Genomic DNA, 57,671 nt, shown 5'->3' with positions numbered 1-57,671 from the left:
GCGGCTGGCTGACCACATAGACCGTCATCATCGACCAGAAGGTATTGGGCAGCCCGGCGCGGCTGGACAAATAGAGTGCCATCATCGCCGCCGTAAAGCTTTTCAGCGAATAAATCATTTCCGCGCGGGAAAACAGCCTCAAGGCAGGCAACGTCATGGTCATCAGGCCGGCGTGTTGATTAGCGCGTCGTCCAGGGACGAAGATCCGTTGATACCCAGCCGCCGTTCCAGCAGGCAAAAAGTCCGCAGGCATGCGTCAATGTCCGCCTGCGGCACGTCCTCGAACAGCGTGGCGCGAAAGTCGTTCAGCATCGCCTCGATCCGTATCTGGATAGCGCTGCCCGCCGGCGTCAGGTGCAGAACCTTGGCGCGCTTGTCCACCAGGTCGTCCTGGCGCAACACCAGCCCGGCATCCACCAGTTGGTTGAGCGAGCGCACCAGGGAGGGGCCCTCGATCCCTAGTTCTTCCGACAGCCCGCCGGGACGTATCCCTTCGGGATGACGGCCTATCAGCACCAGCGGCCAGGCCATGGCGGAGGAGAGTCCCAGCGGCGCGACCAGTTTATCCGCCTTGGCCCGATAGGCCCGTTGTAGCTGGCCCAGGGCCATGGTCATCGCCATCAGCGCCTGCGCGCGGGTTTTCGGCATAGTCATCGCTATCGTTAGTATGTAATTAGGTAGTTTGCTAACTATATGGTGATCAGGGGCATGCGTCAACGGATCGGCCGCTTTTCGTTATGCAGTCTTTGCCGATTCGGGACTAGGTTTATTACCCATACATAGTGATCATAGCTATCCACTAACGCGTTGTTGCGTACTGATAAGGATGACTACGCCATGCCAGATCCGTTATTAACCGGCCATGTATTGGGAGAGGCGGCCTGCCTGCACGCCGTTGATGATGGGCCGCCGGAAACGCCTCGCTTTTCGCTTGATCATTTTATCCTGAAGACCTATGTGCAGCCCTGCCGCTACGGCGCGTATCGCCTTTATCACGGCATGCGCTGGTTTGAACATGCCGATACCGCTTCCCTTAGCGCGCGCATCCATTTTACCCGCTGTCTGGTCGATCGCATCATTGCCATGGACTTGCCCAGGCAACAGCCGCTAACCCTGATTTCACTGGGTGCCGGCGGACTTTTGGCGGAATATGTCATCAGCCGGTTATTAACCGATAAGGGATTTACGCATCTTCGCTGGCGCTGCATCGACGTTATGTATGCCCATGAGGATTTTGCCGACGCCATCAGGGTTTTCCGTGAATGCACCGGCTCTTGCATCGAGACTTTTTCCACCGAGCGGGCGTATCTTGATCCTATGGCGGGCGCGGGGGCTTGGGCGGCAGGCGACAGGGACGACGGCGCCGCCATTGTGCTGTCCATGGCGCCGCCGGCGATAGCGATGAAAGATTTGACGCCGTCGCAGGAAAAACAATTGGCGGGCCAGGTCTGCATGCGCGGGCATATTACCGAAGAGCTGGACGAGGCCAACTGTGTGAATATTATTTTCGCACTAAACAATAATATAGACAGCTATTATCAAGAATTAACGGCTGTGCTCAAAGGCAGTAATAAACTTATCTGGCTTAATTGTATACTAAAATGCTCTGTGAATGACCAAGGGCATTATGATATGGTCTCCAGCGCTGATACATACGCCGATGTCATTTATAACAGGCTGACAACGCAATTACATCAGCTCTGGAAAAGCGCGCGCCTTCGCACCGCCGGGGCGCCGGGCGATGCCGTCCCCGTGCTTAGCCTGTCGCAGATCATTATAGCGGCGGGGTTGCTAAGGACACGATGGCCGCCATTAAGGGTCATCCACAAGCTGTTTTTATTCAACGATTATGATATCGCGTTGAGCGGGCTGCGCGCCTTTTTTCGCGACGGCAGCCGGTCAACGTTATTTGCTTCTTTTGAGAATAATACTGCGGAGTTTGCCTAAGCGAGCGGCGATGGCCGGGTTTAGATATAGACCCGCAAATACTCCGTCAGGCACAATATGGCCATGGCCTGGCCGTAGGGCATGGACGTCAGGGGGATCTGGCGGTAATATTCCAGCTCGCTGCCCATCGCCGTGCCGAACGACACATCGGTCAACTCGCCGTCCTGGTTTATGCGGCCGATGACGCCGCGCACCGCGTTTTCCGCCATTGCCCGGTAGCGCGGGTCGATGTAGCGTTTGCGCAGCGCCTTCAGTATGCCATAGGCAAAACCGGCGGTGGCTGAGCTTTCCAGGTACGACTGCGGCTCATCAAGCAGCGTATGCCACAGGCCGCTCTCATCCTGGCATTTTTCCAGGGCGTCGATTTGGCTGGTCAGTACCTCGAGCAGATAGCGGCGCGTGGGGTCCTGTTCCGGCAAATCCAGCAACTCGATAAATTCCGGAATGGCCACCGTCAGCCAGCTGTTGCCGCGCGCCCAGCGCGCCCGGGCAAAATTATGCCGGCCGGCGAAACTCCAGCCGTGAAACCACAGCCCGGTTTCCCGATCCATCAGGTACTGGATATGCAGTAAAAATTGATAGGTTGCTTCCGCCACGAACTCCGGCCGGTTGAGCAATTTGCCGATTTTCGCCAGGGGCAGCACGCTCATCATCAGCGTATCGTCCCACAGCTGCTGATGGTTTTCATTGTTATAGACGATATGCTGCAACCCGTTTTTTTCGGTGCGCGGCATCTCGTACATCACCCATTCCGCCCAGCGCTCCAGGTAAGGGCGCCAGGCTGGATTGCCGGTATCCTCATAGCGGTAGGCCAGGGTCAGCAGCGGACACACCGTGTTCACGTTTTTGGTGGGCGTGCCCTCCGCCAGCCTGGCGGCGAACCAGTCGTCGATAATCCCCCGCATCCGGTCGTCGCCGGTTTGCTGGTAGTATTGATAAATGCCGTACAGGCCGATGCCGTGCGTCCATTCCCACCCGGCCCATCCCTTGGTGTCGATGACACGTCCGTCGTCGAGGCGCAGTAAAAACTCGCCGGTGCGATCCTCGATATTGATCAGGTTATCGGTCACTTTGCCGATCAACCCTTTTAACCGGTCGCGGGGTAACAGATATTCAGGCTGCCGGAGCAACGGGCTGTGTTTTACGCTAAAGATAGTCATGTATGTCGTCCTGCCGATGTCTTTATAGATAGATTAAATCAGGTGCCCGGTGGGCGCGGCTTTTTCCGGCGCGCCTTTATGGCGGTTAAGGTAGCCGATGTTGTTATTGCCCCACAGCGATTCGTATTTCATGCCGGTCAGCGTCTCCACGGTGGCCCGTGCCTCCGGCGTGATCTGCTGCGGCAGCGGATGATTGGCCGCGCGCATTTTTTGCGTTTCCAGCTGCAGGATGCGGTGGGTTTTCAGGTTCAGCTTAAAGCGCAGGGAAATAATGAAACCCGCGGTCAGCACCAGCACCGTGCCGATGCACAGGATGGCCAGGATGGCGTGGCTTACCTGCGGCAACTGCACTTTCTGCCCGGAAACGAACCCCGACAGCTGCAGGAACACCCCCACCAGCATTACCGCCCCGGCCTGGGACGCCTTGCGCGTCAGCGTCATGATGCCGGCGAAGATGCCCTCGCGCCGCTGGGCGGTGATCGCCTCGTCCACATCGGCGATATAGGTGTAGATATTCCAGGGCACATAGTTGATGCCGCCCCGGCCAAGGCCGGCCACGGCCGATACCAGCAGCAGCAGCGAGAACGTGTCGCTCAGGCCGGCGTAGTACAGCACGCCGTAGGAGAGCGCGCTCAGGCCGAACAGGGTGACCACCAGCCGGTAGGACGGCGCCGGTCCGAAGCGAATGCACAGCGGGATCATGCCGATCACCGCCACGAACTGCAGGATCGCCATCACCCCCATCAGGTTGGAGGCCACGGTGGCGCTTTGCATCAGCACGAACACCACATAATAGGTAAACACCGCGTTGAACACGTCCTGGGCGATGTAGCCGCCGAGGTACAGGCCCAGATGCTGGCGAAAAATGCGCACGCGCAGCGTGGAGGACAGTTCGATATGCAGGCGCCGCAGGCTTTGTCCCAGGGTCAGCTGCTGTTTTTCACGCTCAAGCTTTAATACCGCCTCCGATTTCAGCGCCGCCGGCCGCTCCCAGGTAAACAGGTAGACCAGGGTCAGCACCAGCGCGCAGATCACCGCGAACACCACGCTGGCGTAGAAAAAGGAAATGGCGTTGTCCTTGCCGAAATGCGACAGCAGGATGCCGGGCAAAAAGGCGGCCAGGATGGCGGACAGCTGCGCCAGGGCGATGCGCGCGCCGGAGAACTTGGATTTTTGTTTAAAATCGTCGGTCATTTCCGGCACCAAGGTTTCGTAGGGCACCAGGATCATGGTGTAGACCACGTCGAACAGCAGATAGGTCAGCAGGTAATAACCGTAGCCCATGCCGCCGACCCACATCAGGCAGTAGCTGAACACGCAGGGAATGCCGAGCAGGATAAAAAACTTACGGCGGCCGAAGCGCTTGCCCAGCCAGGTGCCGCCGAAGTTATCGGTCAGGTAGCCCATCAGCGGGCTGACCACGGCGTCCAGCACCCGGGCGCAGGCAAAGATAAAGGTGGCCTCGATGGGCGAGAGGCCGCAAAACGTGGTGTAGAAATAAAGCAGCCAGGCGGCGGTCAGGGCGGTGGTGCCCGCGCCCAGGAAATCGCCGGAGCCATAAGCCAGGTATTGCGGTAAACCTATGGAGCGTATTTTCATCGTCATGCTTCCCCGGATAAGGCGTTGACAGGGCATGGTAAAAAACGGTCAACCGACCGTAATCCTCATTGTCGCTGTCAACCCTAGCGCCTGGGGCGGCGAGAAACCTTTCTCCCGTTGCCAGACCCGGTGATTGAATGGCAAAAAAATAAAGAGCGGGGCGATCAAGCTCAAATTTATAAAATTTTATTTCTTTTATTAAGAAACATTGGTTCATTTAATCAGCAAACCCTGTCCGCCGCGGCGCAAACCTACAAAAAAGATCAGCCACCTCCCGCCAGTCGTTGACCCGGCGATAGCCGCGCGCATGGATATTATGCGGAGCGGTAAACAGGATGCCTTCGCCGACGAAATGCTCAAAATGACGGACATTGTCGTCGATAAGAAAATCGGCGTTGAGGATGCGCTTGTTGCCGCAAAAGACAAAATTCATGGCGCTTAAAAAACCGAAGTGGGTTTGCAGCCAGTTAAACTTGGCGGTAAACGAGGCGGGGAATTCCATGGCGGCGGTAGTGATGAAAACATGGTATTTGCCGCTCAATTCCCGGACCACATCCTGCGCGCCGGCGATCACATCCAGATCGCTGAAAAACGCCGGCTCGCCGATCATCTGGTTGATTTTCTCGCGCAGCGCCGGACGCAATTGCTGAATAGTCTGTCCGGCAAGATCGTTTAAGCCGATATGTTCGCCAAATTCGGCATTAAAATGCCGGATCATTTTGCTGTTGAAATCGGCAATCACCTCATCCATATCTATGGCTATCGTCTGCATGGCTCCTCCGGTTTTTCAGGCCGCGCCGTGCAGCGGCGGGCCGGTATCGTAGAGCACAATACTAGCCCAACAAGCGGGTAATTGGCCACGCTTGTCCCGGCATCACGCGCGCGCTCACTGGAAAAATTGGTTGATAACGCCGACGATCCGGTCCTGCTCTGCCAGGGACATATGATTGTGCAGTGGAATATGGAGCACCGTGGCATGAATGCTGCGGCTGGTAGCGAAACTTATTTTATCCTGGTAGGTTAAGGCAAACTCGTTGGCCCCGTCATACCCTAATATGGGATAATAGATATCAAATTCGATATTCATTATTTTGGCAAAACGTATCAACTCGTCCCGCTTGCCCGCGTTGACCCGGATGGGGAATAAATGCCAGGTGTTGGCCGTTTGTTCGATGGGCAGCGTAATAAATCCGCGATGTTCCAGGAGAGCGAGCTTATTAATATAACGATAAGCCAGGTAAGATCGTTTTAACGCATTCAGGGCAAAAAAAGTTAATTTGGCTAATAACGTCGCCGCCTGGATATTATCCATCCGGCTGTTAAACCCCCAGTTCTGCGCTTTGACGTTTTTTTTACCCTCGCAAAAGCCATGATAGGAAAATTGCCGGGCGCGTTTGGCGATGGCCGAGGAACAGGTCAGCAACGCGCCCGCCTTGCCGAATCCGCCGATGTTTTTAAACGGGTTAAAACTCAGCGTCACCACATCGCCGTAGTTGATGATATCCGGTATGCCGAAACACTGGGCCGCGTCAATGATGACGCGCAGCTCATGATGCCTGGCCTCTTGGGATATGGCGCTCATATTTCTGACGGAGCCGTACAGGCAAACGGCCAGGATGGCCTTGGTGCGCGGGGTGACCAGCCGCGGGATCTCGGTTGGATTGAGATTGAAACTGGCGTCGATGTTGGCGTAGACCGGCTTTGCCCCGATGGAAAATATGGCGTTTTCCGTGGCCGCGAAAGAGTTGGGCGGCACGATGACTTCGTCGCCCGCACCGACGCCGATGGCCTTCAGCGCAATTTTCAGCGCGTCCGTCCCGCTGCTGGTGGCGATGCATGCCGTCGCCCGGTAAGACGCCGCCAGCCGTTTTTCCAGCCGGGTGATAAAGTCGCCGCTGGTGAACTGGCCTGACGCCACCACTTTTTCCATTTCTTCCAGGCACGCCGCCCGCTCTTTGTCCGAATTAAGCCGGGTGAAGGGGAGGAATGGAATAGGGGCGCCGCTGTCGTATTTGGCTTCGTTATTAATAATACTGATTAAGCCGTCGCTTTCCATAGGTAAATGGGTTGCCCGTGCGTTGGATTTTCCAGTCTTTAATAATTCAAGTGCGTGATGATTAATATCGATAATGTTAAGCATATAGCTTATTCTTCCTTGATGGCCGGGAGAATAACTTATGCCATTAATGTAAAAAAATCATCATAAAGTTAAAATTTTAACGTTATTTTTCGCTCAATGATTTAGCATTAATATACTTAATTATTTGCAATAAATATTATGTTTTTAATATCCATGCGCCGCTTTTCGTTTCCCCGGCCATAGCGGCGGGCGCATCACGTTGGCGGCTTTCGGTACTCCGTATCGGAAATGACCCGCGCCACCTGGGCCAGCGGTCCGATTTTCACCGTGCTCCTGCGCCCGAGCTTGCTTTTGTCCATCAGCAACAGCGACTGCGTGGCCTTGTTGAGCATCAAGGTCTTGTAATCGGCGTTGATCGCGTTCGAATCCCACATGATATTGTCATTATCAATGCCTTCGCATGAAAAAATAAACAGGTCGATATCAAGGTGCCTGACGATGGAAAACAGCGCTGGATTGACGTAACAGGCATATTTACGCTGCAACGTGCCGCCGGAGTTGACCAGCGTAATATGGGATTTCTTTTCCAGCTCGCTGCACACCCGGACGCTATTGGTAAACACGGTTAGGGGGATGTCCGGCAGCTTTTTGGCCAGGTACCAGCACGTGGTGCTGGCATCCAGGGCAATCACCATATCCTCGTCAACCCAGGTCAGGGCCTGGCCGGCGATATCAGCCTTGCTGTTTAAATGGCTTTTGACGCGGGCATTAAACGAGTCGCCGCTGTCGGGTTTGCCGCGCGCAATGCCTTTGGCCCGGCCATGTTGACGGATGATCAGGCCCTGGTCCTGCAGGCTGTTGAAATCCCGGCGGATGGTTTCCTTGCTGACGTCGAACCACGCCGCCAGTTCATCCACCTTCAGGACCTCCTGTTGGGATATTAACGCCAGGATATCTTGCTGCCGCGTTGATTTCATCTTGCCCTCCCGCTTACCCGATGTCCCGCTTCCGGCGCCCCAGGCCAGGGTGTGAAAGCGGTTGTCGGCATAAGATACGGCAACGGACGGTCAAAATATGGGCGTTACCCCTTTTTTTAATAAGATATTACCGTATTTTGCCCGCTCGCCGGTCATGACGATGGCGAACGCCCGCCGGGCGCGCTCGTAAAAAGCAAACCGGTCGATGCGTGTCACCGGCAGGCGTTCGCCCGCGCCAAACAAGGCCTGCAGGTAGCGGTTTTCCACCGCCGGGTCCAGTTCATCCCCTGCGCCGGGCATCATCATCACCAGCGGCGGCGCATAGCTGTCCAGCTGGAACAGCGGGATCACCGCCGCCAGCAGCGGGCCGATGTCCAGCCCGTCGGCGCGCAGCACCTGCGGGCCGAGGGAATGCCCCGGAAAATGCGCATCGGCGAAAACAATCTCGTCGCCATGGCCCATTTCGGCCAGCGTTTTTAGCAGCGACGGCGAGATAAGCGGGGATATCAGTTTTAACATACATGCACTCCAGTTCGAGGGGATGGGAGCCCGGTCGGGGGCCACTTAATATCGGCATAGTCGCCGCCGGGCCTGAACCATTGATAGCGATAGCCGACCAGGGCGCGGGCATCTTCCGGCGACGGAACATAACCGATGCCGCTCCAGATAAACATCGAGGCGCCCAATACCGTGGTTTCCGCCTCGTCCATCACTTTGATCGGCACCTGCAGCAGGTCGGCCTTGATTTGGTTCCACAGGGCATTGCGACCGCCGCCGCCCACCAGCGTCAGTTCACTGACGGTGAAATGTCCTATTTGCGCTAATAATGCCAGATTATCGCGCAGGGTCACGGCCAGTCCTTCCAGCGCGGCGCGATAAATATGGCCGCGCCGCGCCGCCAGCGCAAGTCCCTGCCAGCTTGCCAGTCCCGCCCCCGCCGCCAGCAGGGAACCGCTCATCCTGACGCCGTCCGCCCCCGGCGGCACCTCGCGCGCCTCGCGAATCATCGCCTGATAGACTTTGCTGGCCGGCGTTGCCGACCAGCAAAGCTCGCGCACCCACTCCAGTACGCCGGAGGCCAGCCATTGCAGGCCGGGATTAAACAGGCCGGCGCAGCTGTCCAGCTCGCAGGTGGACCCGGCGATACGCGGCAGTATGCCGGTGTCCACCCGCCGGCTGCGTACCATCAGTATTTCCCAGGTGCCGGAGGACAGCACCGGCTGGTCCAGCCCGGCCCCCGACCCGAACAGGGCAAACTGCGTGTCATGCCCGGCGGCGATCACAGGCAGGCCCGGCGGCAGCCCAAGCCTGGCGGCGGCGGCGGGCAGCAGCGCGCCGATGATATCGCCGGCGTTCACCAGCGGTGGAAACAGCGCGGCGTCCAGGCCGACGGCCGCCAGTATCCGCGCGCTAAAGCATTCGCGCCCGACATCCAGCAGTTGGCTGGTGCCGGCCATGGTGCGATCGGTGGTGAACGCGCCGGTCAGACGGTGGTTGATAAGCGACGAGATAAACAGCCAGGCGCGGGCCTTCGCCAGCAATGCGGGATGATGCTGTTTCAGCCAGATAAGTTTATACAGGGTATTAAAACTGAACTGGCCGACGCCCGATATCGCCTGTAATTCCGCCGGGCTGATATAGCGGGCGATATCGGCCATCACCGGCGCGGTGCGCGGACACTTCCAACTGATAACCGGATACAGCAAGGCGCCTTGCGCGTCCACCAGCGCACCGTCGACGCCAAAGGTGGTCACGGCCAGGCCGCGCACCCGGCATGACGCCAGTTCGGCCGCCAGGCGGCGGGAGCACTGGCTGAAGCCGTCCATAATGCTGTCCAGCGACCAGGTTTGCCAGTCGGGGTTCTCCGCCGCCGGCAGGCTGGCGTTCGGCATAACCGCCTTGGCGACCGTCCGGCCGTCCGGGGCCATGGCGATCGCCCGGATATTGGTGGCGCCGCAGTCCAGTACGATAACCACATCTTGCTTCATACCGTCTCCCCACTCGCGTCAAGGGGCGGGGCCGGCAATCCCGCGATAGCGCCGGGATCCGGCCGCGCGCCGCCGGGATTATTTTTTATATAACGCGCCGTAGTTGGCGCAGGCGCGGTAATCCTGTCCTTCCGGATCCATGCCGTGGGCGGCCCAGGCGGAGGGCCGGTAGATGTCTTCCGGCGCCACGTTATGCATGCAAACCGGGATGCGCAGCATCGCCGCCAGGGTAATAAAATCCGCGCCGACGTGGCCCACGCTGAGCACCCCGTGATTGGCGCCCCAGTTGGCCATCACCGAGTAGACGTCGCGAAACGGTCCTTGCCCGGTCAGCCGGGGGGCGAACCAGGTGGTCGGCCAGGTGGCGTCGGTGCGTTGGTTCAGCGTATCGTGGACCCCGGCGGGCAAATCGACGCTCCAGCCCTCGGCGATTTGCAGCACCGGTCCGACGCCGCGGATGATATTGACGCGCGTCATGGTGAACGGCACGCCGCCCCGGCTTAAAAAGCATGACGAATAGCCGCCGCCGCGAAAATACTCATGAATGGCCGGGCACCACGCGGTGGCCGCCAGGCACGCCTGGGCGTCCTGTTCGGTTATCTCCCAATGCGGTTTGATGGTGGGGTTGCCCGCGTCATCGGTCTGGCGGCAGGTGCCGTCAAGCGCCGCCGATCCGGAGTTGATCAGATGGATAATGCCCGCCGCGGCCCGGCCTTCAAGCCGGTGGCCGGTAACCCGTTCCACCGCCTGCGGCGACCAGTAGGTGCGCACATCGGCAAAAATCTGCGCGGTGCCGGTCAGGGCGCGGCCGAACAGCATGGCGGCGGCGTTCAGGCTATCGTTTTCCGTCGCCACCACCATCGGCTCGCGTACCCCGTTCCAGTCGAACGCGCTGTTGAGCAATGCCTCGGCGGTGTCGCCGTTGGGGTACTGATCGGTCCAATGCCGCTGCCCCTGGAAGCCGGCGGCAATGGCGTTATAGCCCAAAGACTCCTCGATAAAGCCCTTGGCCGCCACCTTAGCGCTGCCCTGCATCATGTCGCGGATACAGATCGCCATCAGCAGGCTGTCGCGCAATACGCCGCGGCTTTGCGCGGCATCGCGGCGGTACCGCTGCGCATTCTTGTCCGGGCCGAAACGAAAGGCCTTGTCCGCCCAGGCCAGCGCCAGCGCCAGTTCTTCCTCGTCATAAATGCCCTGATCCATGCGGCGGCGCAGCTCGGTCATATCCACCGCCTGCACCTTCATGCCCAGCCAGGATTCAAAAAAGTCATGATCGACAATGGAACCGGCGATGCCCATGGCGACGCCGCCGATGGACAGATAGCTTTTACCGCGCAGGGATGCCGCGGCAATGCCCGCGCGGGCGAAGCGCAGGAGCTTTTCCCGCACGTCGTCGGGAATGGCGCCGTCCCCGCCGTCCTGCACGTCGCGGCCATAGATGGCGAACGCCGGCAGTCCTTTCTGGTTATGGCCGGCCAGCGCGGCGGCAAGATACACCGCGCCGGGGCGCTCGGTGCCGTTAAACCCCCAGATGGCTTTCGGCCGGAAGGGGTCCATGTCGATGGTTTCGCTGCCGTAGCACCAGCACGGCGTTACGGTAATGGTCAGGCCGATGTTGCGGCCGCTGAATTTGCGCTCGCAGGCGGCGGATTCCGCCATCCCGGCAATGCAGGTATCGGCGATGACGCACGCCACTGGCTCGCCGTTGGGGTAGCGCAGGGACGCGGTTAGCAGGTCGGCGGTGGCGCGCGCCATTGACAGCGTTTGTTCTTCCAGCGATTCGCGGATGCCCAGGCGACGGCCGTCAATAACCGGGCGAATGCCGATGGCCGGCATATCGTCATGCCGCTGTGGGGAAGCTGTTGTCTTGTTCATGGCAATTCCTTGTGACGTTGACGGTTATTTTTTGCCGAACGGATAGAGCAATTTCTGGATAGCCGGATCGTTAAGATTGGTTTGGGTAACGAATTTCACCGGGATATCGATGACCTTGGCCACCTTCTGTCCCTTCAGGAAGCTGTCGAGGGTCTTGATGCCCTGGTAGCCGATCTGGTAGGCGTCCTGGACGATAAAACCCTGCAGGGTATTGGATTTCAGGAAACCGATAATGGCCTCGGTACTGTCGAAACCGATCACCTTGACCTTGCCGGCCAGCCTCAGGCTGTCAATGGCGTTGGCGACGCCCAGCGTCGACCCCTCGTTGGTGGCATAGATGCCCGCCAGGTCGGGATTGGCCTGTACCATATCGATGGTTTTATCCATGGCTTTCTGCGGGTCGCCGTCGCTGTACTGCACCGGCAGCAGGGTAATGGCGGGATATTTTTCCTTGATGGTCTTGGTAAAACCCTCGGTACGCTCTATCGCCGAGGTGGTGCCCGCCACATGGGCGATAATGCCGACCTTGCCTTTGCCTCCCACCTCTTTCGCCAGGGCGTCCGCCGCCGCGGAGCCGGCCTTGACGTTATTGGTGGCGACAAAGCTTACCGGGATATCGGAGTTGACGCCGGAGTCGAAGGTGGCGACAGCGATTTTTTTGCTGTGCGCCATTTCCACCAACGGCACCAGGGCGTTGGCATCCAGTGCCGCGAGCAGAATACCGCTGGGCTGGCGCGTGATGGTATTTTCCATCAGCTGGATTTGTTCGGCGATTTGCGTTTCATCGGACGGGCCGACAAAACTGGTTTTTATGCCTAATTCTTTTGCCGCCGCCTCCGAACCCAGTTTTACCGTTTGGAAAAATTCATGCTGGTAGCCTTTGCTCACCACCGGAATAGAGATATCGCCGGTGGCGGCATCAGCGCCGCCCGCGCCGCATAGCGTGAACAGCGCGATGCCGCACAACCTGATTAATTTCATCATGACAACCTCCAAAGTGATATTTTTACTGTCCAGATAACAGGAACGTCGGTGAATCAGATCTTTTTGCGCAGCGTATCCAGATACACCGCCGCAACCACGACAATGCCCATCGCAACCATTTGCCAGAATTGCGACACGCCCATTAAATTCAGTCCGTTTTTCAGCACGCTCATGATAAAGGCGCCGATAATAGTGCCGCCGATGGTACCGATGCCGCCCATCAGGCTGGTGCCGCCGATCACCACCGCGGCGATGGCCTCAAGCTCATACCCCACGCCCACCGTCGGTTGTCCGGAATTCAGCCGTGATGCCAGCACCACTCCCGCGATGCCGGTCAATATGCCGCAGAACAGATAAACGAACAGTTTGACGTTCCGCACCTTGATTCCCGATAAATGGGCGGCGTCCTCATTGCTGCCGACGGCGTAGATATACCGGCCGATAACGGTTCTTTTCAGGATATAGGCGGCAATGGCCGCCAGTACGATCAGGTAGATAACCGGATAGGGCAGGAAATCGAACAGCTTGCCCTGGGCCAGGGTTTTAAAACCGGGATATTGCGAAAAATAAATGGCGCGGCCGTCGGTCAGCACCATATTGATGCCGCGCACCGACATCATCAGGCCGAGCGTGGCGATAAAGGGGGGAATGGCCGCCCGGGCCACCAGAAAACCGTTGATATAACCGCACAACGCGCCGCCCAGCGCCCCGCAGAGGATACACAGCGCCAGCGGCAGTCCGGCCGCGGCCCCCAGGCCGATGGCCACGCCGGAAAACGCCACCACCGACCCCAGCGACAGGTCGATGCCGGAGGTAATAATGACGTAGGTTACGCCAATGGCCATGATGCCTATTACCGAGGTTTGCAGGGCGATGGTCATCAGGTTTTCGGTGTTCAGGAAAAACGGCGAACCGAGGCTGAAAAATATCATCAGCAGAATCAGGCTGAGCAGCGGAGCAAAACGCATCAGCAACGCTTTATTGCTTATTTTTTTATTGGAGCCGTTCTGTAAATATTTGGTTATGCCAATCATGATTTACCCCTCAAGCGTTGCATATTTCATTATATTTTCCTGGGTGGCCTGCGCGGCCGACAGCTCGGCGGTAATACGCCCCTGCCGCATTACCAATATCCTGTCGCACATGCCCAAGATCTCCGGTAATTCAGACGAAATCATAATGATTGATTTACCTTCCGCCGTCAGACGGTTCATCAAATCGTATATTTCGAGCTTGGCGCCGACGTCAATGCCGCGTGTCGGTTCATCAAAAATCAATATTTCCGAATTCTTGCATAGCCATTTGGCGATAATAATTTTCTGCTGGTTGCCGCCGCTTAAATTTACCGCCAGTTGTTCCAGGTCAGGCGTTTTAATACGCAGCTGGCGGCGCAGGCGCTCGCTTTCGGCGTGACACCTTTTGTCGTCGATAATCCCTAAGCCGTTGGCATAGTGCCGGTAACTGCTGAGCATAATATTGGTGCCGACCGACAGGCCCAGCGCCAGCCCGTCTTTTTTGCGATCTTCGGTCAGATAGCCGATGCCCAGGGCGATGGCGCCGTGCACGCTGCTTATTTTGACGCGATGTCCGGACAGGCGTATTTCCCCGTGGTCCATGGGATCGGCGCCAAACAGCGCCCGCGCCACCTCGGTTCGTCCGGCGCCCATCAGGCCGGCGATGCCGAGGATCTCGCCTTTGCGCAGCGCAAAGGTAATATCGTGCAGTACGCCCTTACGGCCGAGATTATGGACGTCGAGCACCACGTCGTCGCCGGGAATGGCGGCCCGGGCGGGGTAGATATCGCCCAGCTCGCGTCCCACCATCATGGCGATCAGCTGTTCGATGCGCACCATGGTGTAATCGACGGTGGCGATATATTTACCGTCGCGCATGACCGTGGCCCGATCGGCGATAAGCGCCAGTTCCTCCAGCCGGTGGGAGATATAAACGATGGCGACCCCCTGCGACTTAAGCAGTTCGATCACCTTGAACAGACTGTCGATTTCACTTTCGGTCAGGGCCGCGGTAGGTTCGTCCATGATCAGGATTTTGGCGTTGACCGAGAGCGCCTTAGCGATTTCCACCATCTGCTGCTGCGCCACGGTCAATTCACGGATGCGCCTGGCCGGATCGATGGTCAGGTTCAGCATCTGCAGGATATTCATGACCGCCTGGCGCTGGGCGACGTCATCCAGGATCCATGGCGCGCGTTGATGAAATTCCCGGCCGATATAAATATTTTCTTCCACGGTTAAATCAGGAAATAAATTGAATTCCTGGTGAATAATGGCAATGCCCAACGCCCCCGCCTGGATGGGGCTGGTAATCGTCACCGGCCGGCCGTCGAGTTCTATCCGGCCCTCGTCGCAAGAATAAACACCGGATAATATTTTCATCAGCGTGGATTTGCCCGCGCCGTTTTCACCCAGCAGCGCATGAACCTCCCCGCGGTTTAAATCGAAGTTAACGTTATCCAGGGCCAATACCCCGGGGAATCGTTTTGTGACATGCTTCATGGTTAACAACGCTGCGGACATGTTGCCTCCGGACAAAACGGGTTCTGGGTGTTTCAATGTTTTAGCTAACTCGAGTTAGCTATTTAAGACATGTTCCCCGGATAAACAAAGTATTTATCCCCCTTTTGTGATGGCGATCGGGCCAGTCAGATTAATACACTGATAAAAAACAATTTTATTGACGGTTTATCCCTTCTTCTCGGGCGGGGACGTTACGGCGCGGGGTAATGAACGTGTTTGCCGTAAAAGCCTGCCGCTGGAAAAAATCTAAGGCAGATACGGATAAAAACCTACGGCGGGGGAGAGGTAAGGCCTGTTATGTAAATAAATTGTGAAGTTAATCACTAAAAAAAACGACGGTTAAATGATTTTTCTTCTGCCACGAAAAAAATAGCGGCGGATAAATGACCGTATTAGAGGTTTAGTAAAAAAACGGGCACTTATTAACAATAGACAAAGCAGGTTGACCGTTTACGCCGGTCCTGCGTTTAAACGGACATTTCTATTTAACTTCAGCACGATGAAAAGCGTATGACCATTAAAATAATGTCGATGTTATCACAATTATAATGCTCGTCGACGGCAGGGTAAGTCGTTCAGTTAATTATTACGCGGAAAAATGGCACTTATTAACTTGAGGAGCAATCATGGCAAGAACGACGCTTGCGCACGAGATTATCGCCACGTGTCTGGAGATGACGCGTTTAGGATTGAACCAGGGTACCGCCGGCAATGTCAGCGTCCGCTACCAGGGCGGAATGCTGATTACACCGTCCGGTATCCCTTATGAGCAGCTGACGGAGCAGCACATTGTCTTTGTCGACGGCCAGGGACATGGCGAAACGGACAAGATCCCCTCCAGCGAATGGCGCTTCCACCAGGCGGTATACCAGGCCCGGCCGGACGCCAACGCCGTGGTCCATAACCATGCGGTCAACTGTACCGGCGTGTCGATCCTCAACCGGCCGATTCCGGCGATCCACTATATGATTGCCGCCGCCGGCGGCAGCGATATTCCCTGCGCGCCTTACGCCACCTTCGGCAGCCGGGCCTTGTCCGAACATGTGGCTGCGGCGATCAAACACCGTAAGGCCATCCTGTTACAGCATCATGGGCTTATCGCCGCGGAAGATAATCTGGCCAAGGCGCTGTGGCTGGCCCATGAGGTGGAGGTGCTGGCCGCGCTGTACTTAAAACTCCTGCCGATTATCGATCCGGTGCCGGTATTGTCCAACGATGAAATTGCGCGCGTGGTGGAAAAATTCAAAACCTACGGCCTGCGTGTGGAGCAATAACCGGGCCTTAACGCCGGCGCCGCGCCGGCGTTAATTTCCGTGGCCGCAGGGGGTGCCGGACGCCGGGAGGCGCCGCGCGGCCGCCAGCCATAACGTCTTCAGGGTAGCGTATACGGCTAGCCGTTATTCATAAAATAATAAGCAATATGTCTATAACGTCGCTGCCATTGCGTCGCCCGCCGTGGTGAACAAGACTGACATAAGCACGCCCTATGCCGAGACGGCCGTTTAACCCCAAGCCTCCCGACATGTGCTGCGCCCGCCCGCCGGGTCCCCGGCGAACCCTGGGCGGGTTCCGACAAAAGGTGTGTAGCACTATTTCATTAAACGTTTATTCACCAAAGGTTAACTGAATGAATCGTAAGCTTCGTATAGGCGTCATCGGCGGAGGCATCGGTGGCGCTGCATTGACCGCATCATTGCAGCAACGGGGCATGGAAGCACATCTGTTTGAGCGTACAGCGGCATTTAGAGAAGTGGGCGCGGGGGTGCAGATGACGCCCAACGCGGTAAAAGTGTTAAAGGCCCTTGGCCTGGGCGGCGAACTCCAGCGGTTGGGCTACCTGCCGCTGGCGATTGTCGGGCGCAACTGGCGTACCGGGCGGGAGAAGTTTCGCACGCCATTATCCAGTGCCTGCCCGCAGCTGTTTGGCGCGGAGTTTTATCACCTGCACCGGGCCGATTTGCTGGCCATGCTGGTCGGCCTTATCGACGCGCGGTTGATTACCCACAACGCGCGCTGCGTCTCGGTGCTTAACCATGAGGGGACGGCGGTCGCCCGCTTTGATAACGGCGCGGAGTACGAGGCCGATGTCATCGTTGGCGCCGACGGCGTTCATTCGGTGGTGCGCGGCGCGCTGTTTGGCGACGAAGCGCCGCGTTTTACCGGCCATATCTGCTGGCGCGCCGCCATTACCCTGGGCGAACACGCCGATTTTATCAGCCCGGTTTCCGCCGTCTGGCTTGGCCCCAACGGACATGTCGTGACCTATACCATCTGCGGCGGCCGGGTGTTGAACATCGTCGCGGTCAGCGAAGCCGCCGACTGGATGGAGTCATCCTGGCATTTGCCCAGTAATCGCGACGAGCTGTTGCGCACGTTCAGCGGCTGGCATCCCGAGCTGCTGCGCATTCTGTCCTGCGCGCGAAACGTGCTGAAATGGGGCTTGTTCGATCGGGATCCGATGCCGCGCTGGTCGCTGGGGCATATCACGCTGCTGGGCGACGCGGCGCATCCCATGCTGCCGTTCCTGGCCCAGGGCGCCGCCATGGCCATGGAGGACGGATATGTGCTGGCCAGCGTCCTGGCGGCCAATGCCGGCGATATCCCCCGGGCGCTGCGGTTATACGAGGCGGAACGGCTGCCGCGCACCAGCCGGGTCCAGCTTTCGGCGCGCGAGCGGGGCCGGCTGTATCATTTGTCCTCGCCGTGGCAGCAGTTCCGGCGTGATTTCAGCTACAAGGTCAAGGCCCTGATGAATCCCCATGCGTCCGGCCTGGAAGCTCACTGGGTCTTCGCCTACGATGCCACCGCCTTCAGCCCGCCCGCGGCCACGCCGCCCGATGCGCCGGCGACCGCCACGCGTTCTGTTATGGGATAGGGGGATGTCGCCGGCGCCCTCCGGTCAGCGGGGTCCGGCGCCGTCGCCTGCCCCGGTTGACGTGTTACCCGCCGGCGGCGGCATTGGCCGGCTGGCTTGCCGTCATGGCAACCTGCGGTTAGAATAACCCTACTTTTTCAGTAGCTATCGCCGCCGCAGCGGCAAAAAGGGCGAACGTGGCCATCGACAATCAATCGCGCCAGGGTCTGGACGGCGCGGAGCTTACGCTGTTAAGACGCCTGCATCTCGCATCGGTGGTGGAAGGCTGTACGCTGGTTATCCTGGTGTGCATTGCCGTGCCGTTAAAACACCTCGCCGGCTTTCCCCAGGTGAGTGCGGCGATGGGGCCGATCCACGGACTGGCTTTTCTGTTTTACGCCTGGATGGTGGTGAATACCGCCGCCGGCGGTATGTGGCGTAAAGCCCAGGTGGCGCGCCTGCTGATCCTGGCTTTTATCCCTTTCGGGACGTTTTTTAACGTGGGCATGATTAAACGGCGTGAAGCCGGGCCGGGCGTGGATGGCGTGCCGGTTAAGGAGAAACGGATATAATGACCTATATGCTGATAAAGGCGCTGCATCTGGTGGCGTTCACGCTGTGGATAGGCGGTATGCTGCTGCTGGCGGTGGCGATGACCGCCTGGAAACACACTCCCGCCGCCGAGCGCGCGCCCGGCCTGCGGCTATTCAGCGCCGTGCAGCGTTTTAACCAAACCGTGACGCTGCCGGCCATGATCGTCACCTGGCTTTCCGGGCTGGCGCTGACCCTGATGGGCAATTGGCCGCCGTCCCTGTCGCTTATCATCAAGGTCATCTTTGTGCTGGCGTTATCGGCGCTGCACGGTATGCAGTCGGGATCGCTGCGCCGCAGCCTGGGCCGCGCCGAACTGACGGCCCCGGCCATCCTGCGCCACGCCGCCGCCTTTACCCTGGTGGCGCTTATCGCCTGCGTGCTGCTGATCGTACTGCAGCCGCTGTAGCGCGGGCAACGCCGCGCATCGCGGCGGGCGATTACCCGGCTTTCAGTACGGCGGCCACCGTATCCCTGATGGGCGTGGTGGCGCGGCCTATCAGCCGGCTCAACTGCCGGCCATCGTCAAACAGCCCGCCCTGCGACGCGCCGGCATCAGAATCAGCCAGCAGCGCGGCAACCGGCCCGGGCAGTCCCGCCTGGCTGAGCAGCGCCTGGTATTCCGATGGCGGCAGGTCGACATATTTCACCGCCACGCCGGACTGGCGGGTAATTTCCGCCGCCAGTTCGGACAGGGTATAGGCGCTGTCCCCCGCCAGTTCATACACTTTACCGGCCTGGCCGTCCAGGGTTAATACCTTTGCCGCCGCAGCGGCAAAGTCGGCGCGCGCGGCCGAGGCTATCCTGCCGTCGCCGGCGCTGCCCGCCAGGGCGTGGTGGGCCAGGGCGGCGGGGACGCCGGCGGCATGGTTTTCGTTGTACCAGCCGTTGCGCAGCAGCACGACCGGCAGGCCGGAATCACGCAGCAGCGCTTCGGTTGCGCGGTGCTCTTCGCCAAGTCCCAGCGGGCTGGTATCGGCATGCAGCAAGCTGGTGTAAGCCAGTAATTCCACCCCGGCGCGTTTGGCGGCGTCGATCGCGGCGCCATGCTGGCGCGTGCGCTGGCCGAGTTCGCTTGAGGAGATCAGCAGCAGTTTCGTCGCGCCCTTAAACGCGCTGTCCAGCGTCTCGGGCCGGTCATAATCGGCCTGGCGCACGTTAACGCCGCGCGCCGCCAGATCCTGCGCTTTTTGCGGCGAGCGCACGGCGGCCACCAGATCCGAGGCCGGATGGGTTTTTAACAGTTCAGCTATCACTAAACGGCCCAGTTGGCCGGTCGCGCCTGTAATAACAATCATCATTTTCTCCTTTGGGCTTCAGAAAGAGCATCATATCCCCTATACTTACTTAAAGTAAGTACTAACAAAAAGGTAAGTATATGAATTTTCAGGCGGCACCCAAATCCACGCTGGCGCGGCAAATGCAGCGCGGCGAATTGCTTGACGTCAATTGCCCGTCGCGGGAGGTGTTGAAACACCTGACCAGCCGCTGGGGCGTACTGGTGCTGATCGCCTTGTCGCAAGGTACCCATCGTTTTAGCGAGCTGCGCCGTAAAGTGGGCGGCGTCAGTGAAAAAATGCTGGCGCAGACCCTCTCGTGCCTGGAGGAGGACGGCCTGGTCATCCGCCAATCCCTGCCGGTGATGCCGCCCCATGTGCAATATAGCCTTAGCGGGCTGGGACTGGAGGTCGGCGCTATCGTGGAACACCTGGCCGACTGGATAGAAACCCATTTGCCGCAGATTATGCAGGCGCGGCAGGCAAAACCGGCGCGGCGGGAAGCGGATGCCCTGGCCGTGCCTGATGCCGCAATGGTCAGCCGCACCGGCAGCGCGCGGCGCTAATAAGACATTTCGCCATATTTTTCACGATATTCCTTGGGCGTGATATCAAACCCTTTTTTAAATACCGAATAAAAATATTGCAAAGAAGGGTAGCCGCACATTTGCGAGACTTCATTGATGGTGAGCGACGTGGAGATCAATAAATTGCGTGCGCTCTCCAGCTTTTCCTCATGGATGACGTTATGAATTGTTTTACTGGTTTCGTCCTTAAACCGTTTTTCCAGGTTGGAGCGGGACATGCCCACCACGTCCAGCACCTGCTCGACCTTGATGCCCTTGCAGGCATGATAGCGGATATAATGCATCGCCTGTATCACCGCCGGATCGCGCAGCGAGCGGAAGTCCGTCGAGCGGCGCTCCATGACTTTCAGCGGCGGCACCAGAATCCGCTGCAGCGGCAGCCGTGATTTATTCAGCAACTGGTGCAGCAGCTTGGCGGCCTGGTAGCCCATCTGGCGGGTGCCCTGGGCGACGGACGATAAGGCTACCCGGGAAAGGCACCGCGCCAGCTCTTCATTATCGATGCCGATAATGCACAGTTTTTCCGGCACGGCGATATTCAGGTGTTCACATACCTGCAGCAGATGGCGGGCGCGGGCATCGGTTACCGCGATGATGCCGGTTTGCGGCGGCAGCGACTGCAGCCAGTCGGCCAGCCGGTTTTGGGCATGCTGCCAGTTATCCACCGCGGTTTCCACGCCCTGGTAGACTATCGGCTGGTAATACTCATCCGCCGTCAGTTTGCGAAACGCCTGCTCGCGTTCGTGTGACCAGCGCTTGCCGCTGCTGGCCGGCAGGCCGTAAAAAGCAAACCGGTTCAGGCCTTTTTCCTTCAGGTGCAAAAAAGCGCTGGCCACCAGCGCATGGTTATCGGTGGCGATATAGTGCACCGGCGGATATTCCTCGGCATGCTGGTAAGAGCCGCCGACGCCGACAATCGGCACCTTGGCCTCGCTGAGCAGCAGTTCAATTTCCTTATCGTCGTAATCGGCAATCACGCCGTCGCCCAGCCATTCTTCAATACGGTTGATACGGCAGCGGAAATCATCTTCGATAAAAATATCCCAATCGCACTGCGACGCCTGCAAATACTCGCCCACCCCCTCGATAACCTGGCGGTCGTACACTTTATTGGCATTAAATAATAGAGTTATACGATAACGTTTTTCAAACATACGGTGGGTTCTCACGAAAATCTGCCGAAGGCCAGCATATACCTTTGAACAATCAGAAAGAATTGACCGGATGTGCGCCAGCTAGCAAATTCATTATAAAGTGCGGGCGAGGCTCTACTCGCCCAAATGCGCCACCTGCTGGTAGAACCGGCGGAATACTTTCCGTTGCTCCGCATAAGCCTCGTGCCGCTCCTTATCCGGCGTATAGCGGGCCTCCAGCGGCAGCGCGGGCAGCATGTCCGCCCAGGACGTCCCGGGGTGGCAGCTAAGCTGCGCCAGACGCGCCGCGCCCAGCGCCGGACCGACGTCGCCGCCGGTGCGGTAGTCCAGCGCCTCGCCGCTGACATCGGCCAGCAGCTGCCGCCAGTATTCGCTGCGCGCCCCGCCGCCAATCAGCGTGATGCTGTCCGGCCGCAGGCCGGTGCCGTGCAGGGCGTCCATACCGTCCGCCAGGCCGAAGCTGACGCCTTCCACCACCGCGCGCGCCAGGTCGGCCGGGCCGTGTTCATGGGTCAGCCCCCAAAACGCGCCGGTGGCGTTGGGATTATTGTGCGGCGTGCGTTCGCCGGAAAGATAGGGTAAAAACCACACCGGCGCCGCGCCGGGGCGGGACTGCGCGGCGGCTTCCAGCAGTGCCGGCACGCTGCCGATGCCGGTCAGGCGGGCAGCCCAGTCCAGGCAGGATGCGGCGCTGAGCATGACCGACATCAGATGCCAGGTACCCGGCAGCGCATGGCAAAAACTGTGCACCGCCTGCTCGGGATTGCTGAGAAACCCATCGCTGACGGCAAAATAAACGCCGGAGGTGCCAAGCGACAGCATGGCCTGTCCCCGGCGATACAGGCCGACGCCGATGGCCCCGGCCGCGTTGTCGCCGCCGCCGGCCACCACCGGCACCGCGGCCATGCCCCAGCTTGCCGCCACCTGCGGCAACAGGGTGCCGGTCGCCTGGTTGCCCTCGAACAACCGCGGCATCTGCGCCCGGGACAGCCCACAGGCGCCCAGCAGCGCATCGCTCCAGTCGCGGCGCCCGACATCCAGCCACATCGTCCCCGCCGCATCGGACATATCGGTGGCGAAATCCCCGGTTAGACGCAGCCTGAGGTAGTCTTTCGGCAGCAGGACCTTATCCACTTGCGCAAAGATCTGTGGTTCCTGTTCGCGTACCCAGCGCAGCTTGGGGGCGGTAAAACCGGGCATCATCAGGTTGCCGGTGATATCCCGGGAACGGGGCACGTCGTCTTCCAGCGAGCGGCACTGGGCAAAGCTGCGCCCGTCGTTCCACAAAATGGCCGGGCGCAATACCCGCTGCTGCTTATCGAGCAACGTCGCGCCGTGCATTTGGCCGGTCAGTCCGAGGGCGCGCACCCCGCTCAGATCATGCCGGGCGGCCAGGGCGCGCATGGCGCTGTCGGCCGCCCGCCACCACTGCTCCGGGTCCTGCTCGGACCACAGTGGCCGGGGCCGGGAAACGGTCAGGGGTTCCGTATGGCTGCCCAGAATATGCTGCGCCTCGTCCAGCAGAATGGCTTTCACGCCGGAGGTGCCCAAATCTATGCCGATATACATACGCTATCCTTCTGAATTGTCACCACGCCGCCCCCGCGTTGGCGGGGGCGGCGCGGGTTGACTATAGCGGCCGTCCGCCAGCGCGGACGCCGGGATCGCCGCCGGAGACGTTAGCTGAACAAGACCTGGTTGACGATATTTTCCAGCAGTTCCTGCTGTCCGCTGCGATGCTCCGGCGCCAGGGCGTGCTTGCCGGCGTACTGGGCCAGCTCGGCAAGGGAAAGGTTGCCCTGCAGTATCCGCTGCCCCAAATCGCCGTTCCAGCCCGCGTAGCGCGCCTTCACCATCTGCTCCAGGCGACCGTCTTCGATGAGCTTCGCCGCCACTTTCAGCGCCAGCGCCATGGTATCCATGCCGCCGATATGGCCGTGGAACAGATCGTATTTATCGGTGCTTTGCCGGCGTACCTTGGCATCGAAATTCAGTCCGCCGGTCGTGAAGCCGCCGGCCTTGAGGATTTCATACATCACCAGCGCATTTTCCTCCACGCTGTTGGGGAACTGGTCGGTATCCCAACCGGACTGCGGATCGCCGCGATTGGCATCTACCGAACCAAAGATCCCGAGTGCTATGGCGGTGGCGATTTCATGATGGAACGTATGCCCGGCGAGCGTGGCGTGGTTGGCCTCGACGTTAACCCGGATCTCTTTTTCCAGGCCGAACTGTTTTAAAAAGCCGTACACCGTGGCGACGTCATAGTCGTACTGGTGTTTGGTCGGCTCCTGGGGTTTGGGTTCGATAAGCAGCGCGCCCTGGAAACCGGTTTTGTGTTTATGTTCCACCACCATTTGCATAAAGCGGCCGATCTGCTCGCGTTCCTGGCGTAAATCGGTGTTCAGCAGCGTTTCATAGCCTTCGCGTCCGCCCCACAGCACGTAATTTTCCCCGCCGAGTTTGCGGGTGGCGTCCATGGCGCTGTTGACTTGGGTGGCGGCCCAGGCGAAGATTTCTGGATCCGGACTGGTGGCCGCGCCGGCGCCGTAACGCGGATGGCTAAAGCAATTCGCCGTGCCCCACAGCAGCTTGATGCCGGTCTGCTGCTGCTTTTGCGCCAGCACGTCGGTCAATATGGCGAAGTTATTCAGATAGTCTTTGATGGTGGGACTGTCCGGCAGGATATCAATATCATGGAAGCAGTAATAAGGCGCGCCCAGTTTGCTGAAAAATTCAAAGGCCACATCGGTTTTCAGCCGCGCCTGGGCCAGCGCGTCTCCCGCGTGCTGCCAGGGACGGTCGAAAGAACCCACGCCGAACATATCGGTGCCGCCCCAGCAGAAGGTATGCCAGTAACAGACGGCAAAACGCAAATGGTCCTCCATGCGTTTACCCAAAATCTTTTCGTCGGCGTTATAGTGATGAAACGCCAGCGGATTGGTGCTTTGCGTACCTTCAAAACGGATTTTTTCAACTTGATCAAAGAATTGAGACATAATGACTCCTTGGAAACACCAGGTCCGTTCTGAAGCGGACGGGATTTATCAGGCCGGCGGGTAAATATGACGGCACAATAAGCAAATCTGTGCTTGATTCTGGTAATAACGCCCGGCGCGATCAATTACGTTATTTCACATCGCCATTCATGAAATTATTAATTGTGCGCGGGATCACAAGGAATAGGGGATAAAAGCGCTTTTTGGCGGGGAAAATACGGAAGTTAATGTTTGGCCGGCCTTAACCTCACCGGCAAAATAAGGCGCAGCTCACAGAATACGCATTTGAGTAAAATATCATAATGCCGTTGTGAAAATTTGCAATTGCCGCTGCTGATTTCCGACCCTAATACTACATGGGTTAACTCTGTCGCCTCTTGGGCGCCCCTACGCAACATTATTTGTAAAGGTTTGATTCTTATCCGTTGCTCGGCAAGTTCCATTGCTGAATATGTTCTTATAAAAGTAACATAAGGAATTAAAATGAAACTGAAAACTCTCCTGCTTTCCGCCTGCGCGGCGCTGGTATTGCTAAGCCAGCCGGGCATGGCCAAACAAATCAAGATCGGCATGGCGGTGGACGACCTGCGTCTGGAACGCTGGCAAAAAGACCGCGATATTTTCGTCGCCAAGGCCAAATCACTGGGTGCCGATGTTTTTGTTCAATCCTCCAACGGCAATGAAGAAACGCAAATGTCACAAATAGAGAATATGATCAATCGCGGCGTCGACGTGTTGGTGATTATTCCTTACAACGGACAAGTGTTAAGCAATGTTATTGCCGAAGCGAAACGGGAGGGCATAAAAGTCCTCGCTTATGATCGAATGATAAATAATGCTGATGTGGATTTTTATATTTCCTTTGATAACGAAAAAGTCGGGCAACTGCAGGCGCAAAGCCTGGTTAAGCGGGTGCCGCAAGGTAATTATTTCCTGATGGGCGGCTCGCCGGTGGATAATAACGCCAAAATGTTCCGCGCCGGCCAGATGACGGTGCTTAAACCCTTGATTGACAGCGGTAAGATAAAAATCGTCGGCGACCAATGGGCCGACGGCTGGTTACCTGAAAACGCCCTGAAAATCATGGAGAATGCCCTGACCGCCAATAACAATAAAATTGACGCGGTAGTGGCCTCCAACGATGCCACCGCCGGCGGCGCCATCCAGGCGCTGGCCGCCCAGGGGCTGGCCGGCAAAGTGGCCATTTCGGGCCAGGATGCGGATCTGGCCGGTATTCAGCGGATTAACCAGGGCACCCAGACCATGACGGTGTATAAACCGATCAAGCAGCTGGCCTCCACTGCCGCCGAGATAGCGGTTCAATTGGGCAATGGTGAAAAACCCAAGTCCAACGCCTCCCTTAACAATGGCCTCAAGGACGTCCCCTCCTATTTGCTGACGCCGATCTCGGTGGATAAAAGCAACATAGAGAGCACGGTCATCGCCGATGGTTTCCACAAGAAATCCGATCTGAACTAATCCGCCTGAACGCCGGCTGTCGTCTGTGACGTTAACTGAACCGGGCCGCGCTAAACAGCGGCCCGGTTGCGGAGGTTGATTATCGTGGCATCAAATTTGCTGGAAATGAAAAATATCACCAAGCGGTTCGGCCAGGTCAAGGCGGTGGATAATGTGTCCCTGACCATCGAGGCCGGCCAGGTGCTGTCGCTGTGCGGCGAAAACGGCTCGGGTAAATCGACGCTGATGAAAGTGCTGTCGGCGGTGTATCCGCACGGCACCTTCGAGGGCGAGATCCTGTTCGGCGGCGAACCGCTGGTGGCGCACGGGGTACGCGATACCGAACAAAAGGGCATCGCCATTATTCATCAGGAGCTGGCACTGGTGAAACAAATGACGGTACTGGAGAATATTTTCCTCGGCACCGAGTGGGCGAAATACGGCGTCATGGATTATGACAATATGTACCTGCGCTGCCAGCGGATGCTGGCGCAGGTCAAACTCAATATCGACCCCGACACGCGGGTCGGCGAACTGGGCCTGGGCCAGCAGCAGTTGGTGGAAATCGCCAAGGCGCTCAACAAGCAGGTCCGCCTGCTGATCCTGGACGAGCCCACCGCGTCGCTCACCGAAAGCGAGACCGCCATCCTGCTCGATATCGTCGACGATTTGCGCAATCACGATATCGCCTGCATTTATATTTCCCATAAACTTAATGAAGTCAAAGCCATATCGGACATGATCTGCGTCATTCGCGACGGCAGGCATATCGCCACGCGTCCGGCCGCGGGCCTGAGCGAAGAGGCGCTGATCACCATGATGGTGGGCCGCGAACTGACGGAGCTTTATCCCCATGAGCCTCATGTGATTGGCGAGGAAATCCTGCGGGTGGAGGGCCTGACGGCCTGGCATCCGGTCAATCAGCATATCCGCCGCGTCAATAATGCCGCCTTCAGCCTGCATAAAGGGGAAATCCTCGGCATCGCCGGGCTGGTGGGATCGGGTCGTACCGAACTGGTGCAGTGCCTGTTCGGCAGTTATCCGGGGCGCTGGGAGGGCACGATCCTGCTCCATGGCGCGCCGGTACGTTTCGCCAACTGCCGCCAGGCAATGCGCCGGGGGATAGCCATGGTGCCCGAGGATCGTAAAAAGGACGGCATCGTGCCGGTGATGAGCGTCGGCGCCAATATTACCCTGGCGGCGCTCAACCAATTCACCGGCGGGTTCGGCATGGTGGACGAGGCCGCCGAGCAGGCCGCGGTGCGTGACGCCATCGGGCGGCTGAAGGTGAAAACCGCTTCCCCGGAACTGGCCATCGGCCGGCTTAGCGGCGGCAACCAGCAAAAAGCCATCCTGGCGAAATGTCTGCTGCTAAACCCGGACATCCTGATACTCGACGAGCCGACCCGCGGTATCGATATCGGCGCCAAGCAGGAAATCTACCTGCTGATTAATCAATTGGTGCGCCAGGGCATCGCCGTCATCGTGGTGTCCTCGGAATTACCCGAGGTGCTGGGCATCAGCGATCGGGTGCTGGCGATGCACCAGGGTGTCATTAAAGCCTCACTTATCAACCGCAACCTGACCCAGGAACAGGTCATGGAAGCGGCGCTCAGGAGTGATTCCCATGTCTAAAATTATTCACACCGACGGTGCGGCGATTGCCGGCGGCAGGCGGAAGTCCCTCAACCTGCAGGTGTTCGTCATGCTGGCCGCCATCGTGGTCATCATGCTGTTTTTCACGTTTACCACCGAAGGCTCGTACCTGAGCGCGCGCAATATTTCCAACCTGCTGCGCCAGACCGCCATTACCGGCATTCTCGCGGTCGGCATGGTATTTGTCATCATCTCGGCGGAGATCGATCTGTCGGTCGGCTCCATGATGGGATTGCTGGGCGGGGCGGCGGCGATTTTCGACGTCTGGCTGGGCTGGCCGCTGCCGCTGACCATCGCCGTGACCCTGGTGCTCGGGTTGCTGCTCGGCGCTTGGAACGGCTGGTGGGTGGCGTACCGCAAGGTGCCTTCGTTTATTGTCACCCTGGCGGGCATGCTGGCGTTTCGCGGCATTTTAATCGGCGTCACCAACGGGACCACGGTATCGCCCACATCGCCCGCCATGTCGCAGATCGGGCAAAGCTATCTGCCGGGCGGCGCGGGGTTCGGCATCGGGTTTATCAGCCTGGTGCTGTTTATCGCCTGGCAATGGCGCCGGCGCGGCAATCGCCAGCGTCTGGGATTGTCCGTGCCGGCCAAGACCTGGGATATGACGCGCCAGGCTATTACCGCCGTGGTGGTATTGGGCGCCATTTATTTGCTTAACGACTACCGTGGCGTGCCCACGCCGGTGCTGATGCTGGTGGCGCTGATGCTGGCCGGCCTGTTTATGGCGTCCCGCACCGCCTTCGGCCGGCGCGTCTATGCCATCGGCGGCAATATTGACGCCGCCCGGCTTTCCGGCGTGAATGTCGAGCGCACCAAGCTGGCGGTATTCGCCATCAACGGCCTGATGGTGGCGATTGCCGGGCTTATCCTCAGTTCCCGCCTTGGCGCCGGATCGCCGTCGGCGGGCAATATCGCCGAACTGGACGCCATCGCCGCCTGCGTCATCGGCGGCACCAGCCTGGCCGGCGGCGTCGGCAGCGTGGCCGGCGCGGTAATGGGCGCGTTTATCATGGCGTCGCTGGATAACGGCATGAGCATGCTTGACGTGCCCACGTTCTGGCAATATATCGTTAAAGGGGCCATCCTGCTGCTGGCGGTTTGGATGGATACCGCCACCAAAAAACGGGTGTAAGGTCTGTTTCAGCGCCACGGGCCGCCGGCGGGCGGCCCGTTTTTTTATTCATTAACGGTACGCGCTTTTATGGCGTAAAGTTAAACGCATATTAAATAATATTAAAAAACACAACCAGTAGATTGACGTTTTTATTAATGCCTTCTTAAATCAATAAGAGGATAATCCTGTTTATAAGTATAATGATTTTCAATCAGTTAGCGTGATTAATATATAGTAATTAATAATTAATAGACAAATTAAATAATATATTGCAAGGCATAGTGGTGTTTTACTCCCTCCACCGAGATAATCCGCTGATGATCCTGAGTGAGTTTGTTAACGATATAAAAGCCAATCCCGCTGCCTCCCTGTTGGCGATCGTTATTACCGCCATCGGTTTTGCCACGACCTTCTTAATTCTGCTGCTCTTTATCGACGATGCTAAAATAGACCGGTTTTATCCCGGCGCTGAACGCCTTTACCGCATCGAAACCCTGTTTTGCCCACCCAACGGCGATAAGGTGCGTTCCGCCCAGGCCCCGCTGCCGTTGCTTGACGCGCTGCGCAAACAACCGGGGATTGACCGCGTCGTCTATGCCCTGCGGCTGTTTACTACCGTTCGCAGCGAGGGGCGGTTTGTCCATCGCGTACCGGTGTTCGCGGTCAGCGCAGGCTTCCTGACGCAGCTCAATCCCTACCGCCAGGCCCCCGCCTTGCTTGCGGCGAACGAAATTTATATCACGCCGGCCTTTAACCGCCGGTATCTCGGCCTGGCGTCCCCCGTGGGCAAGACTATCGATCTGGGCGACAAAGGCCGGTTTGTGATCAAGGGCGTGCTTGAACCCCGTTCCGACAGCAGCATCGATATGCCGGCGGTCATTGCCTTCTCACCGGCGGCGATGGCGGGTTATCACGATAAGCGGAGAGACTGGTATCACAGCCACCTGTTTATTTTTATCAGGACCGCCCCGGCCGCGCCGTTTGATAACGCTCTGCTGGATAAACTGGTCGGGCTTCACGCCCCGCCGCTATCCGGGACGCCCATTACTCCCACGGCATTCATTCACCTGCGCGCCAAACCTATCCAGCAGATGCATTATGACGACGGTTATGCCGATGACATGGCCGCGACTATCGCCAAACCCTTGCTGCATGCCCTGTATGCGGCCGCGTTGTTTGTGCTGCTGACCACGGCGGTAAACTATTTTAACGTCAATGCCATCGTTAACGCCGCCAAACGGCGCAGCCTGAAGATCAAACGCGCGCTGGGCGCGTCGGATAAACAGCTTGCCGCCGAGTCGGTGGCGGTCATCGTGCCGCAGTTTGCCGTCATCTGCGCGCTGGCGCTGTTGATATTGTTCGGGGCGTCCGCCATGTCGCCTTACGTCCTGGCGCTGATATCACATCACAGCGCCGCATTGCTGGCCGCGCTGTTCCTGGCGGTGCTGCTGCTTATCGGCTGCGTGGTGATCGCCGCGCATGTGCTTTATTTCTGCTGTTTTGTTGTATCCGCCGGCGCGGGACGGGCAAATCACCGCCACGAAACCACCGCGGCCTATTACCTCAACCGGCTTACCCTGGTGACGCAACTGCTGATCTCGGGCGTCCTGGTCTACTCCTGGGCCGGTACGGCGGCGCAGAACCGTTACGTCATGCAAGCCGATTTCGGCTATCGCCAAAAGAACCTGCTGACGTTTGAACCCAGCGAACGGCTCCATTCGCTTGAAAGCGTGCGCGCGCTGCAAAACCGCCTCAAAGAGGACGCCGGCAGCGCCAATATCGCCTTGAGCAACTGGCGCCCGTTTGATATGACGCCTACTGCGCTCATTATCCAGCATGCCCGCCAGCAGGCCAAGGATCAGTTCGTGACCGTCAGCGCTCTCGACGTCGACCCTCACTTTACCCGGGTATGGGGCCTTGAAACCCTGGGCGGCGGAGAAAATGCCATTGCCGTAAGCGCCGATCCGGCGGTGCGCCATGTGATTGCCACCCGGGCCTTTATCGGGCTGATGGGGCTGTCTTCCTATGATGAAGCGCTTAACACGACCTTCTACGCCGAGGTGGACGGCGGGAGGCGCCGGCTGCGCGTGCTGCGCGTCGTCGATAACTTTTATCCGGGCGAGCGTACCCGCCAGCCGCCGCCGCTGATGCTGTTCATTAACGATCGGGTGGAAAAGTATGCCGCTATCGGGTTTTCCACCGCGGCGCAACGGGATCGCATCATCTCCGCGCTCAGCGGTTATGGCCTGGCGGACCTGCAGGTGCGCACGGTGGAAGAACTGCATGCCGAACACTATAAAAACAGCCTGTTGATCCAGGACGTCATCAGGCTGGTGGCTTCTCTTTCCCTGTTCCTGATGCTGGTCAGCGCGATGGTCATCGGGCTGTCGGAGGCCCGGCGGCTCAATCAGACCCTGATGATCATGGCGGCGGTGGGCGGCTCGGTGTCTACCAGCGCGGTCTTTTTCCTGCGGCAAAACATGCTGGCGCTGACGCTGACGTTGTCGCTATCCCTCGGCATCGGGGTTGTGCTCCTGCGGCGCTGGCTGGGCCAATTCGACGTGGTCACCGGTCTGGCCCTTACCTATGCCTTCGCCGCCCTGATGCTCCTGGGCCTGGCGGTGATGGCGGTGATGGTCGCGACCCTGCTGGCCGGTGGCGGCCGGCTGGCGCGCCTGCGGCGAGGGCCACGGCTATGGACGTAAAACTGGATAAAAAGGCTGCCCTGCATCCGGGCGCCGGATGGATCGCCTGGATCGCCGCCGCGCTGTTGATCCTGCTGTGCGCAGGGCTCTATAAGCTGGCCACCACCGATAATTACCTGCGCCTGCCGTTGGCGAGCGTGGCCTTGCATCCGGTGACGCGCGGGGCCTATACCGACACCCTGGTTACCCGCGCCATCGCCCTCCCCAACGAAAGCGTTATCGTTTCCACGGAGCGCGGAGGGAAGGTGGTCGATATCTATAAAGCCTCTTCCGATTATGTCAAAAAAGGCGAAATTATCGCCCGCCTGTCCAATTATGATTTTGTCCTGCAGGTCACCTCGCGCATCGCCGACGCCACCGAACAGATCAATAATCTGCGCAATATGCGCATGTTATTGGAACGCAACAGCCGCGACACCAAGCTTGAGCTGCAGAAATCCCATTACAACCGGCAGAAGCTGGTCAAGGACATCCGGCGCAATAAAAAGCTGTTTGAAAAAGCCATTATCGAAAAGGCTAAATATGAAGACCTGCTGGATGAGTTAGCGCATTGGGAAAAAACCTGCGCCATTTTGTCCGGACACGATCGGCAGCAGGACCAAATACTGCCGCAGCAGTTCCAGGAAATTGATCGCTCCATCAAACGCCTGGGCAAACTGGTGGATTTGATCAAGGGCGGCCTGGAGCAGCTGATTATCGTCTCGCCCATCGACGGCACCCTCTCATCGCTGGATATCAAAATCGGCCAGCAGATTAAACCCGGCGACAAGGTTACCATGGTCGACAACCTGCATTCCTACTACTTTGAAGCCGATTTCAGTGAATATTACCTGGATAAAATCAAGCCCCAGGCCAATGTCATGGCGCAGGCCGGCGGCATCGAAATCCCCCTGGCCATTGAATCGGTATCCTCGGCGGTGGACAACGGCAAGTTCAAGGCCAGGCTCCGGCCGTCCCAGCCCCAGCAGATTGCCCTGAAGCGCGGGCAATCCATCGATCTGCATGTGTTTCTGAGTACGCAGCAGGACGCGCTGCTCGTCCCTTCCGAAGCGGTGTTTTTCAACGAGGGCCAGGCGCTGGTCTATGTGTTTGATGAAAACGATCGGCGGGCGGTTAAGACGCCGGTGCGGTTAAAGCGGCAGGGCGCGGCACAGGCGGAAATACTCGGCGGGCTTGCCGAAGGGCAACGGGTGGTGACCTTCGCGGATAATGATTACGAAAAATCCAATATCATTGAGTTTGATTGATATGATTACCTTGGAAAGAGGCGGTAAGTTCTACACCACCAAGACCATCAAGACCCTGGCGCTGAACGCGGTAAGCCTTAACGTCGGGGCGGGGGACTTTCTTGCCGTCATGGGGCCGTCCGGTTCAGGCAAATCCACCCTGCTGAACGTGCTGGGAATGTTCGAGCCCCTTGATGAAGGCCGTCTGACCCTGGCCGGCGAAAACGTCGCCGCCCTGGGTTATGCGCAGAAAATCGCCTTACGACGGCGGCTTATCGGCTATATATTCCAATCGTTTAACCTGATCCCTTCCATGTCGGTCTATGACAACGTGGTTCTGCCGCTGAAATACCGCGGCGTGGCGAAGGCGGAGCGCCGGCGGCGGGTTGATCAGATCCTGGCGGTATTCGGCCTGACGCATCGCGCCGGGCATTATCCGGCGCAGCTGTCCGGCGGCCAGCAGCAGCGGGTGGCCATTGCCCGCGCCATGGTGTCCCGCCCCGGCCTGATACTGGCGGATGAACCCACCGGCAACCTGGACAGTAAGAACAGCCGCGACGTACTGGAACAGCTGAAAAACATCAACCGGGAAGGCACGACCGTGGTGATGGTGACGCATTCGCAGGAGGCGTCGAGTTATGCCAACCGGGTGCTGACCATGCGCGACGGGCGTCTTGCATAATGCCGGCGCGGGCATGGCGATAAAAGCCATTGGCATAACGGCATACATTAAAAAGCAAGCTTCAGGGGGTTTAACCGCCGCGGGCATGCCACCCTAATCATCAGTCTGGTCACCACCTGGCCGTAGCGATATGATGAAACCAAAGGGGCTTTGCCATGAAACCAGGTAACACTGCATCCATGATACCCACCGAGCAGGACCCGCGCTGGCAGGCCATCGTCGCGCGCGATAAAGCCGCCGACGGCCGGTTTGTTTATGCCGTCAGGACCACTGGGATATTCTGCTCGCCATCCTGCCCGTCGCGCCTGCCTCTGGCGGCGAATGTGCTGTTTTTCGCCAATGCCGAAGACGCGTTGCGGGCGGGCTTCCGTCCCTGCAAACGCTGCCGCCAGGGCCGGCCTTCGCTAGCGGCGGAACAGGCGGCGAAAATCCAGCTGGCCTGCCGTTATATTGACGGGGCTGAGGGGATGCCGACACTGGCGGAGCTGGCGCAACAGGCCGCCTTAAGCCCGTTCCATTTCCACCGGTTATTTAAGTCCGTTACCGGCCTGACGCCGAAAGCCTATGCCGTGGCCCGGCGTAACCAGCGGGTGCGGCAACGGCTTGCGGGCGACGCCTCGGTGACCGACGCGGTGCTGGAGTCCGGCTTTAACTCCCAGGGCCGTTTTTACGCCGGAGCCGATGCGCTGCTGGGGATGACGCCCACCGCTTACCGGGCGGGAGGGAAGGGCGTTGCTATCGTCTTTGCGGTCGGGCGTTGCTCGCTGGGTGATATCCTGGTCGCCCAGAGCGCGCGCGGCATCTGCGCCATCCTGTTGGGCGACGATGCGCAGCGGCTGGTGGAACAGTTGCAGGATACCTTCCCCCACGCGGCGCTGGCGGGGGACGATGAGGCCTTTGCCCGGCGGATGGCGCTGGTGGTGGGGTTTGTCGATGCGCCGGCCCTTGGCCTGGACCTGCCGCTGGATATTCGCGGCACCGCCTTCCAGCAGCGCGTCTGGCAGGCCCTGCGGGATATCCCGCCCGGGCGCACGGCCAGCTACCTGGAGGTGGCGAAACGCATCGGTTCGCCCGCCGCGGTGCGCGCCGTGGCGGGCGCCTGCGCCGCCAATATGCTGGCGGTGGCCATACCCTGCCATCGGGTGGTGCGCAGCGACGGGGCGTTATCCGGCTATCGCTGGGGGGTGGACCGCAAACGGCTGCTACTGGATAAGGAGGCCAAAGGCTAAGCGGCGTGACGCCACGATCGGCGGCCATATAATACCCGCGATGAGCCAGCCGGGTCATCGCGATGCGGCCCGATGATGCCGGTATCCACCGCCGGCGGCGGCGGACGCCAACGACTTAGCGACGCGAAGAATGTCGCTACCGGTACCGGCGGCGAGGCGTGTTTCCGCTTATTTTGTCTTACCCGGCAGCGCCAGGATACCCCAGGTGATAATCCCCCCCGCCAGTCCCCAAAAGGCGCTGCCGATGCCGAAAAAACCGACGCCGGACGCGGTCAGTAAAAAGGTGACGATAGCGGCATCCCGGTGCGTCTCTTCCAGCAGGGCGCGATGCAGGCTGCCGGCAATGGTGCTCAGCAGCGCCAGCCCGGCGATGGTATGGATAAGCGCCGCGGGCAAGGCGCCGAACACCATGCCGATGGAGCCGCCGAACAGCCCGGCCAGCAGATAGGCCGCGCCCGCGGCGGCGGCGGCCATATACCGGCGCGCGGGGTCGGGATGGGCCTCCGGGCTCATGCAAATGGCGGCGGTAATCGCGGCGATGCATATGGAAAACCCGCCCAAGGGCGCCAGGATCAGCGACGCCAGCCCCGTCCAGGCGATCAGCGGCGAGGTCGGCACGCGATAGCCGGCGGCTTTCAGGGTGGCGATGCCCGGCGCGTTTTGCGAGGCCATGGTCACGAGAAAAAACGGCATGCCGACGCCCATCAGCGCGGAGAGGGTAAAATGCGGCATGATAAAATGCGGGGCGGCGAAGGTCAGCGGCTTACCGGCGAAGGCAATCTGGCCCTGCAGGCCGGCAACGGCCAGGCCGACGCCAAGCGCCGCCACGACGGCATAGCGCGGCGCCAGGCGCCGCGTCAGGAAAAAGGCCAGGCACATGCCCGCCGCCAGCACAAAATGACTTTGCAGCGCGATAAACGCATCCAGTCCGAAACGCAGCAAAATTCCCGCCAGCATCGCCGCCGAAATCGCTTGCGGAATATGCTGCATCAGCCGGGCGAACAGCCCGGTCACGCCACACAGTAAAATCAGTGCGCAGGCAAAGATAAAGACGCCGACGGCCTCGTTAATCGAGTAGCCCGGCAGGCTGGTGACCAGCAGCGCCGCGCCGGGTGTCGACCAGGCGGTGAGGATCGGCGCGCGGTAATACAGCGACAGGCCCAGCGAGGTTATGCCCATTCCCAGGCCCAGCATCGTCAGCCAGCCGCCGATTTGCTCAACGCTGGCCCCCGTGGCCTGGAGCGCCTGAAACACGATGGCCGCCGAGCTGGCATAGCCCACCAGTACGGCGATAAAACCGGCGATGACGGCGGAAAACGAGAGGTCGCGTAATGCGGAGCGAGGCGCCATGCTGATCATATCCTATTGCCGTGCAATGTTATAAATCACCGGGGCCATAGCGCCCCTGTTTCTGGTTGTGTTTTGCAATGTCGCCTTAAAACTTAACATTGTGCGCGACAACACTCAATCGCGAGCGACATGCCGGGGAACGGCGAACGTGAAAACGCCGCTGGGAATGTAAAGCTACCGGTAGCATTTAAGTTATTTAATCAAGGTTTAGCCAAGATGGGCTATAATTCCACGATTATTATGAAATAGTCAGATTATGTGCTTATTTTTTGATAATGGCCATTAAATATATATAGTTGAACCGTTTGATTTATTTAAGGATGCTAATATATGAATGTGAATTTTCAATATAAGTCTTTTGAACTCAGTAACGTCATCATCATAAAAAACAATTCAGGTAACTCTGTCAACCTTACAGGCGAGGAAATAAAAAGTGTAATCGAAACGGGTTGCGAAAAAATAAATTTGCATAACTGTTTTACTCGCGCGGGTAATAACGACATTTATATCAAAAGCCAAAGCGGTGCTATATCCATCTCTGAAGGAGATATCCACTGTAATGTTCAATCTCAATCAGGAAAAATCAGCTGTGAACATGTTATTCTGACTAACGTCGAAACCGACTCTGGAAAAATTAATTTAAAAAATGTCGAAAAGGCCGGATTTATAAAATCAATGTCAGGCAAGGTTACGCTTAATAACTCCATTGCGGACAGTGTGACTACCGCCAGTGGTAATTTGTCACTTAAAAACAAAAGCCATGTAAAAGGTGATGTCATTACTGCAGGCGTTTTTTCAATAAAAGACTCTGTCATAGATAAAACGTTGGAAATATGCTCGAATAATGTCACTATCGGTGCTAACTCAATCGTTAATGAAGTCTATATGAAAAAGCCTAATATAGAAGAAAATTTTATTAACTCTAATTACCAAAAAATCATTTTTATTGATGGAGTCAACGCTAGCAATATAAATACCATTATTAGTGGCGTTAACTTTCCCCCCGGAAACTTAAACCTTGTTGGGGTAAATAATATTAGGTTCAGCACACAAAATCACGATTTTACCAGCGGACGCATAACTCAACCACAAGAAAATAGCATAACGATAGAAAATGACGCAGTGGTGAAATCATTGAGGTTTGACGGGGATGAATGCACCGTTATATTGAAAGGCAGCGCCCGTTTCGAAGGCGACCGCAATGTACCGGGGCTTACAGTCAAAAACGCATAACCCGCTTTGGCATCCGGTGCTGTTGACGGTAAAACGGCCTCATCGCGCGGCCGTTAACGGTATAACTCCCTCTCCGGTGATTGCAGATTCCGCCTGCTTCGCCAGTCGCCCAGCGTCAGGCTGGCCAGGCGCGCCACGCCCCGGTAGAACGGATGCTCCGTGCCTTGTTCCAGCAATGCCAGGTAGCGTCCCGACCAGGGCAATATATGCTGCGCCAGCAGGGCGTCCAGCACGCTTTCATTATTTTCCGCCAGCCAGGCGGCCAGCATCAGCAGCAGGCCGATATGGTCCTCCGGCTCGCCGTCCTGCTGCCGGGAGGCGATGCCTTCCTGCGCCAGCCAGCGGCGCAGCGCCACGGTGGATTCCCCAAACAGCACGCTTTCCTTATCGAGATAGACCGATCCCCAGGGCGGGGCGGGCAGGGCATAGGGGCCGATAAACAGATTTTGAAAGGTCTCCTCCAAAGCGTCATGCCAAGGCGCGGCCAGGCCCTGGCGAATCAGCGCCGCCGCGTCTTCGACGCCGCTCTCGACAGGCCATTCCCGCTCCCAGCCCGGGGCCGCCAGCGCTTTCAGCAGGCCGGCGTTGGGCGCCGACAGGGGCGGATAATACAGCAAGGCCCCCAGCGTGCGCCCGGTCAGGGCCATATTCACATCATTCATATCATCGCCCCTAACCGGCAATCGCCATGCCCACGGTCATATGCAGGCCGTAAAATACCGCCCGGCCGATCAGTTCGCCGCCGAGCACCAGCACCAGGCCCAGCGTAAGTCCCGCCAGCGGCGGCGTGTTGCCGCGCGCCACCGGCCACAGCCAGCAGGCGAGGCCCAGCGCCAGCAGCAGCACCCGTCCGGCCATCAGCAGGCCATAGTCGGGGATAAGCGCCGAGGCCTGCTGCACCGAACTGTGGATCGCGGCCAGCCCGGCGGCCTGCATCATCACCGCCGCCACGCTTATCATCACCGCGATAACGCTTATCCAGGGCAGGTAGCGCCAGCCCGGCCCGCGGATGCCCGCGGCCTGCAGCAGCAGGTAGCCCAGCAGCGGGCCGCCGATAAACACCGTCAGCACAAAGCCGAGCGGGGTATAGATATTATCCCAGGTGGGCACGGTATCAATCATATAGACCCGGCCCATGGCATAAAGAAATACCAGGCCCGACAGCGCGGTAATCACCAGCCAGATCTTGTTAAGCGCCCGGGGCATGTGGTTAAACACCGCCATCAGCCAGTAGATGCCGCCGAGGGCGAAAAACAGCGAACCGGTGGCGATTTCATTGCTCAGCGGCGAGGCGCCCAGGCGGTTAAGCGCGTTCATGGCGCGCATCGGCGAGCCCAGGTGCATCATCGAGGCGATAAATCCCAGCCCCATCAGCAGCCACAGGAAAAACATGGCCAGATGCACCCGCCGCGCCTGCTGCACCGTCAGGTTGCCGGCCAGCAGCACCATGGCCATCACCAGATAACCGCCGATTACGCTCTGGCCCGCCACGGTAAAAAACATCAGCGGCCATTCATGCCATCCGTTACCCATATCACACCTCCCTTGGATTGGCGAGAAAGCCGGTGGTGTCGCCCTGCGGGCGGCAATTGGCATTGGCTTTGATCACCAGGTTGGGCATGGTGAAATGCGCCGCCGGCAGCGGCGCCACGTCGGCCAGGTCGCCATACTTGTCGCGCAGTTCGCCGATAGGCGCCAAATCCAGCGCGCGCAGCGGGCAGGATTCCACGCAGACAGGTTTTTGTCCCACCGCCACGCGCTCATGGCAGCCGTCGCATTTGGTCATATGCCCCTTGGCCTCGTTAAACTGCGGCGCGCCGTAGGGACAGGCCATATGACAATAGCGGCAGCCGATACAAATGTCCTCGTTGACTACCACAAAGCCGTCTTCGCCTTTGTGCATGGCGCCGCTCGGGCACACTTTGACGCAGGCGGGATCCTCGCAATGATTACAGGCGATGGACAGGTAATAAGCGAACACATCCTGGCGATAGCCGGCGCCGTCCGCCTGCCAGGTGCCGCCGGCATACTCATAGATGCGGCGGAAACTGACATCCGGCCCCAGGTTCTTGTAATCCTTGCAGGCCAGCTCGCAGGTCTTGCAGCCGGTGCAGCGACTCGAATCAATATAAAAACCGTATTGCGTGCTCATTCACTACACCTTCTCGATCTGTATCAGGTTGGTATGCTGCGGATTGCCCTTGGCCAGCGGCGATGGACGCTGCGTGGTCAGGGTATTGATGCAGCCGCCGTGATCGATTTTATCCCCGGCCATATCGGCCTGATGCCAGGCGCCCTGGCTGACGGCCGTCACGCCGGGCAGGATGCGCGGCGTTACCTTGGCGTCGATCCTGATCTCGCCCCGGTCGTTAAAGACCCGCACCTTATCGCCGTTGCGAATGCCCCGGCTTTCGGCGTCGATAGGATTGATCCACACCTCCTGCGGACAGGCGGCCCGCAGCACGTCGATATTGCCGTAGCTGGAGTGGGTGCGCGCCTTATAGTGGAAACCGGCCATCTGCAGCGGAAAACGCGCGCGCAGCGGATCGTCCCAGCCCTCGAAGGTGGGGACATACCGGGGCAGCGGACTGATGCTTTCATCCGCCTGCAGTTGCCAGGTGGCGGCCAGCTGCGCCAATGCCGCCGAATAGATTTCAATTTTGCCGGAAGGGGTTTTCAGCGGATTGGCCGCCGGGTCCGCGCGGAATTTACGGTAGGCGACAAAGTGGCCGTCGGGATCCTGGCGTTTATAGATGCCCTGGGCTTTTAACTGCTCATAGGACGGCAGTTGCGGGTCCTTGGCCAGCATCTTGGCATATAAAAATTGCAGCCATTCGGACTGGGTGCGCCCTTCGGTAAATTTTTGCGCCACATCCGCGCCGAGGCGCCGCGCGATATCGCTGGTGATCTGGTAAATCGAGCGGCGCTCGAATTTTGCCGAGGTGGCGGGCTGGCCGAAAATCAGATACCCCATATTGGCGGCGTAATCGTTGGGGACGATATCCTCCTGTTCGGTGGTCATCAGGTCCGGCAACAGGATGTCGGCGTATTTCGCCGATGAGGTCATAAAGTTTTCAATCACCACGATCATTTCGCAATCGCGCTCGTTTTTCAGGACTTCATGGGTGCGATTGATATCCGAATGCTGGTTGACCAGGGTATTGCCGGCATAGTTCCAGATAAATTTAATCGGCACGTCGAGCCGGTCCTTGCCTTTTATGCCGTCTTTTAACGCCGTCATTTCCTTGCCGCGTGAGATGGCGTCGGTCCATAAAAATACCGGGATCTGGGTTTTCACCGGATTGGTCAATACCGGCAGCCGTTCGATGGTAATGGTGTAGGTGGACTCGCGGGCGCCGCTGTTGCCGCCGTTAATGCCCACGTTGCCGGTGAGGATCGGCAGCATGGCGATGGCGCGCGCGGTCTGCTCGCCGTTGGCCTGGCGCTGCGGCCCCCAGCCCTGGCAAATATAAGCCGGTTTGGTCGCACCGATTTCACGCGCCAGCTTGATGATCCGATCGCGGGGGATACTGGTGATCCTCTCCGCCCACTCCGGCGTCTTGGCGATGCCGTCGTCGCCCTGGCCGAGGATATAGGCTTTGTAGTGGCCGTTGGCCGGCGCGCCGGCCGGCAGGGTTTTTTCGTCGTAACCGACGCAGTAGGTATCCAGAAACGCCTGATCCACCAGATTTTCACTGATCAATACCCAGGCGATCGCCGACACCAGCGCCGCGTCGGTGCCGGGGCGAATGGGGATCCATTCATCCTCGCGCCCGGCGGCGGTATCGGTATAGCGCGGATCGATAACGATCATGCGCGCGTTGGAGCGCTCGCGCGCCTGCTCAAGATGGTAGGTAATGCCGGCGCCGCTCATGCGGGTTTCCGCCGGGTTGTTGCCGAACATCACCACCAGTTTGGTATTAACGATATCCGAGGTGCTGTTGCCCTCGTTGCTGCCGTAGGTGTAGGGCATGGCGGCATTGATCTGGGCGGTGCTATAGGTACCGTACTGATTGAGGTAGCCGCCGTAGCAGTTCATCAGGCGGGTGATAAGCGAGCCCGACGGTGACGAGCGGGCGAAATTGGCGCCGGTGGCGCCGGAGGAATAATTGATATACACCGCTTCGTTGCCGTAATCCTTGACGATACGCTTGAGATTATCGGCGATGGCGTCCAGCGCTTCATCCCAGCTGATGCGCTGGAATTTGCCTTCGCCGCGTTCGCCCACGCGCTTCATCGGATATTTCAACCGTTCCGGATGGTTCATCCGCCGGCGCATGGAGCGGCCGCGCAGGCAGGCGCGCACCTGATGATCGCCGTATTCATCCTGGCCGGTGTTATCGGTTTCCACCCAATACACCTCGTCGTCGCGCACATGCAGCCTGAGCGCGCAGCGGCTGCCGCAATTAACCGAACACATGCTCCAGACCACCTTATCGGCCGTTCCCGCGGTCGTTGCCGGGGTAACGGCCGCCCGGGCGAACAGGAAAGGGAGCTGCAGCGCGCTGCTGGCCAACAGCAATCCCCCGGTCGCCACGCCGCCTTTCACCAGGCTGCGCCGGCTGATGGCGGCTTCGCCAAGCAGGGTTAATGTCTTGTTCTTCATCTCTCACCCGTCACATTGCACACACAAAGCGTTGCAGCCCGCAATCCTATAAAGCCTGATAGTTACTGGGGTTACAATTCATGGGAGCATAATGCGCGAAAAACAGGCGGAAAAACTTGTTCCTGAACAAAGTCGCATAACAAAAAGGGTTTTTAAGAACCAAAAGTATGAGTTACGTCTCGTTTTATCATACAAATATGCGGCGCCAGGCCGGCGCATGGGCGCCAGCCACGCGTGATCTTAAATCCAATGATTATCAGCCGTTTGTCGCCGCCGTGGTTTTTCCAGCTTCACATGTTCCCCCGGTCGCATCTATACTGTATGTAAATACAGTATATGGAGTGGCCGTTATGAAGATTTATCCCGCGGCGTTGGGCATCGGCGTACCGCTGCCGTTTTTTGGCGATAAAGTCGCTGCGGGGTTCCCCAGCCCGGCGCAGGATTATGTTGAACATCGCCTGGATATCAACGCCATCTGCGTGCGCCATCCGGCCAGCACCTATTTTGTCCGCGCCACGGGTGAATCGATGATTGAGGGCAATATCCGTGAAGGGGATATCCTGGTGGTGGACAGCGCCCTTAAACCCGACCACGGCAATATTGTTATCGCCTCCGTCGACGGCGGCTTTACCGTGAAACGCCTGCAGCTTCATCCCCGCGCGCGGCTGATGCCGATGAATCCCGCCTTCGCGCCCATTCCCATTACCGAAGACAGCCAGGTGGAAATCTTCGGCGTGGTGACGTTTATCATCTATGCGGCGCTGTAGCCATGTACGCGCTGGTGGATATCAATTCGTTCTACGCTTCGTGTGAAACCGTATTCCGGCCGGAATTGCGCGGGCGCCCGGTGGTGGTGCTGAGCAACAACGACGGCTGCGTTATCGCCCGTTCCGCCGCCGCCAAACGCCTTGGTGTTGCTATGGCCGCGCCCTATTTTAAGATTCGCCGGCTGCTTGAACAACATGGCGTGGCGGTGTTTTCCAGCAACTATGCCCTGTATGCCGATATGTCGCATCGGGTGATGACCCTGCTGGAGGACATGGCGCCGGCGGTTGAGATCTACAGTATCGACGAGGCCTTTCTCAATCTCACCGGCGTCGGCCATTGCAGGGCGCTGGAACAGTTTGGCCGCGAGGTACAGCAAACCCTGTTGCAGTGCACGCATCTGCATTCGGGGGTGGGTATTGCGCCCAGTAAAACGCTGGCAAAGCTTGCCAACCACGCCGCCAAGCAGTGGAGCAAAACCGGCGGCGTGGTGGATCTGTCCTCGCCGCTGCGCCAGCGTAAGCTGATGGCGCTGATGCCGGTGGAGGAGGTGTGGGGCATAGGACGCCGGCTGGGCAAAACGCTGCGGGCGATGGGGATCGGCACGGCGCTGCAACTGGCGGATTCCCATCCGGCGTTTATCCGTAATAATTTCAGCGTGGTGCTGGAGCGCACGGTGCGTGAGCTGCGCGGCGAACCCTGCCTGGAGGTGGAGGAAATGCCGGCGGTGAAGCAGCAGATTATCTGCAGCCGCAGCTTCAGTTCCCGTATCACCCGTTACCAGGATATGCGAGAGGCGGTATGCAGTTATGCCGCGCGCGCGGCGGAAAAACTGCGCGGGGAAAACCAGTTTTGCCGGCAGGTCGCGGTCTTTGTGCGCACCAGTCCGCACGCGGCCGGCGAAATCTATTACGCCAACCAGGCCACCGGCCGCATTCCCGTCCCGACTAACGATTCCCGGGATATCATCGCCCAGGCGACGGCCTGCCTGGATAGCCTGTGGCTGGACGATCGGCGTTATCTGAAGGCCGGCGTCGTGCTGGGCGATTTTTATGACCGGGGCGTGGCGCAGCTCGGCCTGTTCGACCGGTATAAGCCGCACGTTAACGCCGAGGCGCTGATGGCGACCCTGGATAAGGTCAACCGCTCGGGCCGGGGGCAAATCTGGTTTGCCGGCCAGGGCATCCGCCGGGACTGGCAAATGAAACGCGACATGTTGTCGCCGGCCTATACCTCCCGGCTAAGCGATCTGCCCCGCGCGGCGCTCTAGGCCGGCGCCGGCCTGTAAATCCTCCTGGTGCGCGTCGACCCACGCGGCCAGGGACTGTAGCGGCGCCTTCAGCGTCTTACCCAGGGCGGTGACCTGATATTCAACCCGGGGCGGGATTTCGGCGAACGCGGTACGCCGCACCAGGCCCTTGGTTTCAAACGCGCGCAGCTGACGCGTCAGCTCCTTTTGCGTGATGGGGTAGACCCCGCGCTGCAGTTCGCCAAAACGCACCGGGGCGTCGATAACGATCAGCCGGTAGAGGATGGGAATGGCCCATTTGCCGGCCACCAGCTCGACAAAGGTAAGCATCGGGCAGGGCGTTATCGCCGGCGGCGGTAATATTTTTTTCGGTTGCGCAATCGTTCGGGTCGTCATTTCATCCCACTCGCCTCTTTAGTATCCTATTGGTACCTACTATCATTTTAATACTATCTTATAAATAATGGCATTTTTCACCTGTCAGAGAGATAAAAATGCCTCGTTTAGCCGATAAATTTGCCTTGATCACCGGCGGCACCAGCGGTATCGGGCTGGAAACCGCCCGTCAGTTCCTGGCCGAGGGCGCCACCGTCGCCATCACCGGACGCAACGCCGATGCGCTGGCGCGCGCCGCCGGGGATCTGGGCGAACGGGTGGTATGCCTGCAAAGCGACGCGGGCGATATAGCCGCCCAGCCGCTCCTGGCGCAAACGCTTTCTGCCCTGTGGCCCCGGCTGGATGTACTGCTGATCAATGCCGCCGACGTGACCCACCGTCCGCTGGAGGAATGGGATGAAGCCGGTTGGGATCGCCTGATGGCGACCAATCTGAAGGGGCCGTTTTTTCTGGTGCAGTCACTGCTGCCGCTGCTGCATGCACCGGCCTCGGTGATTTTATGCGGTTCGGTCAGCGCGCATATCGGCCTGCCGCAAAGCGGCCCGTATGCCGCCAGCAAAGCCGGATTGCTGTCGCTCTCCCGGACCTTGTCGGGGGAACTGCTGGCGCGCGGCATCCGGGTCAACAGCTTAAGCCCCGGCCCGACGCAAACCCCGGCGCTGGAAAAACTGGGCCTGGACGGGGCGGCCTATGCGGCCCTGCTGGCGCAAATCAAGCAACTGGTGCCGCTCGGCAGGCTGGGCACGCCGCTGGAGCTGGCCAAGGCGGCGGTCTATCTGGCGTCCGATGAATCGGCGTTTGTCGTCGGCAGTGAATTGATTGTCGACGGTGGCGTCAGCGGCTTATGATGTGCCGGTGGCCGGATAAGCCCTGGCTTTGCATTAGGGGCGCCGGCGTGGATAAGCACGTTATGATAACGGGTAGCGCTATGATTCATCTGAGGAATATGACCGCCGGGGAATACCCCGATTATCGCCATTTTTTTATCGGGGAATACGCCCGGGACCTGAGCGCCAACCACGGTTACGATATCGGGCAGGGCAGGATCAACGCCATCGCCAGCATTGACGGGTATTTACCGCAGGGGGTGGCGACGCCGGATAACCAGCTGTACTGCATCGAGGCCGGCGACGCGGCGGACCGGCAAGGCGTACCGCCGGTGGCGGGGTATTTATGGATCACGTGCAAAGACGAGGCGGCCTATATCTCCGATTTCTGCATCCTGCCCGCCTGGCGCCGCCGCGGGCTCGGACGCAGCGCGCTGGCGCAGCTGGATCAGCGGTTGCGCGCCCAGGGCGTGACCGAACTGGGGCTAAGGGTGGCGGCCGATAATCCCGGCGCCCGTGCGCTGTATGATGCCTGCGGTTTCCACGTTACCGGGGTGAATATGGTGAAACCCCTGTCACGCTAGACAATAAAAAACGCGCCCCGCGCCAGGCATTCGCCGTTGATAAAGACCTCGACGGCATGTCTGCCGGCATAGTGCATGCGGGTGGTAAAGTTGCGGATGGACTGGCTGCGGCTAATCTCAACGCTTGCATGCGGCGCCAGCGTCAGGGTTTTCAGTTTGAACACTTTGGCCGATGTGCCGCCGGATTTTTTCACATAGTGGATGGCGTAATCAATTACCAGCCGCTGGGGCAGGGGCGAGGTCGAGCGCAGCCGGAACGCCACGGTCACCTTGTCCCCCAGCCGGATTTCCCCGGGACTCACGCGCATCTCCTCCAGGCTGACCTGCGCCGCTTCGCCTGCGCCGATAAGCCCCAGCGCCCGCCGGTCCCCCTGTTTGATCAGGCTGCGCAACGCGTGACGGACGATCCAGGCGGTGGGGGGATGATGCAATTCCCATCCCTCCAGCAGGTCCATGACCCACTCGGGATGATCCTTGGTGATATCGTTGAGATGATTCGCCACGGATTTGCGTACGTACAGGCTGGGATCGGCGCGCAGGTTGTCGAGAATGGGTTTCACCGGCGACGGGTCGGCCCGCAGCGCCTCCAGGCGGAACGACCAGGGCAGGCGCGGCCGGCTGCCTTCGCTGGCCAGCCGGCGGACGTGCTCGTCATCGTCGCGCGACCAGCGTTCCATCAGCGCCAGCCCGCGGGACAGATCCTGGCGCAGGTAGGGGCGCACCGCGAATTCCGAGGAGCCGAACGGGGTAAAAAAGCGCAGGGCCTCCATCGACAGATCGTACTCATCCAGCCCGTACATCGCCACATACTCCGGCAATACCAGGGTGACAAAGCGATTGTCCAACCGCGGCGCCAGCCGGCGTAAAATCGCCAGCGCCTGCCCATAGTCCGCCGGCAGGCCGTCGTGCAGGCAGACGCTTACCCGCCGCAGGCGCGCCATCAGCGATAATTGGTCCAGTCCGTCGCCGGTGGCCGCCAGGAAGCGGGCGCCGTCAAAACCGGGGTGGACGGCGGCGGTGTGCGCCGCGATATCGCGCAGCCGGGCGTGGTTAAAGATTTCCTTCAGCGCGGGCGCGCTTTGCTCTGACATGTCACCTGATCTTATGGGAGCGGAGCCAGTTCGCAGGCTAAAGAAAATGACGGGTTTAGGCAAGTCTCACCGTGCGGAAAATCCTTCCCGGCGACAGGAAATGACAAGGGATGATACGCCATGGCGCGATACCCTGGTCCATTCCCGCCTTTACCGCCGGCACGGCGGTAAAGGCGGGAGGGGTCCCTGGCGGTAATTATTGTTTAATGCCCAGCGCATCGCGCATGGTATAGAACAAATCCGTCTGGTCGGTCAGGCCGGCCACGTTGCCCGCATAGGGACCGAAGGCGGCGATACGCAGCTGGGTGCCGGTATGTCCCTGGGATTCGGGGTCTTCAGAATTGCCGTAGCTGATGGCCATCACCGCGCCGTCTTTCGTGGTCAGCGCCTGGGTCAGGCCGGGGGCCTTGGCGTCCGCTTCGATAATCTGGCTGGAGTGGGCGTGATCGGCGGTGACCACCACCAGCGTATGGCCGTCGGCGCGGGCGAATTCCAGCGCCTTTTGCACCGCTTCATCCAGGTCCACCGTCTCGCCGAACTGGCCGCACGGGTTGGCGGCATGGTCCTGTTTATCAATGGATGCGCCTTCAACCTGCAGGAAAAAGCCGTTGGGATGGGTTTTCAGCAGATCGATGGCTTTTTGCGTCATGGCCGCCAGGGTAGGCACCCCGGCGCCGCGTTTGGGATTATCGCTACAGGTAACCGGCGGCTTATCGATATTGCCGTGATAGACGGCTTTCGGGCCCTGCCAGCGCACCGGCATATTGCCCTCGGCAAACAGGCCCAGCAAGGGTTTGTCCTGGTTGGCCAGGGCTACGCCGTTCAGGCCGTCCAGGTCGCTCACCAACTGATAGCCGCGCGCCACGGCTTGTTCCCGCAGGGTTTTACCCTGCCACTCCCCGGCCTTGGCGGTTTCGCCAAAGGTTTTGGCGCCGCCGCCCAGCGTCACGTCGGCGCGGGCCGCCAGCAGCTGTTCGGCAATGGAGCCGCGCCCCTGGTTTTCCAGCGCCTGGGTGGGGCAATCTTTACTGGTCACTTCCGGGCCGTAGCATTTGCGGGAGCTGACGTGGGCCACCAGCGCCGCCGGGGTGGCGTCCTCCAGTTCGGCGGTGGACACGTTGCCGGTGGCTTTACCGGCCGCCTTGGCCAGTTCCAGGATGGTCATATGATCCTTGCCGAACACATCGACTCCCAGCGCGCCGTTATAGGTTTTCACCCCGGTGGACCACGCGGTGGCCGACGCCGCCGAGTCGGTGACGTAGCCGGGTTTATGGGTGGTCTTGTCCAGCGCGTAATGGGTGTATTGACCGGTCAGCGGCAGCGCGTCGATCCCGGGGAACGCGTTGCCCGCGCCCAGCGCGTAGTTGCGCGCGGCGGTGATTTCCGAGTCCCCCATGCCGTCACCAATCAGCAGGATGACGTTTTTTGCCTGCTGGTTGTTCAGCGCCGCCTTCAGCGCCTCGGTCTGATCGGCCTGCAGGCGGCGTGCGCCGCCGGGCTGGGTAATATCCCCCTGCGCCGCGCGCAGGCTGTCCGCGCCGGCGGCCGATACGCTGCGCGCCAGCAGGCCGTTGCCGCCCGCCAGGGCGAGGGTCAGGACGAGGGAAAGTACGGGTTGGTGCGGATGCGGCATAAAGAAGGCTCCTGTTGCCGGACGAGAAGAAGGGTATGTCTGAATTTATTATTGTGTAAGTCTACGTAACCCGGATGTCATTTTTATGACACCCGGAGATAACCGCCGCGGTCAAACTTGGCGAGGTTGTCCGGCAGCAGCTAAGATAGTAAGCACATTAACTAATAATGACTTCTCACCTATTCTACCCGCGCTATATCGGGGAGTGGGTTTTTGCCGCTTAATTTTGCAGGGGTTCGAGATCATGCTGCGAACGGATTATCATCAAAATAAGGATGTACCGGGCATGCCGCAAGTGGAGCAGGGATTTTCCTTTAAGGTGCTGACCATCAATACCCATAAGGGCTTTGCCGCCTTTAACCGGCGTTTTATCCTGCCGGAACTGCGCGAAGCGGTGCGTACCGTGGCGCCCGATATCGTGTTCCTCCAGGAAGTCCTGGGCACGCACGAAAAGCATTCGCAACGCTTCGATAACTGGCCGGTGGTGCCGCAGTACGAATTTCTGGCCGACACCATGTGGGCCGATTTCGCCTACGGGCGCAACGCGGTCTATCCCGACGGCGATCACGGCAATGCGCTGCTTTCCCGTTTCCCCATCACCCGCCAAAGCAATCTGGACGTGTCCATCGACGGCACGGAGAAGCGCGGCATGCTGCACTGCGTGCTGCAGGTGCCCGGCCGTGAGCTGGAGCTGCATATGATTTGCGTGCACCTGGGGCTGAAGGAAGCGCATCGCCGCGAGCAGATGCTGCGCATGAGCAGGCATATCGCCACGCTGCCGGCGGATGCGCCGCTGGTGGTGGCCGGTGATTTCAACGACTGGCGCCAGCGCGCCAATACGCTTTTGCGGCGCGAAGCCGGCCTGGTGGAGGTCTTTACCCAGGCGCGCGGCCGACCGGCCCGTACTTTCCCCGCCCGCTTTCCCCTGCTGCGCCTGGACCGTATTTATGTCAGGAACGCCCGCATCAGCGAGCCGACCTCCCTGGCCAACCAACCCTGGTCGCATTTATCCGACCATGCTCCCCTCGCCGTGGAGATCCATTTATGAATATGAATATGGAGTGGCGCGACGGCAATCGCATCAAGCTGCTGGAAAACGGCGAAGCGTTTTTCCCGGCCCTGTACGAGCGCATCGGCCAGGCCAGGAAAGAGGTGCTGCTGGAGACTTTTATCCTGTTCGAGGATAAAGTCGGCAAGGCGCTGCAGGAAAACCTGATTGCCGCCGCCAGGCGCGGGGTGCGGGTGGAAATCATGGTCGACGGTTACGGCTCGGCGGATCTGTCCGACAGCTACGTCGGGGCCCTCACCGCCGCGGGAGTGCATTTCCGTTATTACGATCCCCGCCCGGCGTTTATGGGCATGCGCACCAATCTGTTCCGCCGCCTGCATCGTAAAATCGTGGTGGTGGACGGCGTTATCGCCTTTATCGGCGGCATTAATTTTTCCGCCGAGCACCTGAGCGACTACGGCCCGGAGGCCAAGCAGGACTATGCGGTGGAGGTGGAGGGGCCGGTGGTGGAGGATATCCATCGCTTTACCCTACAGGCCTTGTATAAGGAAGACCACCATCGCAGCTGGCTGCGCCGGCGCTCCAGGCTGCCGGCCCATAACCGCCAGCCCGGCGAGGCCCAGGCGCTGTTTGTCTATCGGGATAACGATGAACACGATACCGATATAGAGCGCCACTATATCGATATGCTGCGCGGCGCAAAACGCGAGGTCATCATCGCCAATGCCTATTTTTTCCCCGGCTACCGCCTTTTGAAGGAGATGCGCAACGCCGCCCGGCGCGGCGTGCGCATGGTGCTGATTGTCCAGGGCGAGCCGGATATGCCGATCGTGACGGTCGGCGCGCGCATGTTATACAATTATCTGGTGCCGGAAGGGGTGAAAATCTATGAATATTGCCGCCGTCCGCTGCACGGCAAAGTGGCCGTCATGGACGATAGCTGGGCCACCGTCGGGTCCAGTAATCTTGACCCGCTCAGCCTGGCGCTGAACCTGGAGGCCAACCTGATCATCCATGACACCGCCTTCACGCAGCAACTGCGCGACAATCTTAACGGGCTGATTGAAAACGATTGCCGGTTAATTGACGAAAGCATGGTGCCCAAGCAGACCTACTGGCATGTGGTGAAAAGCGTGCTGGTGTTCCATTTCCTGCGCCACTTCCCGGCCTGGGTCGGCTGGCTTCCCGCCCATACGCCGAAATTATCGCTGGTGGCGCCGCCGGTCCAGCCGGAAATGGAAACCCAGGATCGCGCCGAACCCGAAAACGAGGGGGCAAAATCATGACCCGAAAACGCCCCGCCGGTAAACGACACCGCGCCTGGTCGATGGCTAAAAAAATCCTGACCGGCCTGTTTTTTATCGGCGTCATTATCTTGCTGGTGGTCTATGCCCGCAAGGTGGACTGGGATGATGTGGAGCAGGCCATTACCGGCTACCGGCTCAATGCGCTGCTGATGGTGATTGGGCTGGCGGTGTTCAGTTACCTGCTGTATGGCGTCTACGATCTTATCGGCCGCGCCTATTGCGGCCATAAGCTGGCGAAAAAGCAGGTGATGCTGGTTTCCTTCATCTGTTATGCCTTTACCCTCACCCTCAGCGCCTGGGTCGGCGGCATCGGCATGCGCTACCGGCTCTATTCACGCCTCGGTTTGTCCAACAGCGCCATCACCCGTATCTTCAGCCTGAGCCTGGCCACCAACTGGCTGGGATATATCCTGCTTTCCGGCATCGTCTGCGCGTTCGGGGTGCTGCATCTGCCGGCTAAATGGGGTATCGGCGAGCTGGCGCTGCGCCTGACGGGCGTGATCCTGCTGCTGCTGATCGCCGCTTATTTTTGGCTGTGCGCCTTTGCCAAACGCCGGCGCTGGACCATCAAGGGCCAGAAGCTGGTGCTGCCGTCGCTGCGCATGGCCGGCGCGCAGCTGGTGGCCTCCTGCGCCAACTGGCTGGCGATGGCCGCCATTATCTACATTTTGCTTAACGACAAAGTCGATTTTCCGCTGGTGCTCGGCGTGCTGCTGGTAAGCAGCATCGCCGGGGTTATCGTGCATATCCCGGCGGGCATCGGCGTGCTCGAGGGCGTATTTGTCGCCATGCTGGGCAGCGAGCATCTGTCCCATGGCACCATTATCGCCGCCCTGCTGGCCTACCGGGCGATCTATTTCATCGCGCCGCTGCTGCTGGCGCTGGTGCTGTACCTGGGCCTTGAAAGCCGCGCCAAGGCGCTGCGGGAAAAAAACCAGCAACGGGAAGCGGCCCATAAGGCGCAAAAGGACGCGCGGGGGGCGCTGGCGGAAGACGCCGGTCACTTACCCGATAAGGGGCCTTTGGCCTGAGCGTGGATTTTGCCGCGAAACACCCAAAAACCAAAGGTGTTGTAAGCCAGGGTGATGGGGATTAGCACCGCGAAGCCAATCAGCACAAATCCCTGGCTCAGGGGCGGCGAGGACGCGGCGCTTATTGACAGCCGGGGCGGGATCATCGCCGGATATACCGCCAGCAGCAGCAGGGCGAATGTCAGCACCACGCCCCCCAGCGCCAGGCACAGCGGCAGCAGGGCAACCCGGGCGGACAGCGCCCGCCGGAATCCGCCGGCGACCGCCAGCAGCAACAGCGCGGCGGGCAGGGTGAAACGCAGATCGGACAGATGCCGGCGGTACTCCTCATGCAGGCCGCCGGTCCACAGCGTCAGCAGCGCAACCAGCGCCAGGGCCAATGGGCCAAGCCGCCGGGCGAGCGCGCGTGCGCGCGCCTGCAGCATTCCTTCCGTACGCCATATCAGCCAGCAGGCGCCCAGCAGCGCGTAACCGGCCATCAGCGCCAGGCCGCAGAATAGCGGAAATACCCCCAGCCATTCCCAGCCGCCGCCGGTATAATGCGCGCCGTCATGGGGAATACCCTGAATAAACGTACCCATGATCACGCCCTGGCCGGCGGCGGCCAGCGCCGAACCGCCCATCAGCATCAGATCGAACCGCCACCGCTTTTGCGGGTCGGCGCGGTCGCGGTATTCAATCGCCATGCCGCGCGCTATCAGCGCCAGCAGCATGAGAAATACCGGCAGATACAGGGCGCTCAGCAGAATGGCGTAGGCGGCGGGGAACAGGGCCAGCAGGCCGCCGCCGCCCAGTACCAGCCAGGTCTCGTTGCCGTCCCAAACGGGCAGCAGCGAGAGCGTCATGACCTGGCGATCCGCTTCGGCGCGGTTGAACGCATACAGCATGCCGACGCCCAAATCGGTACCGTCCAGCAAGATATAGATCAGCACGCTGAAGGCCAGCGCGGCGGCGGATAACAGTTGCAGCGCGGCGGCGGAAAAAATCAGCTCCGGCATAGGATAAACTCCTGCATTCGTCGTGTTACGGGTGTTGCTCCGGCGGCGGCGCGGCGTCCTGGCCCGCGTACGTCGCGCCATCGCCGGTCTGCCGCGCCAGCGACGGCACCGGACCTTCTTCCCCCGGCCGGGGCGGTTGCGCCAGCAGGCGCAGCATAAAGAGCAGCCCGGTGCCGAACACCAGCAGATAAACCATCGCCACGGCGATGGCGGAGGCGATGATTAGGGCCATGGATACCGGCGAGATCCCCTCATAGGTACGCGTCAGGCCGTAGACCATAAACGGCTGGCGGCCGGCCTCGGTAACCACCCAACCGGCCAGCATGGCGATAAATCCCGCCGGCGCCAGCGGCACCATGATGCGCTGCAGCCAGCGCGCGCGCCACAGGGCGCCCCGCCAGCGCAACGCCACGCCCGCGATGCCCGCCAGGGCCATCACCAGCCCCAGGCCCACCATGACGCGAAAGGCGAAAAACACCAGTGGCACCGGCGGGATGTCCTGGGGCGGAAACTCATTCAGGCTTTTAATGGTGCCGGTAAGGTTATGGCGTAGATAGAGCGAGCCAAGTCGGGGAATCGACACCTCCCAATGGTTGCGCCGCGCCGTCATGTCCGGCAGCGCGAACAGCCGCATCGGCTCCCCGGCGCCCGGCGGCGGTCGGTCCCAGTCGCCCTCCATGGCGGCCACTTTTTGCGGCTGGTGGCGCAGGGTATTTTCGCCGTGCAAATCCCCGGCGATAATTTGCAAGGGCGCGGCGACGGCCACGGTCCACAGCGCCCAGGAAAACATCACCCGGGCCGCCGGATTGCGGCTGTCGCGCAGCAGATGCCGGGCACCGGCTGCCGCCACCATAAACGCGGTGCCGAGTACGGCGGCCAGCAGCATATGCGCCAGCCGATAGCCAAAGGAAGGATTGAAGATAATCGCCAGCCAGTCCTGCGGGTGGAAACGACCGCCGTCGTCCATCAAAAAACCCGCCGGGGTTTGCATCCAGGAGTTGGCGGAGATAATCCAGAACGCGCTGAATAGGGAACCCAGCGCCACCATGCAGGTGGTGAAAAAATGCAGTTTCGGCCCGACCTTCTGCATGCCGAACAGCATAATGCCCATAAAACCGGCTTCCAGGAAAAACGCCACCAGCACTTCATAAAACATCGGCGGCCCGATAATCGCGCCCGCCCGCGCGGAGAACACCCCCCAGTTGGTGCCGAACTCAAACTCCATCACCACCCCGGACACCACGCCCACCGCCACGTTAAGCGCAAAGATCTTGAGCCAATACCGATACAGGTCCAGATAGACCTGGCGCCGCCGCCATAGCCACAGGCCTTCCAGCGCCGTCAAAAAAAGGGCCAGGCCGATGGTAAAGGCGGCCAGCACGATATGAAAACCTATGGTGAAGGCAAACTGGGCGCGCGCAATCAGCAGCGCAGAAACGTGTTCCATCGGACCCTTGCTTCGGCAGCAATTGCCGTGTTTGACCTCAGGCGTCGCTGGGCTTGCCGGTAAACGAAGAGATGGGTTTATCCACCTCTTCATCCATGCGGCGGCTAAAGGCCTTCATGCCGTCGATAAACGGCGTAATCCCCTGCCAGAAGGCGTCGTCGTTAAGCATCTTATACAGTCCCCGGACTCCCGGCGCATCCTGGGGAGCGTCGTTTCCTTCCCGCGCGCGGCTTATCACATCGACCATATCGCGCACGGCGAACACCATCTTGTAGAATTGACCGGGAGGAAAGGTGGATAACGCCATGGCCAGCACCGACAGGTTTTGGATAACGTTCAGCGAGCCTTCCCGGTTGAGCCCGTTGACCAGCACCCGCGCTATCTGGTTATTGGCGGCCACCAGGTCGTTGGCCAGGCGCAGCACGCCGTGCTCGTGCAGGGTTTGCAGCAAGCGTTCCAGCTCCTCATGGGCATCCGGCCCGATTTTCGGAGCCTCCACCGTATAACCGATAGGTTTAGCCATTAGAATTTCTCCGGATGAGGTTCTTGTGCAGGCGGCGGCAGGTAATCGTCGCGCCGCCATTTCTGCTCCACGGGCACCTTGTCGATGGGGGTACGGGAGCCATAGCGGAAATTATGGCGCGGCAGGGGCGAAACCATGTTCTCCCGGGGCAGCACGGTAAGTTTAACCGCCAGCTCTTTATAGGCGGGGGTGTTCACATCCGGATCGTGATGCTCGCCGGTCAGGGCGTTAACGCCGTCCTTGCCCAGATGAATGGGGAGAAACAGGGTATTGCCCTGCACCCGATCGGTAATCACCGCCGGCACCTCGACGGCGCCGCGCCGCGAGGCCAGGCGTAGCCAGGCGCCTTCCTCGATGCCCCGCTCCGCCGCCAGCCCCGGGCTGATTTCCACAAACCAGTCCGGCGACAGGGAGAGGAGGCGACCTCCGCGTCCGGTCTGGTTGGTGGACTGGAAATGCTCCAGCATCCGGCCGTTATTCAGCATTAAATCATATTCGCCGTCCTGCGCCTCGGCGGGCGGCTTCCATTCCAGCGGATAAAGGACGGCTTTGCCGTCCTCGGTATGGAAACCGTCGGTATACAGCAGCGGCGTGTCGGTACCGTCGGCCTTGACCGGCCAAAGCAGCGATTGCCATCCCGCCAGCCGTTCATAGGTCACGCCGGCGAAGACCTTGGCGATACCGGCGGCCTCGGCCATGATCTGCGAAGGATGGGTGTAACCCCAGGGATGGCCCATCCTGGCCGCCAGGTCGGTGAGGATGCGCCAGTCCGGCCGGCTATCGCCGAGCGGCGGCATCACTTCATAAAAACGCTGGATGCGGCGCTCGGTATTCACAAACGACCCCTCTTTTTCCACGCTCGGGCAGCCGGGCAACACCACGTCGGCGAATTCGGCGGTGCGGCTCATAAACAGGTCCTGCACCACCAGAAAATCCAGATTGGTAAACCCCTCATGCACATTGGCGGCATCGGCGTCAGAGAATGCCGTTTCCTCGCCAATCACATACATCGCCTTGATTTTTTTCTCTTTCGCATGCTTCACCATGGTGAAATTATCGTCGCCGGCCTTATCGGACAGGCGGTCCGGCGCCACACCCCAGGCCTTGGCCCATTTGGCGCGCACCTGGGGATCGGTGACCTTTTCATAGCCGGGATAAAAATCCTTCAGGCAGCCGAAATCACTGGCCCCCTGCACGTTATTATGGCCGCGCATCGGGTATCCGCCGGTACCGGGCCGGCCGTAGTTGCCGGTCACGAGCAGCAGGTTCGACAGCGCCGTGCTGGTATCCGCCCCGTGGCTGTGCTGGGTAATGCCCATCGCCCACAGTATGCAGACGGAGGATGCCCGGCCAATCATTTCGGCGGCGTCAATCAACTGCCGGCGCGCGATGCCGGTGATCCGCTCGGCGAACGCCAGGGTAAAAGGCGCCAGGGATTGGCGGTACGCGTCCACCTGGTTTACCCGTGCCGCCAGGAAGTCCGTATCCGCATAGCCATGATCAAACATATAACGCGCCATGGCGGACGCCCAGACCATATCGGTGCTGGAGTTGATGCGCAGGAATAGATCCGCGCGTTCCGCCATTTCGTGTTTACGCGGATCCACGACAATCAGCCGCTGGCCGCGGTGCTTGCGCGCCGCCTTGAGACGGGCGGCGATCACCGGATGATTCTCGGCGGTATTGCTGCCGACGATAATAATCAGCTCGGCCCGTTCCAGATCCTGGATGGAACCGGCGTCGCCGCCATATCCCACGGTGCGGAACAGACCCATGGTGGCGGGGTTCTGGCAGTAGCGGGACGAATTGTCGACGCTATTGGTGCCGATAATCAGCCGGGCGATTTTTTGCGTCAGGTAGGCTTCTTCATTGCTGGCTTTGCTGGAACCGATAAACCCGATGCTTTCGGCGCCGTGGGTATTGCGTATCTCCAGCAGGCGGCGGGCCACCAGATCCAGCGCTTCATCCCAGCCGGCCTTGCGGAAACGGCCGTTTTCACGAATCAGCGGCGTGGTCAGGCGCGCTTCGCTGTTGACGAAATCCCAGCCGAATTTACCTTTGACGCAGGTGGAGATGCCGTTGGCCGGCGCATCCACCATCGGCTGCACTTTCAGGATATGCCGGTCACGGGTCCACATTTCAAACGAACAGCCCACGCCGCAATAGGTGCAGACGGTTTTGGTGCGTTTGATTTCCGGCTGGCGCCAGTGCATATCCATCATGGAGATACCGGTAATGATTTCCGCGCCGGTGGTGTTCTCGAGGGTTTTGATCATATCGATCAGCGGGCGTTTCAGATCGGGAGACATGGCGGTAAACGGCCCGGCGTCCGGCTGCATGGTTTTTTCCATCAAGGCGTTGCAGGGACAGACCGTGACGCAGTGACCGCAGCTGACGCAGCTGGAGCCGGCGATTTTTTCACCACCGTCCCACAGTACGCGCGGATGATCCGCGCTGTAGTCGATACTCAGCGTCTCGTTGACCTCGACGTTCTGGCAGGCGTCCACGCAGCGGCCGCACAGGATGCACTGATCGGGATCGTAGGTGTAAAATGGATTGGAATGGTCCTTCGCATACGGCTTGCGCTCGAACTTATAACGCTGGATGGGGATATGCATATCCGCCATGGTGTTGTGCAGGGTACAGTCGCCGGTATTGTGCTCGCATACCGTGCAATACAGCTCGTGCTTGGCCAGCAGCCGGTCCATGCCCTCGACTTGCGCCGCCCGGGCCTGCGCGCCCCGGCTGTTGAGCACCATGCCGTCACGGGTGCGCAGGGTACAGCCGCGCACCAGCTGATGGTCCTGCTCCACCCAACAGACATCGCAGGTTTTCAGCGGGTCCAGCGCCGGGTGATAACAGACATGGGGCAGGTTGACGCCCCGCGCGGCCAGGAAATCCACCAGCGGCGTATCCGCTTTGCCGGTCAGCGGC

At 59.5% G+C, this 57,671-nt stretch carries 49 protein-coding genes and 1 pseudogene (2 of these 50 only partly in view); 21 read left to right on the top strand and 29 right to left on the bottom strand.

Going from position 1 to position 57,671, the window contains the following annotated elements; all coding sequences use genetic code 11:
* On the bottom strand, window positions 1-157 hold the beginning of the coding sequence (locus ACL2XF_RS17520) for an FUSC family protein (RefSeq protein ID WP_413727241.1). 1,940 nt of this gene lie to the left of the window's left edge; only the first 157 of its 2,097 coding nucleotides appear in the window; the start codon lies at window positions 155-157; the stop codon falls past the left edge of the window.
* A gap of 5 nt (window positions 158-162) precedes the next feature.
* On the bottom strand, window positions 163-648 hold the full coding sequence (locus ACL2XF_RS17515) for a MarR family winged helix-turn-helix transcriptional regulator (RefSeq protein ID WP_410012302.1): 486 nt from the start codon (window positions 646-648) through the stop codon (window positions 163-165).
* 189 nt (window positions 649-837) lie between these two features.
* Here ACL2XF_RS17515 and ACL2XF_RS17510 point away from each other — a divergent pair, with 189 nt between their 5' ends.
* The gene (locus ACL2XF_RS17510) at window positions 838-1,947 is read left to right on the top strand and encodes a hypothetical protein (RefSeq protein WP_410012300.1); all 1,110 of its coding nucleotides are present in this window, start codon (window positions 838-840) and stop codon (window positions 1,945-1,947) included.
* A 20-nt stretch (window positions 1,948-1,967) separates the two neighbouring features.
* On the opposite strand, the gene ACL2XF_RS17505 is transcribed toward ACL2XF_RS17510, so the two are convergent.
* The 11 genes from ACL2XF_RS17505 to ACL2XF_RS17455 form a co-directional block, all read right to left on the bottom strand.
* Window positions 1,968-3,107 carry a glycoside hydrolase family 88/105 protein gene (locus tag ACL2XF_RS17505; protein WP_413727240.1) on the bottom strand — a complete coding sequence of 380 codons (1,140 nt, stop codon included), beginning with the start codon at window positions 3,105-3,107 and terminating at the stop codon, window positions 1,968-1,970.
* 33 nt (window positions 3,108-3,140) lie between these two features.
* On the bottom strand, window positions 3,141-4,706 hold the full coding sequence (locus ACL2XF_RS17500; RefSeq protein ID WP_410012298.1) for an MFS transporter: 1,566 nt from the start codon (window positions 4,704-4,706) through the stop codon (window positions 3,141-3,143).
* Between the two features lie 217 nt (window positions 4,707-4,923).
* The gene (locus ACL2XF_RS17495) at window positions 4,924-5,478 is read right to left on the bottom strand and encodes a 5' nucleotidase, NT5C type (protein WP_413727239.1); all 555 of its coding nucleotides are present in this window, start codon (window positions 5,476-5,478) and stop codon (window positions 4,924-4,926) included.
* Between the two features lie 114 nt (window positions 5,479-5,592).
* Window positions 5,593-6,846 (bottom strand): DegT/DnrJ/EryC1/StrS family aminotransferase, encoded by a 1,254-nt coding sequence (locus ACL2XF_RS17490; protein ID WP_413727238.1) that lies wholly within the window; start codon window positions 6,844-6,846, stop codon window positions 5,593-5,595.
* Window positions 6,847-7,040: 194 nt separating this feature from the next.
* A complete protein-coding gene (gene fucR, locus ACL2XF_RS17485) occupies window positions 7,041-7,763 on the bottom strand; it encodes an L-fucose operon activator (protein WP_413727236.1) in 723 nt (240 codons plus the stop codon).
* 90 nt (window positions 7,764-7,853) lie between these two features.
* Window positions 7,854-8,282, bottom strand: coding sequence for an L-fucose mutarotase (fucU, locus tag ACL2XF_RS17480; protein WP_410012292.1), 429 nt, complete (start codon window positions 8,280-8,282; stop codon window positions 7,854-7,856).
* Entirely contained in the window at window positions 8,276-9,751 is a 1,476-nt protein-coding gene (gene fucK, locus ACL2XF_RS17475; RefSeq protein ID WP_413722025.1) for an L-fuculokinase, read from the bottom strand. The genes fucU and fucK overlap by 7 nt, the downstream gene beginning before the upstream one ends.
* Before the next feature lie 78 nt (window positions 9,752-9,829).
* On the bottom strand, window positions 9,830-11,590 hold the full coding sequence (gene fucI / locus ACL2XF_RS17470) for an L-fucose isomerase (RefSeq protein ID WP_413728828.1): 1,761 nt from the start codon (window positions 11,588-11,590) through the stop codon (window positions 9,830-9,832).
* Window positions 11,591-11,653: 63 nt separating this feature from the next.
* The gene (locus ACL2XF_RS17465; RefSeq protein ID WP_413727235.1) at window positions 11,654-12,613 is read right to left on the bottom strand and encodes an ABC transporter substrate-binding protein; all 960 of its coding nucleotides are present in this window, start codon (window positions 12,611-12,613) and stop codon (window positions 11,654-11,656) included.
* A 53-nt stretch (window positions 12,614-12,666) separates the two neighbouring features.
* Window positions 12,667-13,647, bottom strand: a complete 981-nt coding sequence (locus tag ACL2XF_RS17460) for an ABC transporter permease (protein ID WP_413722027.1) — start codon at window positions 13,645-13,647, stop codon at window positions 12,667-12,669.
* 3 nt (window positions 13,648-13,650) lie between these two features.
* Window positions 13,651-15,150, bottom strand: a complete 1,500-nt coding sequence (locus ACL2XF_RS17455) for a sugar ABC transporter ATP-binding protein (protein ID WP_410012287.1) — start codon at window positions 15,148-15,150, stop codon at window positions 13,651-13,653.
* A gap of 626 nt (window positions 15,151-15,776) precedes the next feature.
* Here ACL2XF_RS17455 and ACL2XF_RS17450 point away from each other — a divergent pair.
* The 4 genes from ACL2XF_RS17450 to ACL2XF_RS17435 all read left to right on the top strand — a co-directional run bounded on the left by ACL2XF_RS17450 (window position 15,777) and on the right by ACL2XF_RS17435 (window position 19,004).
* On the top strand, window positions 15,777-16,424 hold the full coding sequence (locus tag ACL2XF_RS17450) for an L-fuculose-phosphate aldolase (RefSeq protein ID WP_413722028.1): 648 nt from the start codon (window positions 15,777-15,779) through the stop codon (window positions 16,422-16,424).
* Between the two features lie 353 nt (window positions 16,425-16,777).
* Window positions 16,778-18,025, top strand: coding sequence for an FAD-dependent monooxygenase (locus ACL2XF_RS17445; protein ID WP_410012283.1), 1,248 nt, complete (start codon window positions 16,778-16,780; stop codon window positions 18,023-18,025).
* Window positions 18,026-18,201: 176 nt separating this feature from the next.
* Window positions 18,202-18,576 carry a DUF3817 domain-containing protein gene (locus ACL2XF_RS17440; RefSeq protein ID WP_410012282.1) on the top strand — a complete coding sequence of 125 codons (375 nt, stop codon included), beginning with the start codon at window positions 18,202-18,204 and terminating at the stop codon, window positions 18,574-18,576.
* Complete coding sequence (locus ACL2XF_RS17435; RefSeq protein ID WP_410012280.1) at window positions 18,576-19,004, top strand: CopD family protein; 429 nt, start codon at window positions 18,576-18,578, stop codon at window positions 19,002-19,004. Before ACL2XF_RS17440 ends, ACL2XF_RS17435 begins: the two co-directional genes overlap by 1 nt.
* A gap of 31 nt (window positions 19,005-19,035) precedes the next feature.
* Here the strand turns inward: ACL2XF_RS17435 and ACL2XF_RS17430 are convergent, their stop codons facing one another.
* Window positions 19,036-19,893, bottom strand: a complete 858-nt coding sequence (locus ACL2XF_RS17430; RefSeq protein WP_413728827.1) for an SDR family oxidoreductase — start codon at window positions 19,891-19,893, stop codon at window positions 19,036-19,038.
* A gap of 80 nt (window positions 19,894-19,973) precedes the next feature.
* On the opposite strand from ACL2XF_RS17430, the pseudogene ACL2XF_RS17425 reads away from it, so the two are divergent.
* Window positions 19,974-20,366: pseudogene (locus ACL2XF_RS17425) on the top strand (winged helix-turn-helix transcriptional regulator); the annotation flags it as partial.
* 68 nt (window positions 20,367-20,434) lie between these two features.
* Here ACL2XF_RS17425 and xylR read toward each other — a convergent pair.
* The 3 genes from xylR to xylA all read right to left on the bottom strand — a co-directional run bounded on the left by xylR (window position 20,435) and on the right by xylA (window position 24,612).
* Window positions 20,435-21,613: a D-xylose utilization transcriptional activator XylR gene (gene xylR / locus ACL2XF_RS17420; protein ID WP_413722029.1), complete on the bottom strand. Its 1,179-nt coding sequence runs from the start codon at window positions 21,611-21,613 to the stop codon at window positions 20,435-20,437.
* Window positions 21,614-21,727: 114 nt separating this feature from the next.
* Window positions 21,728-23,182, bottom strand: a complete 1,455-nt coding sequence (gene xylB / locus ACL2XF_RS17415) for a xylulokinase (protein ID WP_413727234.1) — start codon at window positions 23,180-23,182, stop codon at window positions 21,728-21,730.
* Window positions 23,183-23,292: 110 nt separating this feature from the next.
* A complete protein-coding gene (xylA, locus tag ACL2XF_RS17410; RefSeq protein ID WP_413722030.1) occupies window positions 23,293-24,612 on the bottom strand; it encodes a xylose isomerase in 1,320 nt (439 codons plus the stop codon).
* Window positions 24,613-25,095: 483 nt separating this feature from the next.
* Here xylA and xylF point away from each other — a divergent pair, with 483 nt between their 5' ends.
* From xylF to ada, 7 genes are all read left to right on the top strand, one after another.
* Complete coding sequence (gene xylF, locus ACL2XF_RS17405) at window positions 25,096-26,091, top strand: D-xylose ABC transporter substrate-binding protein (RefSeq protein WP_413722031.1); 996 nt, start codon at window positions 25,096-25,098, stop codon at window positions 26,089-26,091.
* Window positions 26,092-26,196: 105 nt separating this feature from the next.
* Entirely contained in the window at window positions 26,197-27,705 is a 1,509-nt protein-coding gene (locus tag ACL2XF_RS17400) for a xylose ABC transporter ATP-binding protein (protein WP_413723540.1), read from the top strand.
* Window positions 27,698-28,864, top strand: coding sequence for a xylose ABC transporter permease XylH (gene xylH, locus ACL2XF_RS17395; protein WP_413722032.1), 1,167 nt, complete (start codon window positions 27,698-27,700; stop codon window positions 28,862-28,864). The genes ACL2XF_RS17400 and xylH overlap by 8 nt, the downstream gene beginning before the upstream one ends.
* Window positions 28,865-29,130: 266 nt before the next feature.
* A complete protein-coding gene (gene darB / locus ACL2XF_RS17390) occupies window positions 29,131-31,551 on the top strand; it encodes a darobactin export ABC transporter permease subunit (RefSeq protein ID WP_413727233.1) in 2,421 nt (806 codons plus the stop codon).
* On the top strand, window positions 31,542-32,798 hold the full coding sequence (darC, locus tag ACL2XF_RS17385; protein ID WP_410012270.1) for a darobactin export ABC transporter periplasmic adaptor subunit: 1,257 nt from the start codon (window positions 31,542-31,544) through the stop codon (window positions 32,796-32,798). Before darB ends, darC begins: the two co-directional genes overlap by 10 nt.
* A gap of 1 nt (window position 32,799) precedes the next feature.
* On the top strand, window positions 32,800-33,459 hold the full coding sequence (gene darD / locus ACL2XF_RS17380) for a darobactin export ABC transporter ATP-binding protein (RefSeq protein WP_410012269.1): 660 nt from the start codon (window positions 32,800-32,802) through the stop codon (window positions 33,457-33,459).
* A 155-nt stretch (window positions 33,460-33,614) separates the two neighbouring features.
* Window positions 33,615-34,688 (top strand): bifunctional DNA-binding transcriptional regulator/O6-methylguanine-DNA methyltransferase Ada, encoded by a 1,074-nt coding sequence (ada, locus tag ACL2XF_RS17375; protein ID WP_413722034.1) that lies wholly within the window; start codon window positions 33,615-33,617, stop codon window positions 34,686-34,688.
* Between the two features lie 168 nt (window positions 34,689-34,856).
* Here the strand turns inward: ada and ACL2XF_RS17370 are convergent, their stop codons facing one another.
* Window positions 34,857-36,038 carry a benzoate/H(+) symporter BenE family transporter gene (locus tag ACL2XF_RS17370; RefSeq protein WP_410012267.1) on the bottom strand — a complete coding sequence of 394 codons (1,182 nt, stop codon included), beginning with the start codon at window positions 36,036-36,038 and terminating at the stop codon, window positions 34,857-34,859.
* A gap of 330 nt (window positions 36,039-36,368) precedes the next feature.
* Between ACL2XF_RS17370 and ACL2XF_RS17365 the strand changes: the two genes are divergently transcribed.
* Complete coding sequence (locus ACL2XF_RS17365) at window positions 36,369-37,271, top strand: hypothetical protein (RefSeq protein WP_413727232.1); 903 nt, start codon at window positions 36,369-36,371, stop codon at window positions 37,269-37,271.
* Window positions 37,272-37,324: 53 nt separating this feature from the next.
* On the opposite strand, the gene dmsD is transcribed toward ACL2XF_RS17365, so the two are convergent.
* The 4 genes from dmsD to ACL2XF_RS17345 are packed head-to-tail and all read right to left on the bottom strand — an operon-like array spanning window position 37,325 to window position 41,877.
* Window positions 37,325-37,933, bottom strand: coding sequence for a Tat proofreading chaperone DmsD (gene dmsD / locus ACL2XF_RS17360; protein WP_410012265.1), 609 nt, complete (start codon window positions 37,931-37,933; stop codon window positions 37,325-37,327).
* 10 nt (window positions 37,934-37,943) lie between these two features.
* Entirely contained in the window at window positions 37,944-38,804 is an 861-nt protein-coding gene (locus ACL2XF_RS17355; protein ID WP_410012264.1) for a DmsC/YnfH family molybdoenzyme membrane anchor subunit, read from the bottom strand.
* A 1-nt stretch (window position 38,805) separates the two neighbouring features.
* Window positions 38,806-39,423: a DMSO/selenate family reductase complex B subunit gene (locus tag ACL2XF_RS17350; RefSeq protein ID WP_413727231.1), complete on the bottom strand. Its 618-nt coding sequence runs from the start codon at window positions 39,421-39,423 to the stop codon at window positions 38,806-38,808.
* 3 nt (window positions 39,424-39,426) lie between these two features.
* Window positions 39,427-41,877, bottom strand: coding sequence for a DmsA/YnfE/YnfF family dimethyl sulfoxide reductase (locus ACL2XF_RS17345; protein ID WP_410012262.1), 2,451 nt, complete (start codon window positions 41,875-41,877; stop codon window positions 39,427-39,429).
* A 350-nt stretch (window positions 41,878-42,227) separates the two neighbouring features.
* On the opposite strand from ACL2XF_RS17345, the gene umuD reads away from it, so the two are divergent.
* A complete protein-coding gene (gene umuD / locus ACL2XF_RS17340) occupies window positions 42,228-42,644 on the top strand; it encodes a translesion error-prone DNA polymerase V autoproteolytic subunit (protein ID WP_410012261.1) in 417 nt (138 codons plus the stop codon).
* 2 nt (window positions 42,645-42,646) lie between these two features.
* Window positions 42,647-43,912 (top strand): translesion error-prone DNA polymerase V subunit UmuC, encoded by a 1,266-nt coding sequence (gene umuC, locus ACL2XF_RS17335; RefSeq protein ID WP_410012260.1) that lies wholly within the window; start codon window positions 42,647-42,649, stop codon window positions 43,910-43,912.
* Here umuC and ACL2XF_RS17330 read toward each other — a convergent pair.
* Complete coding sequence (locus tag ACL2XF_RS17330) at window positions 43,883-44,287, bottom strand: winged helix-turn-helix transcriptional regulator (protein ID WP_410012259.1); 405 nt, start codon at window positions 44,285-44,287, stop codon at window positions 43,883-43,885. The genes umuC and ACL2XF_RS17330 overlap by 30 nt on opposite strands.
* A gap of 98 nt (window positions 44,288-44,385) precedes the next feature.
* Between ACL2XF_RS17330 and ACL2XF_RS17325 the strand changes: the two genes are divergently transcribed.
* The gene (locus tag ACL2XF_RS17325) at window positions 44,386-45,135 is read left to right on the top strand and encodes an SDR family oxidoreductase (protein ID WP_413727230.1); all 750 of its coding nucleotides are present in this window, start codon (window positions 44,386-44,388) and stop codon (window positions 45,133-45,135) included.
* 80 nt (window positions 45,136-45,215) lie between these two features.
* Complete coding sequence (locus ACL2XF_RS17320) at window positions 45,216-45,698, top strand: GNAT family N-acetyltransferase (protein WP_410012257.1); 483 nt, start codon at window positions 45,216-45,218, stop codon at window positions 45,696-45,698.
* Here ACL2XF_RS17320 and ACL2XF_RS17315 read toward each other — a convergent pair.
* Together ACL2XF_RS17315 and phoA are read right to left on the bottom strand one after the other, a co-directional pair.
* A complete protein-coding gene (locus ACL2XF_RS17315; protein WP_413727229.1) occupies window positions 45,695-46,789 on the bottom strand; it encodes a DNA alkylation repair protein in 1,095 nt (364 codons plus the stop codon). The genes ACL2XF_RS17320 and ACL2XF_RS17315 overlap by 4 nt on opposite strands.
* Window positions 46,790-46,985: 196 nt before the next feature.
* Window positions 46,986-48,422, bottom strand: a complete 1,437-nt coding sequence (gene phoA / locus ACL2XF_RS17310; protein WP_410012255.1) for an alkaline phosphatase — start codon at window positions 48,420-48,422, stop codon at window positions 46,986-46,988.
* Between the two features lie 286 nt (window positions 48,423-48,708).
* On the opposite strand from phoA, the gene ACL2XF_RS17305 reads away from it, so the two are divergent.
* From ACL2XF_RS17305 to ACL2XF_RS17295, 3 genes are read left to right on the top strand one after another with little or no spacing between them, the layout of a single operon-like run.
* Complete coding sequence (locus ACL2XF_RS17305; protein ID WP_410016637.1) at window positions 48,709-49,470, top strand: endonuclease/exonuclease/phosphatase family protein; 762 nt, start codon at window positions 48,709-48,711, stop codon at window positions 49,468-49,470.
* A 2-nt stretch (window positions 49,471-49,472) separates the two neighbouring features.
* Window positions 49,473-50,717: a cardiolipin synthase ClsB gene (clsB, locus tag ACL2XF_RS17300; RefSeq protein WP_410016636.1), complete on the top strand. Its 1,245-nt coding sequence runs from the start codon at window positions 49,473-49,475 to the stop codon at window positions 50,715-50,717.
* Complete coding sequence (locus ACL2XF_RS17295; protein WP_410012254.1) at window positions 50,714-51,769, top strand: lysylphosphatidylglycerol synthase domain-containing protein; 1,056 nt, start codon at window positions 50,714-50,716, stop codon at window positions 51,767-51,769. Before clsB ends, ACL2XF_RS17295 begins: the two co-directional genes overlap by 4 nt.
* On the opposite strand, the gene cydB is transcribed toward ACL2XF_RS17295, so the two are convergent.
* The 4 genes in view from cydB to fdhF are tightly spaced (at most 37 nt apart) and all read right to left on the bottom strand, a layout consistent with a single transcriptional unit that may run on beyond the window.
* Entirely contained in the window at window positions 51,739-52,767 is a 1,029-nt protein-coding gene (gene cydB, locus ACL2XF_RS17290) for a cytochrome d ubiquinol oxidase subunit II (RefSeq protein ID WP_410012253.1), read from the bottom strand. The two genes, ACL2XF_RS17295 and cydB, sit on opposite strands and share 31 nt — an antisense overlap.
* 25 nt (window positions 52,768-52,792) lie before the next feature.
* On the bottom strand, window positions 52,793-54,214 hold the full coding sequence (locus tag ACL2XF_RS17285) for a cytochrome ubiquinol oxidase subunit I (RefSeq protein ID WP_410012252.1): 1,422 nt from the start codon (window positions 54,212-54,214) through the stop codon (window positions 52,793-52,795).
* Window positions 54,215-54,251: 37 nt separating this feature from the next.
* Window positions 54,252-54,737, bottom strand: a complete 486-nt coding sequence (locus ACL2XF_RS17280; protein WP_410012251.1) for a DUF1641 domain-containing protein — start codon at window positions 54,735-54,737, stop codon at window positions 54,252-54,254.
* Window positions 54,737-57,671, bottom strand: partial view of a formate dehydrogenase subunit alpha gene (gene fdhF, locus ACL2XF_RS17275; protein ID WP_413722036.1) — the 3' portion only. It continues 38 nt past the right edge of the window; the window shows 2,935 of its 2,973 coding nt (coding positions 39-2,973); its start codon lies off the right edge, out of view — the gene reads right to left on this strand; it ends in the stop codon at window positions 54,737-54,739. Before fdhF ends, ACL2XF_RS17280 begins: the two co-directional genes overlap by 1 nt.

Origin of the sequence: Sodalis sp. RH19 (assembly GCF_047324215.1) — a bacterium.
Classification (GTDB): domain Bacteria; phylum Pseudomonadota; class Gammaproteobacteria; order Enterobacterales; family Enterobacteriaceae; genus Acerihabitans.
The sequence above is the reverse complement of the archived record's forward strand: the minus strand, read 5'-3'. Positions and strand labels throughout refer to the sequence as shown.

Bases quoted from the DNA above. Each gene is read 5' to 3' on its own strand.
- darD (WP_410012269.1), top strand. From the start codon at position 32,800: ATGATTACCTTGGAAAGAGGCGGTAAGTTCTACACCACCAAGACCATC.
- dmsD (WP_410012265.1), bottom strand. From the start codon at position 37,933: ATGAATGATGTGAATATGGCCCTGACCGGGCGCACGCTGGGGGCCTTG.
- ACL2XF_RS17465 (WP_413727235.1), bottom strand. From the start codon at position 12,613: ATGATGAAATTAATCAGGTTGTGCGGCATCGCGCTGTTCACGCTATGC.
- xylH (WP_413722032.1), top strand. From the start codon at position 27,698: ATGTCTAAAATTATTCACACCGACGGTGCGGCGATTGCCGGCGGCAGG.
- ACL2XF_RS17450 (WP_413722028.1), top strand. From the start codon at position 15,777: ATGGCAAGAACGACGCTTGCGCACGAGATTATCGCCACGTGTCTGGAG.
- ACL2XF_RS17315 (WP_413727229.1), bottom strand. From the start codon at position 46,789: ATGTCAGAGCAAAGCGCGCCCGCGCTGAAGGAAATCTTTAACCACGCC.
- phoA (WP_410012255.1), bottom strand. From the start codon at position 48,422: ATGCCGCATCCGCACCAACCCGTACTTTCCCTCGTCCTGACCCTCGCC.
- darC (WP_410012270.1), top strand. From the start codon at position 31,542: ATGGACGTAAAACTGGATAAAAAGGCTGCCCTGCATCCGGGCGCCGGA.
- ACL2XF_RS17355 (WP_410012264.1), bottom strand. From the start codon at position 38,804: ATGGGTAACGGATGGCATGAATGGCCGCTGATGTTTTTTACCGTGGCG.
- ACL2XF_RS17280 (WP_410012251.1), bottom strand. From the start codon at position 54,737: ATGGCTAAACCTATCGGTTATACGGTGGAGGCTCCGAAAATCGGGCCG.
- ACL2XF_RS17365 (WP_413727232.1), top strand. From the start codon at position 36,369: ATGAATGTGAATTTTCAATATAAGTCTTTTGAACTCAGTAACGTCATC.
- ACL2XF_RS17490 (WP_413727238.1), bottom strand. From the start codon at position 6,846: ATGCTTAACATTATCGATATTAATCATCACGCACTTGAATTATTAAAG.
- xylB (WP_413727234.1), bottom strand. From the start codon at position 23,182: ATGTATATCGGCATAGATTTGGGCACCTCCGGCGTGAAAGCCATTCTG.
- xylR (WP_413722029.1), bottom strand. From the start codon at position 21,613: ATGTTTGAAAAACGTTATCGTATAACTCTATTATTTAATGCCAATAAA.
- ACL2XF_RS17455 (WP_410012287.1), bottom strand. From the start codon at position 15,150: ATGTCCGCAGCGTTGTTAACCATGAAGCATGTCACAAAACGATTCCCC.
- ACL2XF_RS17460 (WP_413722027.1), bottom strand. From the start codon at position 13,647: ATGATTGGCATAACCAAATATTTACAGAACGGCTCCAATAAAAAAATA.
- ACL2XF_RS17330 (WP_410012259.1), bottom strand. From the start codon at position 44,287: ATGACGACCCGAACGATTGCGCAACCGAAAAAAATATTACCGCCGCCG.
- umuD (WP_410012261.1), top strand. From the start codon at position 42,228: ATGAAGATTTATCCCGCGGCGTTGGGCATCGGCGTACCGCTGCCGTTT.
- fucU (WP_410012292.1), bottom strand. From the start codon at position 8,282: ATGTTAAAACTGATATCCCCGCTTATCTCGCCGTCGCTGCTAAAAACG.
- fucR (WP_413727236.1), bottom strand. From the start codon at position 7,763: ATGAAATCAACGCGGCAGCAAGATATCCTGGCGTTAATATCCCAACAG.
- ACL2XF_RS17295 (WP_410012254.1), top strand. From the start codon at position 50,714: ATGACCCGAAAACGCCCCGCCGGTAAACGACACCGCGCCTGGTCGATG.
- ACL2XF_RS17350 (WP_413727231.1), bottom strand. From the start codon at position 39,423: ATGAGCACGCAATACGGTTTTTATATTGATTCGAGTCGCTGCACCGGC.
- ACL2XF_RS17435 (WP_410012280.1), top strand. From the start codon at position 18,576: ATGACCTATATGCTGATAAAGGCGCTGCATCTGGTGGCGTTCACGCTG.
- ACL2XF_RS17515 (WP_410012302.1), bottom strand. From the start codon at position 648: ATGCCGAAAACCCGCGCGCAGGCGCTGATGGCGATGACCATGGCCCTG.
- ACL2XF_RS17320 (WP_410012257.1), top strand. From the start codon at position 45,216: ATGATTCATCTGAGGAATATGACCGCCGGGGAATACCCCGATTATCGC.
- ACL2XF_RS17400 (WP_413723540.1), top strand. From the start codon at position 26,197: ATGAAAAATATCACCAAGCGGTTCGGCCAGGTCAAGGCGGTGGATAAT.
- xylA (WP_413722030.1), bottom strand. From the start codon at position 24,612: ATGTCTCAATTCTTTGATCAAGTTGAAAAAATCCGTTTTGAAGGTACG.
- ACL2XF_RS17495 (WP_413727239.1), bottom strand. From the start codon at position 5,478: ATGCAGACGATAGCCATAGATATGGATGAGGTGATTGCCGATTTCAAC.
- ACL2XF_RS17345 (WP_410012262.1), bottom strand. From the start codon at position 41,877: ATGAAGAACAAGACATTAACCCTGCTTGGCGAAGCCGCCATCAGCCGG.
- ACL2XF_RS17510 (WP_410012300.1), top strand. From the start codon at position 838: ATGCCAGATCCGTTATTAACCGGCCATGTATTGGGAGAGGCGGCCTGC.
- xylF (WP_413722031.1), top strand. From the start codon at position 25,096: ATGAAACTGAAAACTCTCCTGCTTTCCGCCTGCGCGGCGCTGGTATTG.
- ada (WP_413722034.1), top strand. From the start codon at position 33,615: ATGAAACCAGGTAACACTGCATCCATGATACCCACCGAGCAGGACCCG.
- umuC (WP_410012260.1), top strand. From the start codon at position 42,647: ATGTACGCGCTGGTGGATATCAATTCGTTCTACGCTTCGTGTGAAACC.
- ACL2XF_RS17505 (WP_413727240.1), bottom strand. From the start codon at position 3,107: ATGACTATCTTTAGCGTAAAACACAGCCCGTTGCTCCGGCAGCCTGAA.
- ACL2XF_RS17500 (WP_410012298.1), bottom strand. From the start codon at position 4,706: ATGAAAATACGCTCCATAGGTTTACCGCAATACCTGGCTTATGGCTCC.
- fucI (WP_413728828.1), bottom strand. From the start codon at position 11,590: ATGCCGGCCATCGGCATTCGCCCGGTTATTGACGGCCGTCGCCTGGGC.
- ACL2XF_RS17285 (WP_410012252.1), bottom strand. From the start codon at position 54,214: ATGGAACACGTTTCTGCGCTGCTGATTGCGCGCGCCCAGTTTGCCTTC.
- cydB (WP_410012253.1), bottom strand. From the start codon at position 52,767: ATGCCGGAGCTGATTTTTTCCGCCGCCGCGCTGCAACTGTTATCCGCC.
- ACL2XF_RS17305 (WP_410016637.1), top strand. From the start codon at position 48,709: ATGCCGCAAGTGGAGCAGGGATTTTCCTTTAAGGTGCTGACCATCAAT.
- ACL2XF_RS17445 (WP_410012283.1), top strand. From the start codon at position 16,778: ATGAATCGTAAGCTTCGTATAGGCGTCATCGGCGGAGGCATCGGTGGC.
- ACL2XF_RS17325 (WP_413727230.1), top strand. From the start codon at position 44,386: ATGCCTCGTTTAGCCGATAAATTTGCCTTGATCACCGGCGGCACCAGC.
- ACL2XF_RS17430 (WP_413728827.1), bottom strand. From the start codon at position 19,893: ATGATTGTTATTACAGGCGCGACCGGCCAACTGGGCCGTTTAGTGATA.
- clsB (WP_410016636.1), top strand. From the start codon at position 49,473: ATGAATATGGAGTGGCGCGACGGCAATCGCATCAAGCTGCTGGAAAAC.
- fucK (WP_413722025.1), bottom strand. From the start codon at position 9,751: ATGAAGCAAGATGTGGTTATCGTACTGGACTGCGGCGCCACCAATATC.
- ACL2XF_RS17370 (WP_410012267.1), bottom strand. From the start codon at position 36,038: ATGGCGCCTCGCTCCGCATTACGCGACCTCTCGTTTTCCGCCGTCATC.